This window comes from Pseudomonas sp. (assembly GCF_040514055.1).
Taxonomy (GTDB): Bacteria; Pseudomonadota; Gammaproteobacteria; order Pseudomonadales; family Pseudomonadaceae; genus Aquipseudomonas.
Map to the genome: position 1 here is coordinate 170,464 of NZ_JBEVDL010000036.1, position 54,647 is coordinate 225,110.

The following is a 54,647-nucleotide window of genomic DNA, read 5'->3' on the forward strand; positions in this document are numbered from 1 at the left end:
CCATTTCGTGGGTGACCACCACCATGGTGCGACCTTCCTGCGCCAGGTCCTGCATCACCTTGAGCACCTCGCCGACCAGTTCCGGATCAAGGGCCGAGGTCGGTTCGTCGAACAGCATCACTTCCGGCTCCATGGCCAGCGCCCGGGCGATCGCCACGCGCTGTTGCTCGCCGCCGGACATATGCGCCGGGTAGGCGTCCTTGCGATGACCCACGCCGACCTTGGCCAGGTAGTGTTCGGCCTTCTCCAGCGCCTCTTTCTTGCTCAGGCCCAGCACATGCACCGGCGCTTCCATGACGTTTTCCAGGGCGCTCATATGCGCCCACAGATTGAAGTGCTGGAACACCATGGACAGCCGCGAGCGCATCCGTTGCAGTTGCTTGGGCTCGGCCGCCTTCAAGGCGCCGTCCTTGTTGGCCACCAGCTTGAGCTCTTCGCCATTGAGCAGGATCTTGCCGCCATGGGGCTGCTCGAGCAGGTTGATGCAGCGCAGGAAGGTACTTTTGCCTGAACCGCTCGAGCCGATGATGCTGATCACGTCACCGGCCTTGGCGGCCAGCGACACACCCTTGAGCACCTCATGGCTGCCATAGCGCTTGTGCAGGTCTTGGACTTCCAATTTGTACATGCTGTCGACTCTCGAATGCAGTGGAATTCAGTCGCTGAGCAGGCGACCCTGACGAATCGGGGTATGGCCTGCCACCTTGGCCAGCCAGAGTCCCGGCTGGGCAAAACGCAGGCGCTCACGGACATAGAGCACGCCATCGGTGCCGGCCAGGACCGTGCTGTGGCGGTCGTCCAGCGGATCGATCACCTCGAACACGGGATCACCGGCGCGCAGGTACGCACCGACCGGCTGGAGAAAACTCACCACCCCGGCATGGGGTGCATAGAGGTACTCGGCGCCCTCGAAAGGCGTCGCTTCACAACAGGCGTCGGGCGCCGCTGGCCAGTCACCGGCAATCAGCCCCTGCTCGGCGAGGAAGGCCAGGATCGACTCGGCGCTGGCTTGCGCCAGCGGCTTGTCGGTATCGGCCATGCCGCCCAGCTCGAGGGTCGCCGCCAGGCACGCCAGCGGAATGGGGACTTCGGGAAACTGCCGCGACAGCCGCAGCCAGGGGGTGGAGCAGGCCTCGTCGAAGGAGCTGCCGCCGCCATCCTCGCTCAGCAGCACGGCCCCCGCCCGCAAGCGCGCCGCCAGGGAGCGCCACTGCGGCCATTGCTGGGGAATCGGGTAAAAATGCACCACCGCCTCGAAGTCGCAATGCAGGTCGAGCACCACATCGGCATCGCAGGCGTGGGCCAACAGCAGGCGTTGCAAGCCCTGGAGCTCCGACAAGGGCGGGGCCAACGAGGCCAGCGCCTCCTGCATGGCGGCGCGGATCAGGCGCACATTGCTGGCGCCCTCCCCGCCCAGACAACCTTCCAGTGCCGGCGCGATCAGGGTCGCCAGGTCGGCGAAATCGCGGTTGAAATTCTTGCCACTGCCCAGCTCGAAACGGCCCTGCTGGGTCGCCTGAAACAATTGCCCCAGGCCAATCGGGTTGGCCACCGGAACCAGTTCGATGACCCCATTGAGGCGCCCCTGGGCGTCCAGTTCGACCAGGCGGCGCTTGAGCTCCACCGCCACGCGCATGCCTGGCAGTTCATCGGCGTGCAACGAGGCCTGGATATAGGCCTTGCGCGGCCCGCCGCCGAACCGGAACACCGTCAGCCGGCGTTCGGTACCGGGGCAGCCCCAGGGCAACACATGCTCGATGCGCTCCATAAGCCGCTCCTCAGGCCTTGCGCGGCGCGAGGTAGACCAGCCAACGGCGCTCGGCCAGCTTGAACAGGCGTACCAGCACCAGGGTCATGCACAGGTAGAACGCACCCGCGGTCAGAAACGCCTCGAAGGGCATGTAGAACTGCGAGTTGACCGTGCGCGCGGCGCCGGTGAGGTCGATCAGGGTCACCATGGAGGCCAGGCTGGTGGTGTGCAGCATCATGATCACTTCGTTGCTGTACTGCGGCAGGGCACGCCGCAGCGCCGAGGGCAACAGGATGCGCCGATAGAGCTTGGCCCGGGACATGCCCATGGCCTTGGCGGCCTCGATCTCCCCGTTGGGCGTGGCCTTGAGGCTACCCGCGAGGATTTCCGCGCTGTAGGCACTGGTATTGATGGCAAAGGCCAGACAGGCGCAGAAGGTCGCGCTGGACAGGTAAGGCCAGAACACGCTGTTGCGCACCACCTCGAACTGGGCCAGGCCGTAATAGATCAAAAACAGCTGTACCAGCATCGGCGTGCCGCGAATCACGTAGGTGTAGAACCAGGCCGGAAAGTTCACCCAGGGTGCGCGCGAGACCCGCATCAGGCCAAGTGGCACCGCCAGCAACAGGCCACAAAACAGCGCGATCAGCAGCAGTTTCAAGGTCACCAGCACGCCATCGAAATACAGCGGCAGGCTGTCCCAGATCACGGAAAAATCGAGAATCATAAATCAGCCGCCTTGATACCCACCGAGTAGCGTTTTTCCAGCTGACGCAAGGCCAGCAGGGAGACCGTGGTCAGCACCAGGTAGAGCGCCGCCACCGCCAGGAAAAAAGTGAAGGGCTGATGCGTGGCGTCCGCCGCGCTCTTGGCCTTGAACATCATGTCCTGCAGGCCCACCACCGAAATCAGCGCGGTGGCCTTGGTCAAGACCAACCAGTTGTTGGTGAAACCGGGGATCGCGAAACGGATCATCTGCGGCACCAGGATACGAAAGAACACCTGCAGGCCATTCATGCCATAGGCCGCGCCCGCCTCGCCCTGCCCCTTGGGGATGGCCATAAAGGCCCCACGAAAGGTCTCGGACAAATAGGCACCAAAAATAAAGCCCATGGTGAAGACGCCGGCCATAAACGGATTGAGGTCGATGTACTCCTCGTAGCCGAGCATAGGGGCGACACGATTCAGCAAGTCCTGACCGCCGTAGAAAATCAGCAGGATCAGTACCAGGTCGGGAATACCGCGGATCACCGTGGAATAGGCCTCGCCCAGCAACGCCAGCCAGCGTAGCGGCGACAGGCGAAAGGCGGCACCGAGCAACCCCAACACCACGGCCACGGCCATCGATGTCAACGCCAATTGCAGGGTCAGCCAGGCACCGTCGAGAATGGTTGCCCCATAACCGTTCAGCATGATTGCGAATCCTCAGACAGCACGGAGACACCACTCGCCCACCGCGCTGGAGCAACGAAAAAGTGGCACCACCCCAGGGAAGTGTGCGCCACTTTCAGGGAAAAGCGATTACTCGCCGTAGACGTTGAACTTGAAGTACTTGTCCTGCACTTCCTGATACTTGCCGTTGGCACGAATAGCCAGGATAGCCGCGCTGATCTTGTCGGCCAGGGCCTTGTCACCCTTGCGCACGGCGATACCGGCACCGTTGCCAAAGTACTTCGGCTCGGTGTAGTCCGGGCCCACCAGGGCAAACCCCTTGCCGGCGTCGGTCTTGAGGAAACCGTCGTCGATATTCACCACATCAGCCAGGGTGGCATCCAGACGACCGGAGGTCATGTCGAGGAAGATCTCGTTCTGCGAGCCGTAACGCACCACCTCGACACCCGCCGGGGCGAATACCTCGGTGGCATAGCGGTCATAGATCGAGGCGCGCTGCACGCCCACACGCTTGCCCTTGAGGTCGGCCAGCGGGTCGTTGATCACGGTGCCGGCCTTCATCGCCAGCTTGGCTGGGGTGTGGTAGTACTTGCCGGTGAAATCCACGGCTTTCTTGCGGTCGTCGGTAATCGACATCGAAGACAGGATCGCATCGAACTTACGCACCTTGAGCGCCGGGATCAGGCCGTCGAACTCTTGCTCGGTCCACTTGCACTCGACCTTCATCTCCGCGCACAGCGCCATGCCGATGTCGTAGTCGAAACCGGTGATCGCACCTTCCGGGGTCTTGAAGGCGAACGGCGGGTAGGCCGCTTCGATACCGATGCGCAAGGCTTTGGCGTCTTCTGCCAAGGCCAGGGGCGACAGCAGGGACAGCGCCAGGGCGCCGAGAAGTGCAATCTTCTTCATCTTGTGACTCCTACAAAGGGAATGGCATCGGTTGGCAGTCAGTGGAATTGCCCAGGCCGTCCGTGAATTGTAGGAAGAGTCGCCGTCTTTGCGGCGTGCTTGCTAGGCCACAGTGGGCTCCGGCTGGGTGAGCGGCATTCTAACGACAGCCCCCCGGTCGATATTTCCTCAATGCGACAACTAATTACAAAGTGCCAGGCGGGAGACAGAAGGAGGATTGACAGAGGCACCGATACATGGATAGCAAATCAACAAACGCAACTGACTGGTACAGCAATAATCGCGCCGCTTTAACTCATACCCCCGACTTACGCTGCCTGCAGCGAAGCAAGGCGAATGAGCGGCGCCCCACTTTAGCGCAGCGACGCTTCAGTTGTTTCCACCCGCCCCGCTCCGGCGCCATCGTCCGAGGCGGGTGTTACCCCTGGGTGTTACGTCCACGCATCCCAAGTTATGCCGATAAGTATCCATAAACACCCGTTATCGACCGCACGCTGATCGCCGCAAATAACCCCAGTCTCGGTCGCACAGACGGTAAATCAGGATAACGCCCGTGATAAAAAACCCCGACTGAGCCGGGGCGTGAGACTGGAACACTCGCGACTCAGGCGGCCTGCATACCGCGATGGGTATCGATCAGGTGTTGCACCACCCCGGGGTCGGCCAGGGTCGAAATATCGCCAAGGCCGTCATACTCGGCGCTGGCGATCTTGCGCAGGATACGGCGCATGATCTTGCCCGAGCGGGTCTTGGGCAGCCCCGGCGCCCACTGGATCACGTCCGGCGAGGCAATCGGGCCGATCTCCTTGCGTACCCACTGCCTGAGTTCCTGGCGCAAGGCTTCGCTGGGCTCCTGGCCATGGTTCAGGGTGACATAGACATAGATGCCCTGGCCCTTGATGTCGTGCGGCATGCCGACCACCGCGGCCTCCGCAACCTGGGGGTGGGCAACCATCGCGCTCTCGATCTCGGCGGTACCCATGCGATGACCGGAGACGTTCAGCACATCATCGACCCGGCCAGTGATCCAGTAGTAGCCGTCCTCGTCGCGACGGGCACCGTCGCCGGTGAAATACATGCCCTTGAAGGTCTTGAAGTAGGTGTCGACGAAGCGGTCATGGTCGCCATAGAGGGTACGCGCCTGGCCCGGCCAGGAGTCGAGTATCACCAGGTTGCCCTCGGCCGCGCCCTCGATCAGGTTGCCCAGGTTGTCCACCAGGGCCGGCACCACGCCGAAAAACGGCCGGGTCGCCGAACCCGGCTTCAATGCGGTGGCCCCGGGCAAGGGGCTGATCAGCACGCCCCCGGTTTCGGTCTGCCACCAGGTGTCGACGATGGGGCAGCGGCCCTGGCCCACCGTGTTGTAATACCAATTCCAGGCCTCGGGATTGATCGGCTCGCCCACCGAACCCAGCAGGCGCAGGCTCGCGCCGCTGGCGCCCTGCACCGCCGCCTCGCCCTGGGCCATCATGGCGCGGATGGCAGTCGGCGCGGTGTAGAGGATATTGACCTGGTGCTTGTCGATGATCTTCGACACCCGGGTGATGTCCGGGTAGTTCGGCACGCCCTCGAACAGCAGGGTGGTGGCGCCGTTGGCCAGCGGCCCGTAAACGATATAACTGTGTCCGGTGACCCAGCCGACATCGGCGGTGCACCAGAACACCTCGCCCGGCCGGTGGTCGAAAACCCGCTCGTGGGTCAGGGCCGCGTACAGCAGGTAACCGGCCGTGCTGTGCTGCACGCCCTTGGGTTTGCCGGTGCTGCCGGAGGTGTAGAGGATAAACAGCGCCTCCTCGGCGCCCATTTCCTTGGGCAGGCAGTGACTGGAGGCGACCGCCATCAGGTCCTCGTACCAGACATCCCGATGCGTATTCCACTTGATCGCGCCCCCGGTGCGCTTGCAGACGATCAGTTTCTGCACGCTGCTGGTGTCGGGGTGGGTCAGCGCATCGTCGACATTGGCCTTCAGCGGGGTGGTCTTGCCGCCACGCAGCCCTTCATCGGCGGTGATCACCACCTTGGAGCGGCAGTCGATGATGCGCCCGGCCAGGGCCTCGGGCGAAAAGCCGCCAAAGACCACCGAATGCACGGCGCCAATGCGGGTACAGGCCAGCATCGCCACCACCGCCTCGGGAATCATCGGCATATAGATGGTCACCACGTCGCCCCGGTGCACATCCTGGCCGCGCAGGGCATTGGCGAACTTGCACACCTGCTCGTGCAGTTCGCGGTAGGTGATGTTGCGCTGCTCGCTGGGATCGTCGCCCTCCCAGATGATCGCCACCTGGTCGCCACGTTCGGCCAGGTGCCGGTCCAGGCAGTTGGCCGAGACGTTGAGGGTGCCGTCGGCGAACCACTTGATATCGACATGATGGTCGTCGAAGGAGGTCTGCTTGACCGTGGTGAATGGCCGGATCCAGTCCAGGCGCTGAGCCTGCTCGCGCCAAAAGCCGTCGGGATTGACCACCGACTGCTGGTACAGGGCCTTGTAGCTCGCCTCGTCGGTCAGCGTGTACGCCGCCACGTCGGCACGCACGGGATACAGGGAAGCAGCACTCATCAGCAAACACCTCGAGGGGTCGTTGTCGTTTTATGCTGTCTTTTTTAGCCCTCACCCCGACCGACAACCATTCGACCATGGTCTTAGCCTTACATAACCCAGGGGTTTTACGACACCTCAACAGCCCGGTGCAGGCAAACCCAGGGCTGATAGCGCGCTCCTTACTCACCGATGCTGGCGTAACGGGCAAAAAAAGAGCGACCCGAAGGCCGCCCTTGAACATTCCGGGAAGGAATGATGAAAAAGTCACCCGAACCACGCAGGCAGGGCCCGTACGTTATAGGCCGGTCCAGGCTTGCCCCCCATTGCACCAAGGTCTAATGCCGGTCGCACGGCTTTCGTGCCCCCTTTGGACCTGCGGGCACTCGCCACACGCGCCGCGTTGCCGCGAAGAAAGGTCCCAGGCCAGGCGCGGGACGCCTTGTGGAGGTGCAACCCATGCCCATGGTGGCCCACAGGCCCTAGTCTTTACCCAAACCGTGTTGGCGCAGCTTGTTGGCCACCGTGGTGTGGGACACGCCCAGGCGCTTGCCCAGCTGCCGACTGCTCGGGTATTCGTGGAACAGGCGCTCCAGCACCGCCTTTTCGAAACGGTCGAGTATGCTGTCCAGCCCACCCTCCAGGGAAAAATCACCCAGGGGCTGTGGCGCGCCGTAGTCCGGCAGGCGGATGTGCTCGGGCTTGACCATGCCGCCGTCGCACAAGGACACGGCCTGGAACAACGCGTTCTCCAACTGCCGTACATTGCCCGGCCAATGGTAATGCTGCAGGCGCTCGAAGACCTGCGGCGCCAGACGCGGCAAGGCGCAACCGATCTGTCGGCTGGCCTGGTCGAGGAAATGCTCCACTAGCGGCGCCAGCCCATCCAGGCAATCCCGCAGCGGCGGAATATGCAGCGACAGCACATTGAGCCGGTGGTAGAGGTCCTGGCGAAAGGCGCCCTGGCCGCACAGCTCGGACAGATCGACCTGGGTCGCGCAGATCACCCGTACATCCAGGTACACCTCTTCATCGCTGCCGACCCGACGAAAGCCGCCGTCCTGCAGAAAACGCAGCAGCTTGGCCTGCAAGCGCGGACTCATCTCGCCGACCCCATCGAGAAACAGGGTGCCGCCGGCGGTCAATTCCAGCAGACCCAGCTTGCCTTCCGGGCGCGCGCCTTCGAAGGCCCCCCGGCCATAACCGAACAGCTCGGTCTCGGCCATGGACTCGGGTAACCCCGCGCAATTCAAGGCCATAAAGGGCGATTGTCCACGTGGACTGGCCAGGTGGCAGGCCCGCGCCAGCAACTCCTTGCCGGTGCCGGTTTCCCCTTCGATCAACAGCGGCGCGTCCAGCGGCGCCATGCGCCGTGCCTCGCGCACCACCGCCGCCATGACTTTCGAGCTTTGGAAAATGCTGTCGAAACCGCGCAGCTCCTGCTTGCGCACATGGTAGATACGCTCGCCGACCCGGTCGGCGCGGTGCAAGGTCAGCACCGCGCCGGCCAGGGCCTCGCTTTCGTCGTGTTCGGATTGCAGCGGGGCGATATCGGCCAGGAACACGTCACCCTTGACCTTGACCCGCAGGCCGTTGATCCGCGACTTGTTCGCCCGTACCAGCGCCGGCAGGTCGAAGTCCTCGGCGTAGCGCGACAGCGCAATGCCGGGCACCTCGTCCACCCGCACGCCCAGCAGCTGCGCCGCGGCGCGGTTGGCCGCGACTATGCAGCCGGCCATATCGATGGACAGCACCGGAAACTCCAGCCCGCCGAGCAGCGCATTGAGTTCCAGATGACGGCGTTCGCTGGGCATCAAGCCGACCCGCTTGACCCCGAACACCCCAGCAATCGCCTCGAATTTAGGGCGCAGCGACTGGAACTGCAGGTTGATCAGGTTCGGACAGTGCAGGTAGATCGCATTGCCCTGCTCGCCGCCGACCTCGCCGCGGGCCACGTTGATGCCGTACTCCACCAGCAGGTTGAGGATGTCGCGCAGGATGCCAACACGGTTTTGACAGTGGACCTTGATTCGCATGGTTCGCCTTGTCTGCAGCCTCCCGGCGACACCGGGAGGCCGGTTTTTCGTCAAAGGGGCCTAATTTGTCGTAAAGAATATGTTACGAAATGCGCAGCCGGCAACTCGAAAACTCGCCACTTGGCCCAAGGCGTAATTGATTCTTTACGATTTAACCGGACACAAGTCTGCATGCCGGGAAAGGGGCTGCTGCAGGGATGGCACTTGTGCGGTATCGATAGGGCCATACAACAACAAGAGTGCGCGATCGCTTCGAGGCAGGTCGCGCAGGAGAAACCCCGATGAAAACCACTCAATACGTGGCTCGCCAGCCGGACGACAGCGGTTTTATCCACTACCCGGACGCCGAACACGCCGTGTGGCACACCTTGATCACCCGCCAGCTCAAGGTACTCGAAGGCCGCGCCTGCCAGGAATACCTGGACGGCATCGACCAGCTCGGCCTGCCCCATGACCGTATTCCGCAACTGGGCGAAGTCAATGCCGTCTTGCAGGCCACCACTGGTTGGCAGGTGGCACGGGTACCGGCGCTGATTCCCTTCCAGACCTTCTTCGAACTGTTGGCCAATCGGCAATTTCCGGTGGCGACCTTTATTCGCCGCGAAGACGAACTGGATTACCTGCAGGAACCGGACATCTTTCATGAAATCTTCGGCCACTGCCCGCTGCTGACCAACCCCTGGTTCGCCGCCTTTACTCACACCTATGGCAAGCTGGGCCTGCAGGCCAGCAAGGAAGAGCGGGTGTACCTGGCCCGCCTGTACTGGATGACCATCGAGTTCGGCCTGGTGGACACTCCCCAGGGCCGGCGGATCTACGGCGGCGGCATCCTCTCCTCGCCCAAGGAAACCGTCTACAGCCTCTCCGATACCCCGGAACACCAGGCCTTCGATCCGCTGGATGCCATGCGCACGCCCTATCGTATCGATATCCTGCAACCGCTGTATTTTGTCCTGCCCGAGCTCAAGCGCCTGTTCGACCTGGCCCAGGAGGACATCATGGCGATGGTCCACCGGGGTATGCAGCTGGGTTTGCACGCACCGAAATTCCCGCCCAAGGCGGCCTGACCGCCCCTGGCACACCGACTCCCCTCACTCACTTAAGTGGACTGCCCATGACCGCCCTCAACCAAGCCCATTGCGAAGCCTGCCAGGCCGGCGCGCCCCAGGTCGACGACGCCGAGCTGCCGGCCCTGCTCAAGCAGATCCCGGACTGGAACATCGAAGTCCGCGACAGCATCATGCAGTTGGAAAAAATCTATCGCTTCAAGAACTTCAAACAGGCCCTGGCCTTCACCAATGCGGTCGGCGCGATCGCCGAAGCCGAGGGCCATCACCCTGGCCTGCTGACCGAATGGGGCCAGGTCACCGTCACCTGGTGGAGCCACTCGATCAAGGGTCTGCACCGCAACGACTTCATCATGGCCGCGCGCACCGACGACGTGGCGGCCACGGCGGAAGGTCGCAAATAATGCATTTCTCCCAGGTGGTACTGGTGCCGGGCGACCCGATCCTCGGGTTGATGGAGGCCTTCAGGGCGGACCCGCGGCCCGGCAAGCTGGACCTGGGCGTGGGTGTCTACAAGGACCCCCAGGGCATCACGCCGGTGCTGGCCTCGGTCAAGCAGGCCGAACGGCGCTTGCTGGCCAGCGAGACCAGCAAGAGCTACATCGGCGGACATGGCGACCCCCTGTTTGCCCAGCGGCTGACGCAGCTGGTGCTGGCCACGGATTCGCCGCTGATCGCCACGCAACGCGCCGCCGCCACTCAGACCCCGGGCGGCACCGGGGCCCTGCGCCTGGCCGCGGATTTTATCGGCCACTGTCTGCCGGGAAAAGGCATCTGGCTCAGCGACCCGACCTGGCCGATCCACCAGACCCTGTTCGCCGAGGCCGGGCTGGCGGTGAACCACTACCCCTATGTCAACGCCGACAACTGCCTGGATGTCGAGGCGCTGCTCGAGACCCTGGGCCGGGTCCCCCATGGCGACGTGGTGTTGCTGCACGCCTGTTGTCACAACCCCAGTGGTTTCGACCTGAGCCAGGCCGACTGGCGACGGGTGCTGGCGGTGGTCCAGGCGCGCGAATTGCTGCCGCTGATCGATTTCGCCTACCAGGGCTTCGGCGACGGCCTGGAGGCCGATGCCTGGGCCGTGCGGCTGTTCGCCGAGACGCTGCCGGAGGTGCTGATCACCAGTTCCTGCTCGAAGAACTTCGGCCTGTACCGCGAGCGCACCGGCGCGCTGATCGTCTGCGCCAGCAGCCTCGAACGCCTTAGCGCGGTGCGCAGCCAGCTGGCGCTGATCGCCCGCAACCTGTGGTCAACGCCACCGGCCCACGGCGCCGCGGTGGTCGCGCAAATCCTCGAGGACGTCGAGCTGAAAAACCTATGGATAACGGAGGTGGACGCCATGCGCCAGCGCATCGCCGCCTTGCGCCTGGGCCTGCTCGAGGCCTTGGCGCCCCATGGCCTGGCGGAACGTTTTGCCCACCTGGCGACGCAGCGCGGCATGTTCTCCTACACCGGCCTGAGTCCGGCCCAGGTGCTGCGTCTGCGCGAGGACAGCGGCGTCTACCTGGTTGGCGATGGCCGGGCCAATGTGGCGGGGCTGGCCGAAGCACGTCTAGGCGACTTGGCGCGGGCGCTGGCCCAAGTCTGCAACTAGGGCCGGTGGACACTCCCGGCGCGGCCGCGCCGAGTCTGGTTTTGAAACCAGACCCGGCATAAAACGCGCCGTCAGGGCCTCAGCACGAACGACCAGTCATCGCTTATCGCCGCACAACAGGCCCTAAGCCTGTGACCCTCGGCGGCCCGCCCGACCGCTGAGCCACGCACTCCACGCGAGCGCTTCAGTACTCCACCTTGCCACGCCCGGCCTTGATCGAGCCACGCTGGCTCTTGCCTTCCAGGCGGCGCTTTTTCGAGCCCAGGGTGGGCTTGGTCGGCCGCCGGGCTTTCTCCACATGGGTGGCCTCGAGAATCAGCGCCTTGAGCCGCTTCAGCGCATCGGCGCGGTTCTGCTCCTGGGTCCGGTACTGCTGGGCCTTGATCACCACCACCCCGTCGCTGGTGATACGGCTGTCGCGCCAAAGCAGCAGGCGCTCCTTGTGAAAGCTCGGTAAGGACGACGCCTGGCTGTCGAACCGCAGGTGCACCGCGCTGGACACCTTGTTGACGTTCTGCCCGCCCGCGCCCTGGGCACGGATGGCCGACAGCTCGATCTCGCTGTCGGGCAGTTGAACGCTATGGGAGATCACCAGCATGGCGCAGGCTTCGATGGAAATGGGCGCTCAGGATAACCCGGACTTCCCTCCTATACCGAGACCCGACTTGTACAAGTTCTCACGGCAGCCACAACAATCCCTCCGCTCACGCAACACCGCGCCACATCAAGCCGCTCTCCGCGGCCGCCTCATATCCGTAAGCTCGCGCACGCAAATAGCTGTACAAGAATATTGTTTTGTATAAGATAGGATCCAGAATATAGCAAAGAGCCACTATCGATTGTCACCCTGACTCGCGTTCTTACCGGAGCTTCTGCAATGCCTTCACAGCTCAGCATCGCCCAACGTCTCGGCCTGGGGTTCGGCCTGATCCTCTCACTGATGCTGCTGATCAGCCTGATCGGCGTGCAACGCGTCGGTTTTATCGATGCCACCCTGACCGCGGTCAGTGAAGGGGCGACCGTGAAACAGCGTTACGCCATTAACTTCCGCGGCAGCGTCCATGACCGCGCCATCGCCATCCGCGATGCGGTCCTGGTAGACAACGAGCAGGCCCTTAACAACCACCTGCGGGATATCGAGCGGTTGAACGCCTTCTATCAGGAGTCGGCCCGTTCCATGGATCGGCTGTTGCTCGAACAGGACCCGACGCCCGCCGAACAGGATCTGCTCCGCCAGATCAAGGACACCGAGCGCCGCACCCTGGCGTTGACGGCCAGCCTGATCGCTCAGCGCCAGAAGGGGGACATCGCGGGGGCGCAAGCGTTTTTGCTGACCGAGGTCTCCGGCGCCTACACCCAGTGGTTGCAACAGATAAACGCCTTTATCAACCACGAAGAAAGTGCCATCGGCAAGGACATCGGCGCCGTGCGCGAAACCGCTGGGGGCTTCCGACTGCTGATGCTGCTTACCACGTTGGCGGCGATCATCCTCAGTGTCGCCGTGTCGGCCCTGATCATCGGCAAGCTCAAATCCACCCTGGGCGCCGAGCCGCACCAGGTGGCCGAGGTCATTCAACGCCTGGCCCGCGGCGAACTCAATCAACGTCTCGAAACCCGCTATCCACACAGCGTCATGGGTGCCGTGCAGGACATGATCAAGCACCTGGCCGAGACCATCACCCAGGTCCGCGCCGCCGCCAGCGAACTGACCCTCTCCTCCAGTCAGTTGCTGGCGACCTCCAGCCGCAACAATGGCCAGATCCGCCTCCAGTCCAGCGAGGCCGAACAAATGGCCACGGCCATCAACCAGATGGCCGCCACGGTCAATGAGGTGGCCACCTATGCCTCCAGTGCCGCCAGCGCCACCCGCACCGCCGACGAAGAGGTGGCGACCGGCAACCGTGTGGTGGGCGAAACGGCCAACGCCATCCACGAGCTGGCGAAAGTCCTCGAAAGCGCCGCCGAAAGCGTGCAGCAGGTCTCCCAGGACAGCGAAAACATCGAGAAGATCATCGAAGTGATCACCGCCATTGCCGATCAGACCAACCTGCTGGCCCTGAACGCTGCCATCGAGGCGGCACGCGCTGGCGAGCACGGTCGCGGCTTCGCGGTGGTGGCCGATGAGGTGCGTTCGCTGGCGACCCGCACCCAGGAGTCGACCCGGGAGATTCGCGGCATGATCGGAAAGCTGCAGGACGGAGCCGGCAAGGCCGCCGGCGTGATGCGCAACAGTCGCCTGCTGGCCCAACAAACGGTCGAGCAGACCCGCCTGGCGGAATCCGCCTTAAACAAGATCCGCCATGAAGTGGGCGCCATCAACGACATGAACGCGCAAATTGCCAGCGCCTCGGAGGAGCAGAGCGCGGTGGCCGAGGAGGTCAATCAGAATATCAACCGTATTCACAACGCCACCCTGGAAACGTCGTCGGGCTCCGAACAGGTGGCCTCCTCCAGCCGCGAACTGGCGTCCCTGGCCAATCGCCTGACCGACAAAGTCAGCTTCTTCAAACTCTGACCCGCCGCGGCGGCACGGCTGAGCGGTGCAGGCGGGGTGGCGAGCTGAGCCACCGCGCGATTGTGCAGGCAGGACGGCGTGTACGCGGCAATGGCGCCCCATACCTGACCCTTTCGCCTAGAATGCTCCGCACAGCCGCCGCCGAGCCTTCGTGATGACTGATGCACTGCCCCTCTACAGTCGTTTGCCCCTGACCTTCCCGACCGCCCCCCTGCAAGCCGAGCTGGCCAGGCTGCCGGAAACCGCCTGGCAGCCCCATTTCAACAGCGGCTATTTCAGCGGTGACTGGAGCGGTATCGCCCTGCTGGCTGCCCCTTCGGCCGGTACCCGCCTGCACGTGGACCGCCAGGCCGGCCGCGCCGAGCCGACCGCGCTGCTGCGTGACTATCCGTCCTGGTGGCAGTGGCTCGAACAGCTGCCCTGCAGCCTGACCAGCGCCCGCCTGCTGCGCCTGGGTCCAGGGGCGCAGATTCGCGAGCACTGCGACCCGGACTTGGGCGGCCCGGACGGCGACCTGCGCCTGCACCTGCCGATCCTCAGCCATCCCGAGGTGGAATTTATCCTCGATGGCCACAGCATTCCCATGCAGCCGGGCGAACTCTGGTTTCTCGACCTGAGCCGACCCCATAGGGTGGAAAACCGCAGCGACCAGACCCGTGTGCACCTGGTGCTGGACTGCCAGCGCAACCCCTGGTTGCTGCAACAGATCGAACAGGGTCTGGGCAACACACCGGCCGCAGTGCCGCCCCGCGGCGCCCTCGACTTCGCCCGGTTCCGGGCGCTCGCCCACCAGGACCGCAACCTGCTCGAGCAGCTGCTGGCGGTGGACGATCCGCGTGCGTTCGCCGAGCTCGCCCGCACCCTGGCGGCCTCCAAAGGCCTGCATTTCAGCGAAGGCGAGGTGCAGACGGCCCTGCGCCAGGGGCGCCGCGCCTGGTTCGATCAATGGACGGTGTAAACATGGCCGACACGCACGAAATGGATTTCACCGGCTGGCTGCCGATCCGCGCCTGGATGGAACAGGGGCAATGGTGGATCGACTGGTGCTGGTTCGGTGACACGCCGCTGACGCAACCCTTTTACCGCGACAGCGTACAGCTCGCCCTGCGCAAGCCCTTTAACCAGGCGATGCGACGCATCACGCCGATCAGCGCGCTGGTCGACTGGCAGCAGCGCTCGCCGGCAGCCGCCCCGCAAGCCTTTATCCACCATGCTTCGCGCTGCGGCTCGACCCTGATGGCGCAGTTGCTGGCGCGGTTGCCGACCCATAGGGTGTTATCCGAACCGCCACCGCTGGATGCGTTGTTGCGGGCGCATTTTTTCGACCCCGCCGCCAGCCGCTGGCAACCCACCTGGGTCACCGCCCTGCTGTCGGCCTTCGGGCAGTCGCAACAGCCGTTGGTGATCAAGCTCGACGCCTGGAACATTTTCGAGGCGGACTTCCTGCGCCAGCTCTACCCCGCCACGCCGAGCGTCTTCCTCTACCGCCATCCACTGGAGATCATCGTTTCGCAACTGCGCCAACCGGGGGCGCATATGGTGCCGGGCATGATTGGCCCATCCCTGCTGGCGTTTTCCCTGGAGGAAGCGGCGAGCCTGTCGCCCCTGGAGTTCAGCGCACGCAGCCTGGGCAAAATCCTGCACCAAGGCCTGCAGCTCTGCCAGGCCAGGGGCGCCCTCCCCGTCGACTACCGGGAACTGCCGCAGGCCCTGTGGGGCCGCCTGGCGCCGCTGTTCGCGGTTCCCGACAGCGCCCATGAGCAGCTTCGGCAGACCGCCCACTGGGATGCCAAGACGCCGAGCATGGCGTTCACCCCCGACAGCCAGCGAAAACGCGATGCCGCGAGCCCCGAGGTGCAGGCCGCCGTCGAGCGCTGGGCCCTGGAGCCTTACCTGGCACTGGAACGGCTGCGCCTGGGCGCCTGAGCGACCCTGACAGCCGCAACCAGGGATCCAGCCTGGGCCGCGCTGCCCACCACGCTGCGATCAGCACGGCATAAAGCCCCACCAGCCTGCGCGGATGGCCTATACCTATACGGTTGCCGATCCAGCAGCAGGGTAGGAACTTACCCCTGTAGTACCACCCTCCGTGACCGGCCGCCTGCGCACCCACCAGGAGAGACTGCTGTGAACCCATTGAAGATTGCCGCCAACGAAACGGTGCGAATCTGCTTTCGCACCGGCCGCGAGATTGTTGCCCTGGACCAAACCGATTACACCGATGTCGCCGTGGCGGTATTTTCGCGGGACGACCTGCTGGCGGGGGCCCTGGACGTCATCAAGCGCACCGGTTTCGATATCCCCATTTTCCTGGTCGTGTCGCCGGGCAGCGGTGACCGCGCGCTGGACATCTACAAGACGCTGGAAGACGTGCTGCTGCAGATCAATGGCGTGTTCGACCTGTCCCGCAACAATGCCGAATACTACGGCCACCAGCTGGAGACCGCGGCCAGGGGCTATGAAGAGGCGCTGCTGCCGCCGTTTTTCAACGCGCTCAAGCAGTACACCGAAGCCGCCAACGCCACGTTCGCCTGCCCCGGCCACCAGGGCGGTCAGTTCTTTCGCAAGCATCCGGCGGGCCGGCAGTTCTTCGACTTTTTCGGCGAGACCCTGTTTCGCGCCGACATGTGCAACGCCGACGTCAAGCTGGGCGATCTGCTGATCCATGAAGGCCCGGCGCTACTGGCGCAGAAACATGCGGCCAAGGTGTTCAACGCCGACAAGACCTACTTCGTGCTCAACGGCACCTCCGCCTCCAACAAAGTCGTGACCACCGCCCTGCTCACGCCCGGTGACCTGGTGCTGTTCGACCGCAACAACCACAAGTCCAACCACCAGGGCGCCCTGCTGCATGCCGGTGCGACCCCGGTGTACCTGGAAACCGCCCGCAACCCCTATGGCTTTATCGGCGGAATCGATTCCCACTGTTTCGAGGAAGCCTACCTGCGTGAGCTGGTCCAGGAAGTCGCGCCGGACAAGGCCACCCTGGAGCGCCCGTTCCGCCTGGCGATCATTCAGCTCGGCACCTATGACGGCACCATCTACAATGCCCGGCAGGTGGTCGACCGCATCGGCAAATTGTGCGATTACATCCTGTTCGACTCGGCCTGGGTCGGTTACGAACAGTTCATCCCGATGATGCGCGATTGCTCGCCGCTGCTGCTCGAGCTCAACGAAAACGACCCGGGCATCTTCGTCACCCAGTCCGTGCACAAACAACAGGCCGGCTTTTCCCAGGCATCCCAGGTCCACAAGAAAGACCGGCATATCAAGGGGCAAGCGCGCTATTGCAACCATGCGCGGGTGAATAACGCCTTTATGGCCCAGGCCTCCACCAGCCCTTATTACCCGCTCTTCGCCTCCCTGGATGTGAATGCGCGCATCCATGCAGGGCGCAGCGGCTTGCGCCTGTGGGACGACTGCGTCAGGTTCGGCATCAATGCCCGAAAACTGATCCTGGAAGCCTGCACCCTGGTGCGTCCGTTCGTGCCCACCAGCATTGGCGGCCGCCCGTGGCAGGACTACCCGACGGACGAGATCGCCAATGACATCCGCTTTTTCGAGTTCCACCCCAAGGATCGCTGGCATGCCTTCTCCGGCTATGCCGACAAGCAGTACTTTATCGACCCCTGCAAGCTGCTGTTTACCACACCGGGGATCGACCCCATCGATGGCAGTTACACCGACTTCGGTATTCATGCCGGGATCCTGGCCAACTTCCTGCGGCAGAATGGCATCGTTCCGGAAAAGTGCGACCTCAACTCGATCCTGTTCCTGCTGACCCCGGCCGAGGACTGGGCGAAGATGAGCCATCTGGCCGCGCAAATCGCCCGCTTCGAACGCTTTATCAGCGATGACGCGCCCATGAGCCGGGTGCTGCCGGCCATCTATACGCTGTACGAGGAGCGCTACCGCGATTACACCATCCGCCAGCTCTGCCAGGAGATGCACGACCTGTACCGCAGCCACAACGTCCAGCAATTGCAGAAAGACATGTTCCGCAAGGAACATTTCCCGAAAAAGGTGATGAACCCCCAACAGGCGCAGATCGAGTACATCCGTGGCAACGTCGAATTGGTGCCGCTGGCGGAGGCCGACGGGCGCATTGCCGCCGAAGGCGCGCTGCCCTACCCGCCAGGCGTGCTCTGTGTTGTGCCAGGGGAAACCTGGGGCGGCGCGGTGCTGAAATACTTCCTGGCGCTGGAAGAGGGCATCAACCGCCTGCCCGGCTTTACGCCGGAGCTGCAGGGGGTGTATTTGAAGCAGGACGCAGGGCGCATTCGCGCCTACGGTTACGTGCTCAAGCGCTGACAGGCCGCACCGGGGCGCCCGCTAGGGTGGATACGGCGTAGCCGTATCCACCCGGCGCAGCGTCAGCGCCTTCTCGCCGCTATCCCATCGGCCTAACGGGCCTTGGGCGCTCCTTAGCCCGCTTCGTAACGAGTCGCACCACGCGCCGGCATGGCCTGCCTGGCCAGCTTCAACCGGTAGCAACCCCACATGACCAGCAACCACACCGGGATGGCGTAGACCGACACCTGGATGCCCGGAATCAGCAGCATCACACCGAGGATAAACAGCACGAAGGCCAGGCACAGGTAGTTACCGTAGGGAAACCAGAAGGCACGGAAGCTGCTGCGGGCGCCCAGGGCATCCAGGTGACGGCGGAACTTCAGGTGCGAATAGCTGATCATCGCCCAGTTGATCACCAGGGCCGCCACCACCAGCGACATCAGCAGCTCCAGGGCATCCTTCGGCATCAGGTAGTTGACCAGCACCGCCAGCACGGTGACCAGGGCGGAGACCACCAGGGCGCGCACCGGCACACCGCGCGCATCGACCTTGGCCAGCGCCTTGGGTGCATCGCCCTGCTCGGCCAGGCCCACCAGCATGCGGCCGTTGCAGTAGGTACCGCTGTTGTAGACTGACAGCGCGGCGGTGAGCACCACGAAGTTGAGGACATGCGCCGCCGTGTCGCTGCCGATCAGGGCGAAAATCTTCACGAACGGGCTGCCGCTGTACGGGTCGCCCGCGCTGTTGATGCTTTGCAGCAGGGCATTCCAGGGACTTAGCGACAGCAGCACGATCAACGCGCCGACGTAGAAGATCAGGATCCGCCAGATCACCTGGTTGATTGCCTTGGGAATCACCTGCTTGGGCTGCTCGGCCTCCGCCGCGGTAAAGCCAAGCATCTCCAGGCCACCAAAGCTGAACATGATAAAGGCCATGGCCATCACCAGGCCGCCGACGCCGTTGGGGAAGAAACCACCGTGGCGCCACAGGTTGGTCACCGTCGCCTGCTCGCCGCCGGCGCCGCTGAACAGTAACCAGCAGCCGAGCAGGATCATGCCGACGATAGCCACCACCTTGATCATGGCGAACCAAAATTCAGCCTCACCGAAGAGTTTGACGTTGGTCAGGTTGATCGCGTTGACCACCAGGAAGAACAGCGCCGCCGTGGCCCAGGTCGGCACCTCCGGCCACCAGAAATGAATGTACTTGCCGACCGCTGTCAACTCGGACATGCCCACCAGGATATACAGCACCCAGCAGTTCCAGCCCGACAGGAAACCGGCAAAGCCGCCCCAGTATGTGTGCGCGAAATGGCTGAAGGAGCCGGCCACCGGCTCCTCGACGATCATTTCGCCGAGCTGGCGCATGATCAGAAACGCGATAAAGCCGCAGAGGGCGTAACCGAGGATCATCGACGGCCCGGCAGACTTCAGCACCCCGGCCGAGCCGAGGAACAAACCGGTACCGATGGCGCCGCCCAGGGCGATCAGTTGGATATGGCGATTTTTCAAGCCGCGTTTGAGCTGGCCCGCGTGAGGCGAATCAGAGGTCATTACGTCACCTGTTTATTGTTGTCCGTGACGGGATCGAAACCGCTGCGCTTGTGGCGCGGCGGCGCTGGGTTCAGGCGGGTAGGCCTGGGGGTAAACGGGGTATGGCGAAGGCGTATCGGACAGCATGCCCACTGGGGGATGCGCGGACGGCCGCCGAAGTCACAGCGAAGACAAGCGCGACATACTGCAGGTCGCGGTCACTCGCGGTGGGCTGGCGCTAAACGGCGCACCGCCACCCTAGATGCGCCTGGAACGGGTGGCTTGGGCGGCAACATCTAGGGCATCGCGTCGGGCTGCACCTCGGGCGCTGCAGTGGCAAAGGCGGCCAGGGACTCGCAACGTGCCACCACCTCGAGAATGCGCGGACAGCCGCCCAGGTCGCAATCGAAGCGCCGTGCGTTGTAGACCTGCGGGATCAGGCAGGCTTCCAGGTAGCCCGGCCGCTCGCCCAGGGACAAGGCCCCCGGCAGCTCCGCCAGGCCCTGTTCCACGGCGGCCAACCCGAGCTCGACCCAGTGCCGGTACCAGGCGTCCTTGGCCTCCTGCGCCACCCCCAGGGGACCGGACAGGTACTGCAGCACCCGCAGGTTGTTCAGTGGGTGGATATCGCAGGCGATATGCAGGGCCAATGCCCGCACCTGCGCCCGTTGCGCCGGGTCGGCGGGCAACAGTGCCGGCACCGGGAACACCTCCTCCAGGTATTCGAGGATCGCCAGCGATTGGGCGACCTTGGTCTCACCGTCGACCAACAGCGGCAGCAACCCCTGGGGATTGAGCGCGCGGTACGCCGGTGCATGCTGCTGGCCGCCGTCCTGCACCAGGTGCACCGGCACCTGGCGGTACGCCAGGCCCTTGAGATTAAGGGCGATGCGCACTCGGTAGGCGGCACTGGAGCGCCAGTAGCCGTAGAGCAGCAACTCAGTGCTCATAACGCTCCACGACTTGGTCGATGGCGCCGAAGATGCTGGCGCCACTGGCATCGAACATTTCGATACGGACCCGGTCGCCAAACTTCAGGTAGGGGGTTTTCGCCTCGCCGAACTCGAGGATCTCCAGCATGCGTTTTTCCGCCAGGCAGGAGGAACCGGCGCTGCGGTCGTAGTTCGACACGGTGCCCGAACCGATGATGGTGCCGGCGCCCAGGGCGCGGGTCTTGGCCGCGTGGGCCAGCAGGGTCGGGAAATTGAACGTCATGTCCACCCCAGCATCCGGCTGACCGAACAGCTGGCCATTGATCTGCGAGACCAGCGGGCGCTGTACCTTGCCATCCTTCCAGTGGTCGCCCAGTTCATCCGGGGTGACCGCCACCGGCGAGAAACTCGACGAGGGTTTGCTTTGATAGAAACCAAAACCCTTGGCCAGCTCGCCGGGGATCAGATTGCGCAGCGAGACATCGTTGACCAGCATCAGCAACTGGATATGCCCGGCGGCCTCGGCCGCGGTGGCGCCCATGGGCACGTCGTCGCTGATCACCGCCAATTCGGCCTCCAGGTCGATGCCCCAGGCCTCGTCGGCCATGCGGATGGGCGCGCGCGGCGCGATAAAGGTGTCGGCACCGCCCTGGTAGATCAGCGGGTCGTGCCAGAAGGACTCCGGCATCTCCGCGCCCCGGGCCTTGCGCACCAGCTCCACGTGGTTGACATAGGCGCTGCCATCCGCCCAGTGATAGGCCCGCGGCAGCGGGCTGGCGCAGGCCGTCTGGTCGAAAACGAAGGCGGCGCCTTCGAGGCCGTCGTTCAGGCGCTGGTACACCGCCTCCAGACGCGGGCGCTGCAGCGCCCAGTCGTCCAACGCGGCCTGCAAGGTGGCGGCGATAGCGGGCACCGCGACGGCGCGGGCCAGGTCACGGGAGACCACTACCAGCTGGCCGTCACGGCCAGTGTTCAACGAAGCGAGTTTCATTGGGAATCCTTGCCTGGAGCTTTCCAGGAATCAACATAAGCGTGCACTTCGACGGCTGCGGCGGCCTCGCCGATTTCCAGCCCACGGCGGGTATCGATCATCACCGCCACTTCGTCGGCGAAGGTGCCGGGGTTTTCCTGGCTCTTCTTCAACGCCTTGGGGTGCGGCCCGTGGGGAAACCCGCAAGGGTGGAAGGTGACCATGCCGGCCTCGATATTGTCGCGGCTGAAGAAGTCGCCACGGTGGTAGAACAGCACTTCGTCATAGTCGTCGTTGTTGTGGTAGAACGGCACCTTGAGCGCGCCCGGGTCGGACTCGATCGGCCGCGGGCAGAAGGTACAAACCACGAAACCATTAGCCACGAAGGTGGTATGGGCCGAGGGCGGCAGGTGGTAGCGATGGCTCACCAGCGGCCGGATATCCCGCCAGTTCAGGCGCACCACGGTGTTGTCGCCGTGCCAGCCGATCACATCCAGGGGGTTGTACGGGTAGGTCACGGTGCTGATCTGGTTGCGCCGCTTGATGCGGATCTGCCAGGGATTCTCGTCCTGCTGGGCCTTGAAACGCTCGTCCAGGCGCGGATGCTCGAGTACCGCCGCATCGAAGATCGCATGGGGACCGACCAGGCCCTTGTCCGGTAGCTGGTAGGCGCCGTCGGTGCTTTCGATCAGCAGCATAAAGGTCGCGGCAGTCGGTTCGATCCGCCAGGCGGTGCCGCGCGGCACCATCAGGTAATCGCCGTCGCGGTATTCCAGGTGGCCGAAGTCGCAGAAAAAATGCCCGGCGCCCTCATGGATAAACAACAGGTCGTCCCCGTCGCCATTGCGCACCAGATGGCCCATGGCCGTGTTGCACTTCCACACCCGCAACTTGACGTCGCTGTTATGCAGGGTGAGCGGTGCGGCGAAGGGGCAATCCTGTTCGCTGGGCACCTGGTTGAGGTTGAAGGCATGGGGGCGCAGCGGGCCCTGCCAATCGACCCAGCCTGTGGGCGGGTGTTTATGGTGCAGGTGCGAGGCCGGGCCGAAAAAGCCTTCGCGGCCCATCTCGCGCTCGTAGGTGCCCGCCGGCAGGTCGCAATGGGCCTGGCGCGAACACTCGCCCTCTTGCAGGGGGAAACGGATCCAGTTGCGGCTCATGGCCGATCTCCTGTGATGAACTCGTGCCCGGCGCCCCACCCAGGGGAGGCGCCAGGATCAGGCCAGCGGCTCAGTCGGCGGAAATCACGCCACGGCGCAGCTGGTCTTCTTCGATGGACTCGAACAGGGCCTTGAAATTACCCTCGCCAAAGCCCTGGTTGCCCTTACGCTGGATGATCTCGAAGAAGATCGGGCCAATCACCGTGTGGGTGAAAATCTGCAGCAGGATCCCATCGTCGCCCGGCGCGCCATCGATCAGGATACTCAAGTCACGCAGCAGCGCGGTCGATTCCTGGTGCCCGGCGACCCGCTGGTCGACCTTTTCATAATAGGTGTCTGGGGTGCTGAGGAAGTCGACACCATTGGCCCGCAGCTTGCGCACGGTCTCGTAGATGTCGTCACTGGCCAGGGCGATATGCTGGATGCCTTCGCCCTGGTACTCGCGGATAAATTCCTCGATCTGGGATTTATCGTCGGACGATTCGTTGATCGGGATGCGGATCTTGCCGCACGGCGCGGTCATGGCGCGGGACACCAGGCCGGTGAGCTTGCCTTCGATGTCGAAGTAGCGGATTTCGCGGAAATTGGCGATGCGCTCGTAGAACCCCGACCAGGTGTTCATCTGCCCGCGCTTGACGTTATGGGTCAGATGATCGAGCTCGACCAGGCCCACGGCATTGTCCAGAGGCGTGCGGCCCGGGATGTACTCGAAATCCACGTCATAGATGGACTTGTCGCCGTAACGGTCTACCAGGTACAGCAGCGAGCCGCCAATGCCTTCGACGCAGGGGATGTTCAGCTCGCCAAAATTGGCGTGGCTGCCCACCAAGGTGGCGCCCTGGGAGGCGACATAGGCGGCGGCCTGGGCGGCATTCTTCACCCGGAACGCCATGGCGCAGGCGCTGGGGCCGTGCTTTTCGGCGAAGGCACGGACATGGCCGGTGGGGCTGCCGTTGAGCACGAAGTTGATGCCATTCTGCTGGAACAGGAAGACTTCCTTGGAGCGGTGTTTGGCGGTCTCGGTAAAGCCCATGGCGGTGAACAGCCCGCGCAACTGCTGAATGCCTTCGGCGGTCGGCGCGGTGTATTCGACGAACTCGAACCCGTCGGTGCCAATGGGGTTGTGCTCCTCGATTTTTTCCACAGTCTTGATGGCGTTCACGGCGTTCATTCAACCTCCTGGGCAGATGGGGTCGCCACCCATAGGCAGCGCGATGCCCCCATCACAACTGAGGTGTCGACGCCCGACAAGCCCGTGTCCGGTACCCGGCGCCCCGCCGAATTGGCGCATTGGCAGGTTTGCGTTACACCCCTGCCGCCACGCCCGTTGGGGGGTCGTCAGCCCCCAGATACGTAACGAATTATTTACAAGATGGTGCGACAGCGTGCCACGACAGACCCGAAAAACGCTGCAACCACCCTGCCCCAGGACTCAAACGCCTTGAGCGGTTCCGGGTTACTGCTGCAGATGACCGTAGAGTTTGGCGTACAACCCGCCTTCGGCGATCAGCTGGCGATGCTCGCCCTGCTCCGCCACCCGGCCGCCGTCGAACACCAGGACCCGATCGGCCTGTTTCACCGCGCTCAGGCGGTGGGCGATGATCAGGGTGGTGCGGCCTTGCAGGAACTCGCCCAGGGCCCGGTGCAGGGCATGCTCGGTGGCAGCGTCCAGGGCCGAGGTGGCCTCATCGAGAATCACCACCTTGGGCTCGGCCAGCACCATGCGGGCAATGGCCAGGCGCTGGCGCTGGCCACCGGACAGGCGCACCCCGGAGCGCCCGACCACGCTGTCCAGGCCCTGGGGCAAGGCGCCGATGGTGTCGGCCAGCTGGGCGATCTGCAGCGCCCGCCAACAGGCGCTGTCGCTGCGTTCGCGACCCATGCACAGATTGGCGCGCACCGTGTCGTTGAACAGCGCCGGGTGTTGCAGCACCACCGAGACGTGTTCCCGCACGGTGCCCAGGCCGATGTCCTCCAGGCTACTGCCGCCGTAACGGATGCTACCGGCCTGGGGGGTATACAGGCCCAACAGCAGTTGTACCAGGGTGCTTTTGCCCCCGCCGCTGGCACCGACCAGGGCGACTTTTTCGCCCGCCGCGATGCTCAGGTTCAGCTGCTCGAGGACGGGTTCGTCGGCGTAGGCGAAACTCAGCCCTCGCACCTCGATGTCGACCGTGGTGCGCCCGTCGAAAGGGTCGGCGCCGCCGGGATACTGCGGCTCGTCCTGGCGGGCCAGCAGCTCGTTGATGCGGCTCAGGGCACCACCGGCGGCGTAGAAGGCGTACTGCAGGTTCAGCAATTGCTCCACCGGCCCGATCATAAACCAGAGGTAGCTGAACACCGCCAGCATCTGGCCGATCGACAGGTCGGAGAACAACACGGTGAGCATCGCCGCCGCGCGGAAGATATCGATACCGAATTGGAACAGCAGGCCACTGGCGCGGCTTGAAGCATCGGTTTTCCACAACGAAGCCACGGCATAGTCGCGCACCTCCCGCGCACGCACCCCGAGCCGGCCGAGGAAGAAGCCCTGGCGGTTGCCGGCGCGGATTTCCTGGATCGCCTCCAGGGTCTCGGTTAACGCCTGGGTGAAACGCGAGGTGCTGTCGTTTTCCAGTTTCTTCAGGTGCTTGACCCGCTTGCCCAACTGCACCGTGGCGTAGATCACCAACGGATTGAACAGCAGGATTAATAGCGCCAGCTGCCAGTGCATCCACAGCAGAATGGCCGCGGTACCCGTCAGGCTGAGCATGGCCACCAGGAACCGGCTGAGGGTTTCGCCGACGAATTTATCCAGGGTGTCCAGGTCGGTCACCAGATGCGTGGTGACGGTGCCACCGCCCAGGCTCTCGTACTCCCCCAGGGAGATGCGCTTGAGGCGCTCGATCAGGCGCAGGCGAATGCGGTAGACGATGTCCTTCGACAGGCGGGCGAACAAGCGGGCCTGCAGCACGTTGAACACCAGCGCCGAACAGCGCAGCAGCAGCGTCACGCCCACCATCAGGCCGATATAGCCGGGCGCGGCCTGCCAGGCAGTGGGCAGCAACCGGTCCATGACCTGCAGCGCGGCGGTGCCATCGCGCAGCAGCACCTCGTCCACCAACAACGGCAGCAGCAGCGGAATCGGCACGCTGCACAGGGTTGCCAGCAGCGCCACGCCATTGGCCAGCCACAGGGCCTTTTTATGCCGCAGAGCCAACTGGCGAATGTGCGCCCAGCTAAGGCGATCAGTCATGCGTGGCGCGATCGAGCCAACGTGCCAGCAAAGGCGCCAATTCATCCAGCGAACGATAGCCATTGGTCAACAGCGCCAACTGACCGTTGCGCTCAGCCAGCAGCGTCGGATAGCCGGCGATGCCCAGGTCCTGGACCCAGGCAAAATCCTTGGCCGTGGCGGCCTGCGCCGCCGCGCTGTCGAACGCCTCGGCGAACTCGATGCGCGGAATCCCGGCCTGCTCGGCCAGGCGCACCAGCACCGGCGCCTGAGTGACGTCCTGGCCCTCGGTGTAGAAGGCTTCCTGGATACGCCTGGCCAGAGGCCAGACGCTCTGTGGGTCAAGTTGGCGGGCGGTGACCAAGGCGCGGCAGGCGGGCTCGGTGTCATACACCAGACCCTCGGGCAGCCCAGCCTCGAAATTGAACAACTGACCGGTGCTGGCGTTGACCGCCTGCCAATAGCCGAGGATGCGCACTCGCGCGGCCGGCTCCAACGCCGCCCGCTCGCGGCGCAAGCCGCCGACGATCAGGTGCAGCGGCACATCACAGGCCTCGGCCTGTGCCGCCAGCGCCTCGATGACCGGGCCGAATCCCCAGCACCAGGAACACATCGGGTCCATCACATAGAGCAGGCGTGCGGGCATGGCTCAGTTCTCTGAAGCGAGGCGCGCATTGTAGCCCAGCGGGTGCGGCTGGTTGCGCGCCTTGGCCAGCTCGATCTGCTTTTGCCGCTCGCGCGCGCTGCTGCGGGTTTTTTCGCTCAGCGAATCCCAGCAGCGTGGGCAGCTGATGCCCAGCACATAGTGCGGCGACTGGCGGTCCTCCACGGAAATCGGGATGCGGCAGGCGTGGCACTGGTCATACTCGCCCTCGCTGAGGTCATGGCGGACGGTGACCCGGTTGTCGAAGACAAAACAGTCGCCACGCCAACGCGTTTGCGTCTCGGGCACTTCCTCGAGGTATTTGAGGATGCCACCCTTGAGGTGATAGACCTCCTCGAACCCGGCGCCCAGCATATAGCTGGAGGCTTTTTCGCAGCGGATGCCGCCGGTGCAGAACATTGCCACCTTCTTGTGGCGAACCGGGTCGAAATGGGCCTGGATGTAGCTGGGAAAATCGCGAAAGCTCTCGGTCTTGGGGTCGACCGCGCCCTCGAAGCTGCCGATCGCCACTTCGTAGTCATTGCGGGTGTCGATCAGCAACACTTCAGGGTCGTCGATCAGCGCATTCCAATCCCGCGGCTCAACATAGGTACCCACGCGCTGGTTGGGGTCGACGCCGGGCAGGCCGAGGGTAACGATTTCCTTCTTCAACTTGACCTTGGTGCGATAGAAGGGCTGTTCGTCGCAGTAGGACTCCTTGTGATCGAGGTCATCGAAACGCGGATCGCCCTTGAGCCAGGCGAGCAGGCCATCGATGCCGTTGCGGCTGCCGGAGACGGTACCGTTGATACCTTCCTCGGCGATCAGCAAGGTGCCTTTGATACCGTTGGCCAGCATGGCCTCGAGCAGGGGTTCGCGCAGCGCCAGGTAGTCCGTCAGGGTGACGAACTTGTACAGCGCCGCCACCACGATGGGGCGGGTCATGGACGTTCTCCAGGTGGTCGCCCGCGTAAAGGGCGGACCGGGTGAGGTGACAAGGGAAATTTTTGCCGCGGCAGTTTAACAGACCCGCTCGCAGTAAGGGGCTGCGCCTAGCCCTGGCTGCCACCGCGGCAGGTGGGCGAGGCCGGCGCCGCAGCCAAGGGTGCCCACTCATCGGGTGTATAGGTGTGCAGGGCCAGGGCATGCACCTGCCCCATCAGCTCAGCCAGGGTGGCGTAGACCCGTTGGTGACGCTTGACCGCGTTCAAGCCGGCGAACAGGTCGCTGACCAGCACCACCTTGTAGTGGGTTTCCAGCCCTCGACTGTGCAGATGGCTCTCATCCAGCACCTCGAGATGCCGGGGCTCCAGGGCCATCAGGGCCGAGTGGAGACGTTCGCGCTTGGACATGGTTGACCCCATTGCAGACAGTGTGCAGAAAACGGCGAAGCGACCAGGCAGCCCGGGGCTTCGCCCAGGGCTATCAGGGTTTTGCGGCGGGCTTCGCGGCGGGTTGCAGCTCGGCGGTCATGTCGGCCAGCAGCTTGTTGACTTCCGGTACGCCGGTGGCTTCGAGCCGCGCTTGCGCCATCTTGGCCGACTGTTCGGTCAGCGCGGGCATGCTTGTCAGCATTTTTTTGCCCAGCGGCGATTCGTAGAAGGCGATCAGGTCCTTGAGTTCCTGTTCACTGAAGGTCTTGGTGTAGAGGGTGATCAGGTCGGGCTTGAGTTTGTCCCAACCCACGGCCTTGTCCAGGGCCGCGTTGCCTTTGGCCTGGTAGCTTTCCAGCAAGGCTTTTTTGCTCTCGGGGCCCTGGGCCTGGGCGAAGCGCTGGGCGAACATGCTCTGCACCTGGGCGTAGAGTGGCACCGCGCGTTTATCGGCACCGGCCAGCTTGAGTACCCGCTCGGCATCGGCGGCGTGGCTTTTCGCATCGGCCTGCGCCAGGCCGGTGGTGCAAGCCAGCAGAACAGCGACACAGAGGGTATTGAGACGGCGCATTGGCAAATCCTGAGTAGGGGAAGAGGTGAGTAGACCGCAAAAAACCTATTTTGCTCCCAACCGGTTGCCCTGCTCAACCACCGGATCTACGGCAGCGGTGCGCGCGACGGCCAATGCACCCTGACCACAGGTATGCCGGCGAAGGGGCATGGGCATGCGTGTAATGAACTGCCACCGCTGGTAAAGGCCTAAACTGCGCCGAGTCCTTATGGAGAGCACCGCATGAGCCGCACCGAAACCGACAGCCTGGGCACTATCGAAGTCGCCGACGAGGCGTACTGGGGCGCACAGACCCAACGCTCGCTGATCAATTTCGCCATTGGCGAGGAGCGCATGCCCCTGGCCGTGGTGCATGCGCTGGCCCTGATCAAGAAAGCCGCCGCGCGGGTCAACGACCGCATCGGTGAGCTGGCGCCGGACCTGGCCCGGCTGATCGAACAGGCCGCCGACGAGGTGCTTGCCGGCCAACACGACCAGCAATTTCCACTGGTGGTCTGGCAGACCGGGAGCGGCACGCAAAGCAATATGAACGTCAACGAAGTCATCGCCGGGCGGGCCAATGAGCTGGCCGGCCAGGGCCGGGGCGGCAAGGCTCCGGTGCACCCCAACGACCACGTCAACCGCGCGCAAAGTTCCAACGACAGTTTCCCCACCGCCATGCATATCGCCGCGCTGCAGGCGGTGCACCACGAGCTGCTACCGGCCCTGGCCGAGTTGTCCGGCGGCCTGGCCGAACAAGCCAGTCGACACGCCCAGGTGCTCAAGACCGGGCGCACCCACCTGATGGACGCCACCCCGATGACCTTCGGCCAGGAACTGTCGGCCTTCGTCGCCCAATTGGGCTACGCCGAGCACGCCGTGCGCGCGACGCTGCCGGCGGTCTGTGAACTGGCCCAGGGCGGCACCGCCGTGGGCACCGGCCTGAACGCGCCAAAAGGCTTTGGCGAAGCCATGGCCGCCGAGCTGGCAGCCCTGAGTGGTCTGCCGCTGGTCAGCGCGCCGAACAAGTTCGCCGCCCTCGCCGGCCACGAACCCCTGGTTGCCCTGTCCGGTGCACTGAAGACCCTGGCCGTGACCCTGATGAAAATCGCCAATGACCTGCGCCTGCTCGGCTCCGGCCCCCGCGCGGGTTTCGCCGAGGTCAGGCTGCCGGCCAACGAGCCGGGCAGTTCCATCATGCCGGGCAAGGTCAATCCGACCCAATGCGAAGCCTTGTCGATGCTGGCCTGCCAGGTGCTGGGCAATGATGTCACCCTGGGCTTTGCCGCCAGCCAGGGTCATCTGCAACTCAACGTATTCAAGCCGGTGATCATCCACACGCTGCTGCAGTCGATCCGTCTGTTGGCCGACGGCTGTCGCAACTTCCAACGCCACTGCGTCGCCGGCATGGAGCCCGACACCGCGCAAATGCACGCGCACCTGACCAGGGGCCTGATGCTGGTCACCGCGCTGAACCGGCACATCGGCTATGACAAGTCCGCGCAGATCGCCAAGCAGGCCTATGCCCAGGGCACCACCCTGCGCGAGGCGGCGCTTGACCTGGGCTTTGTCAGCGCCGAGGATTTCGATGCCTGGGTTCGCCCGGAAACCATGCTGGAGAGCGGCACCCATGAATGACGCGGTCAAAACCGGCGCCACGCCATTGGAAGGCGATGGCAAGCGCATCCTGATGATCCTCGGCACGCCAAAAGCCAGCAGCCTCTGCCATGCCCTGGGCGAAGCCTACGCCCTGGGTGCAAGGGGCAAGGGCCATGTGGTGCGGCAGTTGAAGCTCGGTGAAATGGTCTTCGACCCGGTGCTGCGCGACGGCTATGACCAGAGCCAACCCCTGGAACCGGACCTGCTCGAAGCCCAGCGGCAGATTCATTGGGCTGAGCACCTGGTGTTCGTCTACCCGGTCTGGTGGGGTGGTCTGCCGGCCTTGCTCAAGGGCTTTTTCGACCGGATCCTGCTGCCCGGCTTCGCCTTCAAATACCGCGATCGCTCGTCGGTCCTGGACACCCTGCTGGAAGGCCGCACCGCCGACCTGCTGGTGACGCTGGACCATACCCCCTGGTATTTCCGCTGGTGCCAGGGGGCGCCGGCGCACCGCCAGATGACCCGGGCGACGCTGGCCGTCTGTGGCATCCGCACGCGCCACCTCAACGAATTCGCCCCGGTCCGGCCCTCCTCCGAAGAACAGCGCCAGGCCTGGTTGCGCAAGGCCGAGCAGCTCGGCAGTCGGGCCTGAGTACGGCTTAGCCCAGTCGCCCCGCCGGGCGCGTTACCCCTTTGCGGTCCGAGGAACAGCGCCAGGCCTGGCTGCGCAAGGCCGAGCAGCTCGGCAGTCGGGCCTGAGTACGGCTTGGGGCGTCTACCCGTGTCTACGCACAGGGACGCTTCGGTAGGCCGGGAGAATCCCGCGAATTTAACCGCCTTTCAGTTCCGCCGGGCCTGCTGAGTACAGCGCTGGGTCAAGCCTGTGCAGGAGACCAGCACTCGCGGGCGCTGCCCGCCCTACAAAAACTGCGTCACGCGCCGGGCCTGGTCCCCTCTTCGCGGCAAGGCGACTCGCGATGCTAATGTCCACAGGCCCTGGCCCAGTCGCCCCGCCAGGCGCGTTACCCCTTTGCGGTCCGAGGAACAGCGCCAAGCCTGGCTGCGCAAAGCCGAGCAGCTTGGCAGTCGGGCCTGAGCAGGATTCAGCCCTGACTGGTCGGAGGCGCTCGCCACGCGCGCCAACTCGCCAGGACCGAAGGCCCCATGGCAGTCAGCACTGACCCCAGGACCACCAGCACCGCGCCGGCATAGCCCAGCAGGTTGATCTGCTCGGGCCGTATCCGGTCGGGCCACAGGCTGGCCGCCAGGGCCACCGCGGCGAAGGTCACCAGGGGCGTGATCGCCAGGGTCGCGCTGACCCGCGAGGCTTCCCAATGGGCCAGCGCCTCGGCGAACGCGCCATAGGCGACCAGGGTATTCAGGCAACAGGCCAGCAATAGTCCCGCCTGCAGGCCACTGAGTTCCAGCAGTTGCAGTGGCCGGGCCCAGGGGCTGAGCAACAGGGCACAGGCCAGGTAGATCACCATCATCACCTGCACCGAGTTCCACAGGGTCAACAGCTGCTTTTGCGCCAAGCCGTAAAAAACCCAGATCACCGCCGCCAGCAGCACGATCAACACCCCGGTGGTATAGCTGCTCAGCGACGTCAGCAGTTCATTCAGGCGTTCGTTGAAGAACAACCCGAAGCCCAGCAGCAGGACCACAAGGCCCAGCCATTGGCCGGCACTGAAGCGTTCGCGAAAGATAAACAGGCTGCTGACCAGCAACAGGATGGGCGCCACCTGGATCACCAGCTGCGTGGTCCCGGGGGTCAGACGTTTAAGCCCGATCAGGTACAGCACATAGTTGCCGATCAGCCCTACGATCGCCAGACCCAGCAGGGCCAACCCCTTACGCCCTAGGGGCCGCAAGCGCGGCAGACGCCGCTGCGCCGCCAGGTAGCCCAACAGGATCAGGCCCGACACCAAGAGCCGATACCAGGTGACGGTAATAGGGTCCATCACTTGCAGCACTTGGGTGAGCTTGACTGGCAGGATGCCCCAGAGCACGGCAGTTACCAAAGCGAGCAGCAGGCCATAGAGCCAGCGGCCGGAAGACACGTGCATAAGCACCTCAAGAAGACAGCCAGGCGCCTTGCACATTCAGGGCGATGGAGCTCCATTTTAGGGAAGACAGGGGAGCCGATACAGCGACAGTTGGCCTCCGAGCCAGGTCAAAACTGTAATGCCCAGCGAGCGGAAAACGTCATTAAGACGGCGTCAAAAACCAGGAACCTTCCGAACTCCTCGCGCTATATCCCCCAAAAACAACCACTTGTCGTTAAGTGTAACAAGCGCGATACCCCGCTATTAGACTGGCGCTGACACCGCCGTTTTTGGAGCCTTGCCATGTTCGGACAACGCACTTACGACCCGGCCCCCGGTACGCACTACCGCAGCGAGCGCGTCAGCGCCGTCAATGGTCGCTATTTTTTTTCGACCCGTGAAGGCACCCTGGAAGGTCCGTATTTCACCCGAGTGGACGCGGAGCGGGAAATCGCCAGCTATATCCGCCGCCAGCGCAAAGCTGAAGAGATCATCGAGAGCCGCGGCTTCTAGCACGACCCTTCCTGCACAAAAAACCGCGCCTTATGCGCGGTTTTTTGTTGGGTGCACAATGTGCATTAACGTACCGCTTCGAACAACCCGCTGGCACCCATGCCGCCGCCCACGCACATGGTGACCACCCCGTAGCGCAGCGAGCGCCGCTGCAGCTCGCGCACCAAGTGACCGACCTGGCGCGAACCGGTCATGCCGAAGGGATGACCGATGGCGATCGAGCCACCGTTGACGTTGTAGCGGGCATTGTCGATACCCAGCCGGTCACGGGCATACAGACACTGCGAGGCGAAGGCTTCGTTGAGCTCCCACAGGTCGATGTCGTCGACCTGCAGGCCCTTGGCCTTAAGCAGGCGTGGCACCGAGAACACCGGGCCGATTCCCATCTCATCCGGCTCGCAGCCGGCCACCGTGAAACCGCGGAAGAACGCCAGGGGTTTTAGCCCCAGCTCCAGGGCCTTGTCCAGGCTCATGACCAGGGTCATGGAAGCGCCATCGGACAGTTGCGAGGCGTTGCCCGCCGTCACCGAACCGTCCTCGGCGAACACTGGCTTGAGCGCCGCCAGGCTCTCCAGGGTGGTGTCGGCGCGGTTGCAGTCATCGCGGTCGACAAGGCCCTCGACCAGGCGTTTCTCGCCGGTCGCCTTGTCCTCGACTTGATAACGCACGTTCATCGGCACTATCTCGTCATCGAACAGCCCCTGGGCCTGGGCCTGGGCGGTGCGCAGCTGGCTTTGCAGCGCATAGGCATCCTGCTGCTCGCGGCTGACCTGGTAACGCCGGGCGACGATCTCGGCGGTCTGTCCCATGGGGTAGTAGATGCCCGGCACATGTTCTTTCAGCCAGGGATTGAACAGCTGGTCGGTGTTGACGCTCTTGAGCGTCAGGCTGATCGACTCCACACCGCCCGCCACCAGGATGTCACTGCAGCCCGAGGCGATCTGGTTGGCGGCGATGGCGATCGCCTGCAGCCCCGAGGAACAGAAACGGTTAAGCGTCATGCCCGCGACCTGGGTGCCCAACCCCGAGAGCACCGCAACATTGCGGCCGATGTTCATGCCTTGGGCGCCCTCGTTGGACCCGGCGCCGACGATGCAGTCCTCGACCAGGGCCGGATCCAGTCCGTTGCGCGCCAGCACGGCGTTGACGCAATGGGCGGCCAGGGTGTCCGGGCGCGTCTGATTGAATTTACCGCGAAAGGACTTGGCCAGGCCGGTCCGTACACTGTCGACTATCACCACGTCCCGCATACCACACCTCCCGTTGCTGGATGACTTGGCGCGAGCATAAAACCCTCCAAGCCCCTGCGGCGATCATCATTCATCGCCCGTATGCGCCACCATCCCCGCCTCAATCGTCGCCGAAGGCCGCGGCCAGGGCATCGTTGAGGGTGCGCAGCACCTTGACCCGGGCAAACCGCTTGTCATTGGCTTCCACCAGGGTCCAGGGGGCGACCCGGGTGCTGGTGCGATCGACCATATCGCCCACGGCGTCGCGGTACTCGGGCCATTTCTCGCGGTTGCGCCAATCCTCTTCGGTGATCTTGAAGCGCTTGAAGGGGATCTGCTCCCGCTCCTGGAAGCGCGCCAACTGGGTCTGCTCGTCGATCGCCAGCCAGAACTTCACCAGCACCACCCCGGCCTCCACCAGTTGTTCCTCGAAATCGTTGATCTCGCCATAGGCGCGCAGCCAATCGCCCGGACTGCAGTAACCCTCGACCCGCTCCACCAGCACCCGGCCATACCAGGAGCGATCGAAGACGGTGAAATGCCCGCGCGCTGGCATATGCCGCCAGAAGCGCCACAGGTAGGGCTGGGCGCGTTCTTCCTCGGTGGGCGCGGCGATCGGCACGATACGGTATTGGCGCGGATCCAGGGCCGCGGCGACCCGGCGAATGGCACCGCCCTTGCCAGCGGCGTCATTGCCCTCGAATACCGCCAGCAGCGAATGGCGGCGGAACGCCTTGTCGCGCAGCAGGCGCGACAGGCGGGCCTGCTCGCTGGCCAACTGCGCTTCATAGACGTCCTTGGCCAACGCCTGGCGCATGTCCAGGCTGTCGAGCAGCCCGCGGTTGTCCAGGCTGGCGGTCAGCGGCGCGGCATGCGCCTGACCCGAGGGTGGGGCCTGGGCCGCGAGGGCCGCCTGCAAGCCTTCGAGCAGGATGCGTCCAACCGTCAAGCTGCGGTAGGCGGGATCGACGCCCTCCACCACGTACCAGGGCGCATAGTCACGGCTGGTGCGACGCAGCACCCGCTCGCCATAACGCACGAACTTGTCGTAGGTCTTCGATTGTTGCCAGTCTAGCGGGCTGATGCGCCAGCTGTGCAACGGGTCCTTGCGCAGCGACTTGAGGCGCGCCTTCATCTGCGCCTTGGACAGATGGAACCAGAACTTGAAGATCAGCGCGCCCTCGTCACAGAGCATGCGCTCGAGGTTCTTCGCGCCATCGATGGCCTGGTCCAGCACCGCGTCCTTGATATGACCGTGTACCCGGCCCTGCAGCATCTGGCTATACCAGTTGCCAAAAAACACCCCCATGCGCCCTTTCGGCGGCAACTGCCGCCAGTAACGCCAGGCCGGTGGCCGTGCCAGCTCCTCATCGGTCTGTTGGTCGAAGGTGTTGACCTGGATCAGCCGAGGATCCATCCACTCGTTGAGCAGTTTGACCGTCTCGCCCTTGCCGGCGCCCTCCACGCCGTTGATCAGTACGATCACGGCAAAACGGCCCTGCTGCTTGAGCAGGTATTGAGCCTCCAGCAGCGCCTGGCGCAGCACGGGCTCTTCGGCCTCGAAGGTTTTCTTGTCGATACGGTGACCGATCTCGGCGGATTCAAACATGGGCGCTCCTGATCCTGGTTGATCCTGTTAGGCACGCCCCTAGCCTGGCCCGCTTGTGCCCGAATACGCAAGCCACAGAGGCGGGCGAATGGGTGATCACGTGCAGCCGATGGGCAAGGCGCTTGCGCTAGAATGCGCGATTAGCCGCCGATGAAGCCACCATGTCCACGACCCCGCACGCCGACCTCGAGTGGGACGCACTCGGCCAACCCCGTTCGCAGCAGTTCGACGACGTCTATTTCTCCAACGCCGATGCCTTGGCGGAAACCCGCTACGTCTTCCTGGCCAATAACGATCTGCCGGCGCGCTTCGCCGCCTTGCCCGCCCAGCACCGGCTGGTGATCGGCGAGACCGGCTTCGGCACCGGGTTGAACTTCCTCTGCGCCTGGCAGCTGTTCGAGCAGGTGGCGGCACCTGACGCCCGGCTGCATTTCGTCAGCGTCGAAAAATACCCGCTGCGCCACGCCGACCTGGCCCGGGCGCTGGCGCTGTGGCCGGAACTGGCGCATCAGGCCGAGGCGCTGCTGGGACAATACCAGGCCTTGCACGCGGGCTTTCAGCGTCTGCAGTTCGACGGTGGGCGGGTGGTGCTGACCCTGCTGGTCGGCGATGCCCTGGAGATGCTGCCGCAGTTGGACGCCCGGATCGACGCCTGGTTTCTCGACGGCTTCGCCCCGGCGAAAAACCCCGAGATGTGGACGCCGGAGCTGTTCGCCGAACTGGCCCGGCTGTCCACGCCCGCCACCAGCCTGGGCACCTTCACCAGCACCGGTTATGTGCGCCGCGCCTTGAACCAGGCGGGTTTCAAGATGAAACGGGTACCTGGCCTGGGACACAAATGGGAAGTGCTCAAGGGCCGGTTCCTCGGCGAGACGGCCCCGGCCGGCAAACCCTGGTTCGCTCGACCGGCGCTCCGGCGGCCGGCGGTCAAACAAGCCCTGGTTATCGGCGCCGGTCTGGCGGGTTGCGCCAGTGCCGCCAGCCTGGCCCGTCGCGGCTGGCAGGTGACCCTGCTGGAGCGCCACGCCGACCTGGCGGCGGAGGCCTCGGGCAATCCCCAAGGCGTGCTGTACCTGAAGTTATCGGCCCATGGCACGGCCCTTTCGCGGCTGATTCTGGCCGGCTTCGGTTACACCCGCCGACTGCTCGAGCAGCTGCACGCCGACCGCGACTGGCAAGCCTGCGGCGTCTTGCAGCTGGCCTTCGACGCCAAGGAGGCGCAGCGCCAGGCGCAACTGGCGGCGCATTTCTCGCCGGACCTGCTGCGGCAGGTGGACCAGGCCGCGGCCGAAGCCCACTGCGGCGTGCCGCTGCCCAGCGGTGGACTGTATTTTCCCGAGGGTGGTTGGGTGCATCCACCCGCTCTCTGCCGGCTGCTGGCCGAACACCCGGCAATCCATCTGGTCACTCACCAGGAGGCATTGACCCTGAGCCGCGAACAGGATCAGTGGCACGCCTGGAGCGGCGGGCGTTGCCTGGCCAGCGCCACGGTGGTGGTGCTGGCCGGTGCCGCCGACATCGGCCGCTTCGAGCAGAGTGCCGGCCTGCCGCTCAAGCGGATCCGTGGGCAGATCACCCGTCTGCCGGCCACCACCGCCAGCGTCGCCCTGCGCAGTGTGGTGTGCGCCGAGGGCTACGTGGCGCCCGCTCGCCTGGGCGAGCACACACTGGGGGCCAGTTTCGACTTTCACAGCGACGACCTGACCCCCCGCAGCGCCGATCACCTGAGCAACCTCGGGCTGCTGCAGGAAATCTCTCCCGCGCTGGCCAGCCAGTTGCAGGTCGATACCCTGGTTGCCGAGCACCTCGGCGGGCGAGCGGCCTTTCGCTGCACCAGCCCGGACTACCTGCCCATCGTCGGCCCGCTGGCCGATCCCCAGGCCTTCGCCAGCGCCTATGCGGCCCTGAGCAAGGACGCGCGCCAGGTGCCGGAGCAAGTCTGCCCCTGGTACGACGGCCTGTATGTCAACAGCGGCCACGGGTCGCGCGGCTTGATCAGCGCCCCCCTGTGCGGCGAGCTGCTGGCGGCCTGGCTCGAGGACGAACCGCTGCCGCTGCCACGGGACGTGGCCGAAGCCTGCCACCCCAATCGCTTCGCCTTGCGCGCCCTTATTCGCGGCACCCAGCGTTAAGCCGCTCGCCTTCCGGGCCTCACAGGACAAGAGCCCCCAGGGCGACTGTCCTTGAACCATGGGAATCCTCTGCTAACGTAAAGCCAGCCGCTAATTCACCTCCTCTTGGCCACCCGCCAGCGTGTTCATCAAGTCCGCTCGGCGTGGCAACCTGTGAGCCTGCTCCGCTGTGGCGTCCTGTACCCCTGGGGCCGTGACGCTGACTGATCCGATTGTTTCCTTGGAAAAGATCATGAGCAAACCGGGTGATGGCGCTGGCAGCAAACGCGGCGCGGCGGACGGCAGCAGCGAGCTCCGTCGTCAGGCGACCCTGCTCAAGACCGGGGCCTTGCAGGATGCCATTTTCAACAGTGCGCATTTCTCCAGCATCGCCACCGACGAAAAGGGCGTTATCCAGATCTTCAATGTCGGCGCCGAACGCATGCTCGGTTATTCGGCCGCGGATGTGCTCAATCGCATTACCCCGGCCGACATCTCGGACCCGCAGGAATTGATCGCGCGAGCGGCGGCCCTGAGCCTGGAACTGGACACCTGCATCACTCCGGGGTTTGCTGCGCTGGTTTTCAAGGCCTCGCGGGGGATCGAGGACATCTATGAGCTAACCTATATCCGCAAGGATGGCAGCCGCTTTCCCGCCATGGTCTCGGTCACGGCCCTGCGCAATGCCCAGGACGAGATCATCGGTTTTCTCCTGATCGGCACCGACAACACCATCCGCAAACAGGTCGAGGCGGCTCAGGCGCTGCTCGACCAACGGTTGCGCGACCAGCAGTTTTATACCCGCTCGCTGATCGAGTCGAATATCGACGCGCTGATGATGACCGACGCCCAGGGCATCATCTCCGACGTCAATCAACAGATGATCGCCCTCACCGGCTGCACCCGCGATGAGCTGATAGGAGCCCCCTGCCGGAAATTCTTCACCGACCCGCTGCGTGCCGATACCGCGATCAAACGGGTGCTCAGCGAGAACCGGGTCAACGACTACGAGCTGACCGTGCGCGCCCAGGATGGCAGGGAAACGGTGGTGTCCTACAACGCCGCGACCTTTCACGACCGCGACCGTAACCTGCAAGGCGTTTTCGCCGCGGCGCGCGACATGACCGAGCGCAAGCGCTTCGAACGTGCCCTGCAGGAAAAAAACCTCGAACTGGAACATGCCAGCCGGATGAAAACCGAGTTTCTGGCCACCATGTCCCACGAGCTGCGCACCCCGCTCAACGCCATCATCGGCTTTTCCGAAGCGCTCAAGGACGGCCTGATGGGCGAGACGAGCGCCATCCAGCACGAATACATCGGCGATATCTTCACCAGCGGCCAGCACCTGCTGTCCCTGATCAACGATATCCTCGATCTGTCGAAGGTCGAGGCCGGCATGATGACCCTCGAGCTGGAAGAGGTCGGCATGCACAGCCTGTTGTCGAACAGCCTGTCCATCGTTCGCGAGAAGGCCGCGGCCCAGCACCTGCACCTCGAGCTGGAAGCCAGCCAGAATCTGGGCGCACCTCAACTGGATATGCGCAAGACCAAGCAGATCGTCTACAACCTGCTGTCGAATGCCGTTAAATTCAGTGCCAAAGGTGGCAAGGTGACCCTGCGCGCCCGTCGCGTTTCGCGCAGCACCGTGGGCACGCTGCCCGGCGCCTGGCCGGTGCACCACTTCCCCCTGTGCGACAACGAGTTCAACGAGTTTCTCGAAATCAGCGTCAGCGACACCGGCATCGGCATCGCCCAGGAAAACATGACAAAGCTGTTCCAGCCTTTCAGTCAGATCGACAGCAGCCTGGCACGTAAATTCGAGGGCACGGGTTTGGGCCTGGCAACCGTCAAACAGCTGAGCGAACTGCATGGCGGCAGCGTGGCCGTGGCCAGCGCCGAGGGCGAAGGGGCGTGTTTCGCGGTCTGGTTACCGCTGCGCAGTCCGGCGCAAGCCGCGGCCGCCCAGCCCTCCGTGGCAACCATCAACGCCCCGAGCCTCGTCTCGACGACACCCAATCAGCGCATTGCCCTGGTGGTCGATGATGATGATCAGACTGCCGACCTGATTCGTCTGCTGCTCGAAGCCGAGGGCTTTGGCGTCTTGCGCGCGGCCAGCGCCGAGGCCGCCCTGCTGTTGGCGCCCCAGCAGCCGCTCAGCCTGATCACCCTGGATCTTCTCCTGCCAGGCGTCGACGGCTGGCAACTTCTGCTGCGCCTGCGGGAAAACGCCACCCTGGCCCAGGTACCGGTGGTGATCATCTCCATCCTGGCCGAGGACGTCGGCAGCCAGGCGCGGAGCGCGGGTGTCGCGACGGTGCTGCAAAAACCCGTCAGCCGCATCCAACTGAAATCCGCCCTGGTGGCCCTTGACCTGCAGGCGGCTCCGGAACGTGCCTATACGGTGCTGGTGGTGGACGACGATCCCAAAGCCGTCGAAGTGATAGCGGCGTTCCTGCCGTCCCCGGCCTATGCGGTGGTACGCGCCTATGGGGGCAGCGAAGCGATCAGCCTGGCGCAGCGCCTGCTGCCCGACCTGATCCTGCTCGACCTGATGATGGCCGACGTCAACGGCTTCGATGTGGTCGAAGCGCTGGCGCGCCACACCGCTACAGCGCAGATCCCCGTGCTGGTGGTGACCGCCAAGCAAATCACCGCGCAGGACCGTGCTACGCTGAACAGCAATCCGGACAAGGTGATCAATATCGTCGAAAAAGCCGGATTCAATCAGGCCCGCTTTCTCGCCGAAGTCCGCCGCACGCTTTCACTTCAAAGTTAAGGGACCTGACTGATGGCAAGCATTCTCGTCATCGAAGACAATCCGGCGAACCTGAAACTGGCCTCCTTGCTGCTACACAATGTCGGGCACAGGGTCTTGAGCGCGACCGATGCCGAAGCCGGTATGCTCCTGGCCCGCGCCGAACCGCCCGACCTGATCCTGATGGATATCCAGCTGCCCGGCATGGACGGCCTGGCGGCGACCGCCCTGCTGAAACAGGATCCGCTTACCGCCGCCATTCCCATCATCGCGCTGACCGCCATGGCGATGAAAGCCGACCAGGAAAAGAGCCGGCTCGCCGGCTGCGACGCCTATATCACCAAACCGCTGCACTATCAGGAGCTCTATGCGGCGATCGACGCCCTGCTGGCCGGGCGGGCGTTGTCACCGACCCGTACCGATACCCCCATGGGTTAGGTGCCCATGACCCGCCCCACGAGTTTCCCGCCGACAGTCGAGGCCATGGCCAGTCCCATGGCCACCGTGCTGATCGTCGATGACGAGGCCAATAACCGCAAGCTGCTGGAAGCGCTGTTGCGGCCCGAAGGCTATCTGACCCAGAGTGTCGCCAGCGGCGAAGAGGCGTTGGCCTCGATCGCCCAGGCCGCCCCGGACCTGATCCTGCTGGATATCATGATGCCGGGCATGGACGGCTATCAGGTGGCCAACCTGCTCAAGGCCAACCCTGTCACCGCGAATATCCCGATCATCATGGTCACCGCGCTGATCGATCGCGCCGCCCGCCTGGCCGGCCTGAATGCCGGGGCGGAGGAATTCCTGACCAAACCGGTCGATCGCGCCGAACTCTGGTTGAGAGTGCGTAACCTGTTGCGCCTGAAAGCCTTCAGCGATTTTCTGCAAAGCCATAGCTGGGTGCTGGAGCAACAGGTGCAAGCGCGAACGGCAGACTTGCAGCGTTTCCGCTCGGTAATGGACAGCACCGCCGATGCGATTTTTCTGGTGAGCCGTGCCAGCATGGGTTTTGTCGAAGTCAACGCGACCGCCTGCAGCATGCTCGGCTACAGCCGGGCAGAACTGCTGCAAATGGGCCCGGTGCACCTGGGCACGGCCACGCTGGAGCAGCACACCCGCCGGTACGATGCCCTGATCAGCGGCGCCCCCGACAACGGCTTTGCCGAAAGCCAGGTACGGCGCAAGGATGGCTCCCTGTTGCAGGTCGAGGTGCATCACCAGGCCCAACGCTCCGGGGCGGACTGGATCATGGTCGGCGTGGTGCGCGATATCACCGAGCGCAAGGAGGCGCAGCAGCGCCTGCACCGCCTGGCCCATTTCGACACCCTCACCGGCCTGCCCAATCGCCTGTTGTTCTACGACACCCTGAAGAAAGCCCTCCTCCAGGCCGGGGAGAGCCGGAAGATGGTGGCCGTGTTGTTTATCGACCTGGATCATTTCAAGAACGTCAACGACACCCTGGGACACGCCAGTGGTGACGAACTGCTCGCCCAATTCAGCGATCGCCTGGTGCAATGCGTGCGTGCCAGGGACACGGTCGGCCGCCTCGGTGGCGATGAATTCGCCCTGATCCTGACCACGCCAAATGGCCAACAGGACGCCACCCTGGTGGCGACCCAAATCCGCGAGGTGTTGCGCGCGCCCTTCGACCTGCAAGGCCAGGAACTGACCTTGACCGCCAGCATCGGCATCACCCTGCACCCCGACGATGCCTCCGACCCGGACACCCTGATCAAGTACGCGGACACGGCCATGTACCGGGCCAAGCAGGCCGGACGCGATACCTACAGGTTTTTCACGGCGCAGATGAACACCGAGGTGCTGGCTCGGCTGGAACTGGAAACGGCCCTGCGCAAGGCGGTCGAGCACGACGAGTTCGTGCTGTTCTACCAGCCCAAGGTGCAACTCGACAGCGGCCAGGTGACCGGCCTCGAGGCATTGCTGCGCTGGCAGCGGCCCGGACACGGCCTGGTATCGCCCCTGGAGTTTATCCCGGTGCTGGAAGACACCGGGTTGATAGTCCAGGTGGGCCGCTGGATTCTCGATACGGCCTGTGCCCAGATCGCCCTCTGGCTGCGCTCCCCGATTGGGCCCATGCAGGTTTCGGTGAATGTCTGCGCACGCCAATTCACCGAAGGCGATCTGGAAGAAGATGTGATTCAGGCCCTGGCCAACCACGGGATCGAGGCCAGCCTGCTCGAGCTGGAGTTGACCGAAAGCACCCTGATGGTGAACACCGAGCGCACCATCCTCAGCTTGCAAAACCTGAAAAAGCGAGGGGTGCAGATTTCCATCGACGACTTTGGCACCGGCTATTCGAGCCTGGCCTATTTGCGCCGTTTCCCCATCGACAAACTGAAGATCGATATCGCCTTTATCCGCGACATCACCTGCAACCCGGACGACGCCGCCATCGCCTTGGCCATTATTCGCATGGCCCACAGCCTGAAACTGGAGGTGGTCGCCGAGGGGGTGGAAACGGCGGCTCAACTGGCCTATTTGCGACGCAACCACTGCGACCAGATCCAGGGCTATTTTTTCAGCCCGCCGCAGGCGGTCGCGCAGATCGAGCAGGTGTTGCTGGAGGACAAACGCCTGCCGGTGCCCGCGGGTGAAGTGCGCACGCTCAAGACACTGCTGTTGGTGGACGACGAAGCCCATGTCCTGTCCGCCTTGCAGCGGCTGCTGCACGCGGAGGGTTACCAGGTGCTGTCGGCACCATCGGCCGCCATGGGCTTTGAGCTGTTGGCCTTGCACCCGGTACAGGTCATTCTCTGCGATCAACGCATGCCCGACATGAACGGCACGGAGTTTCTCGACCGGGTCAAAAGTCTATATCCCGACACCTTCAGAATCATCCTGTCCGGTTACACCGACCTGGAATCCATTCTGGAGGCCATCAACCGCGGCGCGATCTATCGCTTCTATACCAAGCCGTGGGACAACAAGACCTTGCGCGACAATATCCGCGAAGCTTTTCGCCATTATTGGCTGCTGCACAATATCCCGCTCCACCAGCCTGACGGCGCCTGACGGGGGCATCTGAGCGCCCGCCGCTGGACCTGCCAGACCTTCCACCGCGGAGCCAAGGTGGCCTGCTCCCGGCGGCGTCCGGCCAGGTCGTCGAGCGTCTAATAACGTATTTATATAAAACTCTCGAGCGCTAAGCCGGTCCTTAACATAGGACACCGATAAAAGGTGCCCACCTCCCAAGGACAACCCTAAGGTCCATGTGCGCGATAACCCGAAGGCTGCATTTCGATTACCGGCCGATCTGGCCCACTTGATGGCGCCTGAAGGCCCGGCCACCGTGTCTGAACGCTCGCCGAAGCGCTCAGGCGGTGGCGCAGAGGCGCGGAGCCATCGAGCCACGGGTTATCGACGCTCGCCTGGATGAAAAAGCAGCTGCTCGCCCCACGTCAGCTCCCTGGTCTGTTCGCCCCCCCTTCAATATGCCTACTCAAACCCGAGTGGCCTCGACAGCGCTGGGCGGTTCGAAACTTTGCCAGATGGCGGCACTCAACCTTTGGCTGACCGAACAACGGCTCCACGCCCCATCCGCCGGCCCGCGATATCGCCAGAATCGCCGCGTGATTTCAGGATTCAAGGAGGTTCCATGCAAAAATCCACTGCCCATGGCCAACGCCTACGGCGCGGCCAGGCGCCCTCCTATCAGCGGCTTCAGGCACGCCTTGCCGAAGACGGCCTGAAACAGTTCCCTGGACCAGCCGCCTTGCACTGCGGTTGGGGCCGCTTGCTGCTCGGACACACCTACCCCACCCCCGAGGCCCTGGCCGCCGCGTTGCTCGAGGAGCGACCCGGCGACAGGGACCTGGCGCTGTACGTGGCGGCCCCGCACCAAGTGCTGGCCCAGGCGCCGCAACAGCTGTTCCTCGACCCGTCCGATACGCTGCGCCTGCGGTTCAGCGATTATCGCCCGGCCCGTCGACCGTTTCGCGGCTTTAATATCCGCCGGGTCCAGAGCGATGCCGACTGGCAGGCGGTGAACCGGCTGTACCAGGTCCGCGGCATGCTGCCGGTCGATGCCCAGCGTATGACGCCGCGTGAACAGGGCGGTCCGGAATACTGGCTGGCCGAAGACGAAGCCGATGGCGCGGTGATCGGCAGCGTCATGGGCCTGAATCACTTCAAGGCCTTTCGCGACCCGGACAACGGCTGCAGTCTCTGGTCCTTGGCCGTGGCTCCCCTGTGCAGCCGCCCCGGCGTTGGCGAAGCCCTGGTACGCCACCTGATCGAGCATTTTCAGTCCCGTGAATTGGCCTACCTCGACCTGTCGGTGCTGCACGACAACCGCCAGGCGAAGCACCTCTACGGCAAGCTGGGCTTTCGCGAGCTGAACAGCTTCACCCTCAAGCGCAAGAACCGCAGCAACCAGCCGCTGTTTCTCGGGCCCGGGAACGCGGCTGGGCTCAACCCCTATGCACGGATCATCATCGACGAAGCCCAGCGCCGCGGCATCGAGGTCCAGGTCGACGACGCCGAAGCCGGCCTGTTCACCCTGATCCAGGGGGCACGCCGGGTCCGCTGTCGCGAGTCGCTGAGCGACCTGACCAGCGCGGTGAGCATGACACTGTGCCAAGACAAACGCCTGACCCACGACGTCCTGAGCCGTGCGGGATTGTGCCTGCCCGCCCAGCAATTGGCCGGCGACCCGCAGCACGACCTGGCGTTCCTCGCCCGCCACGGGCGGGTGGTGGTCAAGCCGGTGGTGGGCCAGCAAGGCCAGGGGGTGGCGGTCGACCTGCGCAGCGCCAGGGAGCTGCAGGAGGCGATCAGCCTGGCGCGGCAGTTCGATAACCGGGTGCTGCTCGAAAGCTTTTATGAAGGCCTGGACCTGCGCATCCTGGTGATCGGCTACGAGGTAGTGGCCGCCGCCATCCGCCGTCCTGCCGCGATCACCGGCGACGGCCGCCACAGCATCGGCGCCCTGATCGAGGCGCAGAGCCGCCGGCGCCAGGCGGCCACCGCGGGGGAAAGTCGCATCCCGCTGGATGCCGAGACCCAGCGAACCCTGCACGCCCGCGGCTATGACTACAACAGCGTGCTGCCCGATGGCATGCCACTGGCGGTCAGGCGCACGGCCAATCTGCACACCGGCGGTGTCCTCGAGGACGTCACCGCGCGGTTGCACCCGCACCTGATCGAAGCCGCGATCAAGGCCGCCCGCGCGCTGGCTATTCCGCTGGTCGGCCTCGACCTGCGGGTCGAGGCCGCCGACCAGCCGGCGCATGTCTTGATCGAAGCCAACGCGCGGGCCGGCCTGGCCAACCACGAACCGCAACCCACCGCCCAACGTTTTGTCGACTTGCTGTTCCCGCTCAGTCAGGCCCCCGTCTGATAGCCGTCACGGCGGGCGCCCTGGTTTTCCCGGAAGGGCGCTGAAAGTGCCGGGACCCCCACCTCGCCTGTCCGACGCGCCCCATAGCGGGTATCACGGCAATCCCCCGTCCACAGTCACCGCCGGGCGTGGCACAGGCCTCGTCGGCGCGCGTGAGCTGGCGCATGGCTCGTGCCGTCCGTCAACCACCTGCCCCCCCCCTATGGGGCACACCAGTGCAGGTTCTGGACGGCCTGGCGGAGCCCCCCAAAGAGACTTGAAGGGCGTCGCGCATCGGTGCACAGTGCCAGAGCGGGGCTTATCAATAAGCCTCGTATCGCCCCTCCCTGTCTCTTCAAGGTCCGTGCATGCTGCGTATCTGGCTGGCCGTGCTGTTAACCTGCCTGAGCAGCGCCCTCTGCGCGCAGGCGCCGGTGACACTGGCCAGCCTGGACCGCGAGGACCTTCGCGTCCCACTCGGTCCTTATACCGAATTCGTCGAAGACCCCCAGGGCCAATGGGGACTCGAGCAGCTGCGCCAGTTGCCGTCCGAACGCTTCCAGGCGGTCCGCGGTGAATACGCCAACTTCGGTAAAAACACCTCGGCCTGGTGGTTCAGAGTGCGCCTGAACAATTCCCTGGACCACGACCTGGCCGGCTACCTGGAGGTCAATTACCCGCTGCTCGACCATGTACAGCTGTACGTGGTCGACCCGGCGGGTCGAGTCGCGCAGCAACAGAGTGGCGACACCTTTGCCTTCGCCCAGCGGCCGGTGCAGGTGCGCAATTTCTGGTTTCCGCTCGCTCTGGCCCCTGGCGAAAGCACCCTATGGCTGCGGGTGGAAAGCACCAGCACGGTGTTCGTGCCGCTGCTGTTCAGCACCCACAACGCCAGCGCCGCCGCCCAGGAAAACCTGATGGGCGTCAACGGCGCGTTCTATGGCGTGCTGTTCGCGATGTTCTGCTACAACCTGTTTCTGTTTATCGCCCTGCGTGAGGCGGCCTACGGCTGGTACCTGGTCTACAACCTGAACATCGGCTTGTTCGCCGCCAGTTTCGACGGCATGTTGTTCAAATCCTTGCCCGAGCATGTGGGGCTGCAGTCGGTCAGCATCTATATCCTGATGTACCTGCATTGCCTGAGCGCGATCCAGTTCAGCCGGCATTTCCTCCACACCCGCCAGTACTTTCCGCGCCTGGACCAGGGCCTGCGGGTGTTTATGCTGCTGAGCCTGGCCTGCCTGGTCTCGGCGCCGCTGATCGGCTTGCAGACCTGGAACATCCTGGCCAGCATGACGGTGCTGGCGGTGTCCCTGGTCCTTCTGCTGACCGGCGCCTATGTCTGGTCCAAGGGGCTGCGCTATGGCTCCTATTACATCTTCGCCTGGGGCATCCTGCTGGCCGCGTTTATCGCCGCCACCTCGGGCTCCCTGGGGTTCGAACTGTTCGGCATCTACGGGGCCAGCGCGGTGAAAATCGGCGTCACCGTCGAGCTGATCACCCTGTCCATAGGGCTGGCCGATCGCATCAACTTGCTCAAGGAAGAAGGCTACCGGTCACGCCAGGCGGCCACCCAGGCCGACAGCGAGAACCAGGCCAAGAGCCGCTTCCTGGCCAAGATGAGCCATGAAATCCGCACGCCCCTCAATGGCGTGCTGGGCATGCTGCAATTGCTGCGCGACACCCCGCTTGACCGCAGCCAGCGCTTCTACCTGGACACCATCGCCAGTTCCGGCAGCACGCTGATGACGGTGATCAACAACATCCTCGATTACGCGCGGATCGAGTCCGGCAAATTGAACCTCGAGGAAATCGAATTCGACCTCGAGGAGCTGTTGTCCGACACCCTGCGGCTGTTCACCGCCCAGGCCCTGGACAAACACCTGTACCTGTACCTGAGCCTGGAGGCCGGGGTCCCGCGCCAGGTGCGGGGCGATCCCACGCGCCTCAAGCAGATCCTGATGAACCTGTTGAGCAACGCACTGAAATTCACCGCCGCCGGGCATGTCAGCCTGGATGCCTGTCGACGCCAGGACCGCCTGGCGTTCGCGGTCAGCGACAGCGGCATGGGCGTACCCCAGGAGGGCCTGGCGCACCTGTTCGACGCCTTCAGCCAGGGCGACTCCAGCACCACCCGCCGCCACGGCGGCAGCGGCCTGGGCCTGGCGATCAGCAAGGAACTGGTGGAAGCGATGGGCGGCTGCCTGGAGGTGCAGAGCACGCCGGGCCAGGGCAGCCGTTTCGTCTTCGACATGCCGCTGCACGCCGTTGAAGACCGCCCCGAGCCGTTGCAGCCGTTGCTCAATGGCCAGGTCGCGCTGGTGAGCTCCCTCGACGGTCTGGGGCTCGAAGCGATCGCCCGCCTGCTGGAGCGCTGGGGCATGCGGACCGAGCGCTGCCGATCGCCCGACCGCCTGCCGGCGCAGCTCGAGGATTTTGCCGTGCCGCCGCTGCTGGTGCTGCTGGCCCCCTGGCCCGGCAGCGCCCGACACTGGCTGGACCGGCTACGCCCCAGCCTGCAACCACGCCAGCGGGTGCTGCTGGTGTGCCCGGCCAACCAGGCACTGCAGTTGACCGGCGACCCGCTGCGGGTGCTGAGCCTGCCCCAGCCGCTGACCATCACGGCCCTGCGCGAGGCGCTGTTGGAGCTGTACCAGGCGCCCAGGGGCGACACGCGAATGGCGCCCCAGGAGGTCAGTGGCGACAGCGCGGCGGCCCCGACCATCCTGGTGGCGGAGGACAATCCGGTAAACCAACTGGTGGTCAAGGGCTTCTTGAAAAAACGCGGATACGGCGTGCACTTGGTCACCACCGGCCGCGCCGCCGTCGACGCCTACCGGCGCGATCCGGGTGCCGTGCAACTGGTGCTGATGGACTGTGAAATGCCGGAAATGGACGGTTTCGAGGCGACCCGGCAGATCCGTCTGCTGGAGCGCCAGCAGCGCCTGCCCGCGGTGCCGATCGTGGCGCTGACCGCGCATATACTCGACGAACATAGGCGCAGCGGCGCGCAGGCCGGCATGGACGGTTTCCTCGGCAAACCCTTGGATTGCCAACTGCTGTACAGCACCCTTGACCGTTTCCTGGCGAATCAGCTGCACGACCTCGAGTGAACCGCCGGGCCTCGCTGAACCCCTTCATCGCTCCCAGGTCCATGGCCAGATCCCGGCTAACGCGTTAGCATCGCCGCCTTCTGGAGAATCCCCCATGCTGATCCCACCCGACCTGCTGCAAGCCGAGACCCTGACCGGCCTGATCGAAGAGTTCGTGACCCGCGAGGGCACCGACAACGGCGATGAAACCCCGCTGGACACCCGGGTGCTGCGAGTGCGTCGGGCATTGGACAAGGGCGAAGCGGTCATCGTCTTCGAGCCCGAGAGCCAACAATGCCAGCTGATGCTCAAGCGCGACGTGCCCAAGGAATGGCTGCTGGACTAACTGTGGATTTCACCTTGGTTTCCACGATGACGGGAACTCAGCCGCGAGAAGGTCTCGGGATACCCGCCTGCGCGGGGATGACGGATGGCGATAGGGACAGGTGCGTAGGCTGGTCTCGGCGCGCTGTTCAGCAACAGCCCAGCGCAGTGGGCTATGGCCTGCACTCCAGATTGGCAGCGTCGGACCCCTGCTCCTCAACCCGGGGAGAAACGTGGCCCCAGCAGGACCACCACCGCCCCCAGCACGCAGAGCGCGGCGCCCAGCCAGTCGCTGAGTAGCGGCCGGGAGCGCTCGATCAGCCACAGCCAACCCAGCGACGTGACGATGTAAAGGCCGCCATAGGCGGCATAGGCGCGTCCGGCGTAGGCGGCCTCGACCCGCGTCAGCAGCAGCGCGAAGAGGGTCAGCGAGAGCAGCCCCGGCAGCAACCACCAGGCGCTTTTGCCCAGGCGTAGCCAGGACCAGAAGGCATAACAACCGCCGATCTCGAACAGGGCCGCGAGGAAAAACCACAGGTAGTTGAGCATGGGGCCTCCGCTTAGGGGTCACTGCGCGCGGGGCGACCTTAGCCGCGCACCACGCCTTCACGCTCCCAGGCGCAGCGCACCCGCAAGCCGTCTTCCTGGGGACTGTGAAAGCCCCGGTCCGATTCCCAGCGAAAGGTATGGATGCCGGTCAGCTCGGTTTCCAGATGAACCACCGCACTGCACCAGTACAGGCGCTTGAGCAGGGCCTCGAATTCCTTGATCCACAGGCTCCATTCATACTCGACCGCCCGGTAGCTGGCGCCGAAGTGAATGACCTGGGTCTGGTACAGGCCTTCGCCAAAGGCCTCGCAGGAGGAAAACATCGCCCGTCCCAGAAATGGCCATGCATCGCCACTGGGCAGGGACTTCAATTCGCGGCTGTTGCTGGACCGACGGCTGGAGCGCTCGTCGGGATTGTCCGAGGGCCAATCGCGAATGCAGCCATAGACGATGGATTCGGGCTCCACGGGGCACTCCTGAAAAATGCAGACGACCTTGTCTTGCCGCAGAGCGTGTCCCGGCCATTTGCCTTATACAGAGTTTTGCCCGCGGGCAGGCATTGCGGGGCTAAATCGGAGACCTGCGTCTCCGAATTAGCCCCGCGTGCCCTGCCGGGAGACAGTCGTGCGCGGGGCGCGACGGCCTTGGCCGGGTCAGCCGGTGAAACGGGTCATCAACCAGAACAGGCCCGCGGCCAACGCCATGGAGGTCGGCAGGGTCAGCACCCAGGCCAGCAGAATGGTGCGCACCGTGCCGCCCTGCAGGCCGCTCTTGTTCGCCACCATGGTCCCGGCGACGCCGGAGGACAGCACATGGGTGGTGGACACCGGCAAGCTGAACACGTTGGCCAGGCCAATGGCGCAAGCGGCCGTGATCTGCGCCGACATGCCCTGGGCGTAGGTCATGCCCTGCTTGCCGATCTTCTCGCCGATGGTCAGTACCACCCGCTTCCAACCGACCATGGTGCCGATACCCAGGGCCAGGGCCACTGCCAGAATCACCCAGAACGGCGCGTATTCGGTGGTGGCCGTCAGGTCCTTGCGCAGTTTGTTGAGGTCGTCTTTTTCGCGGGCATCCAGGCCTTCGAGCTTGCCGACTTTCTTCGCCGTATCGTCCAGGCAGAGCAGGTGGCGACGCACGGCAATGCGATCATCCGGGGCCAGGTCGGAGTAGTCCTGGATGCCCTTGAGCGAGCCGAGCAACGCAGCGATGGTCGGTTCGGTCAGCTTGGGATCACAGCTGAACTTGGCTGGCATTTCGCTGCCACGGACCTTCCCCAAGGCCAGGAATTCACCGAGGCTGGCGCTGTTACGCTGATAGAACTGGCTCAGGTGTTCGGTGGCGTCGCGGGTGCGATCGATCTGGTAAGGGGTGCTGGTCAGGTCCAGGACGAAATGGCTGGGCACGATGCCGATCAGCACCAGCATGATCAGGCCGATGCCTTTTTGCCCGTCGTTGGAGCCATGCACGAAACTCACCGCCATGGCCGAGAGGACCAGCATCAGACGGTTCCAGAACGGCGGGTGCTTCTTGTCGTCGACCTGCTTACGCTGATCCGGGGTCATGTGCATGTTCGATAGCGGACGCCAGGCTTTCAGGGCCAGCAGCAACAACCCGGCCACCAGGAAGCCAGCCATGGGCGAAGCCACCAGGGAGATGCCGATATCGATCGCCTTCTGCCAGTTGACGCCCTGGCCCAAGGGGATATCGGTGATCAGTGCATTGGCCAGGCCCACGCCGAGGATCGAGCCGATCAGGGTGTGCGAACTGGAGGCTGGGATGCCCAGGTACCAGGTCCCCAGGTTCCAGGTGATGGCCGCGGCCAACAGGGAAAACACCATGGCCAGGCCATGACCGGTGTTGACGTTGATCAGCAACTCCACCGGCAGCAGGTGGACAATCGCGTAGGCGACGCCAATACCCCCCAGCAAGACCCCGAGAAAGTTGAAGACACCGGACAACATCACCGCCAAGTGCGGCGGCATGGCCTTGGTGTAGATAACGGTGGCGACAGCGTTGGCAGTGTCGTGGAAGCCGTTGATGAACTCGAAGAACAGCACAAAGGCCAACGCAAGAATCAGACTTACGAGTACCCAGGCATCAAGCCCACTGAAAAGATCGAACATGAGGTTTTCTGACCAACTCATAAGGGGCGGCGATTATGCCAGATAAAGCCCGTGTGCCAACCGACAAACTGCCGCATCCGGGCCCCAACCCGCGAGCCACCCGGTGGGCAACGATCGATCACCCCTTGGCCGAACCGGCGCGCAGCAGCCAGGCCAGCCAGGTCATCAGCAACGCCAGACCCGTCAAGACCATAAAAGGTAGCTGATAATCGCCAGACAGGTCACGCCCCAGGCCGGTCAGCACCGGTGTCAGGCAGGCCATGCTGTAGCCAGCGCACAGCATCATCGCCGTCCAGCGACTGACCGCCAGCGGGGTATGAGCCTCGTAGAGCGGCAGCACCAGCGACAGGGCGAACGAGCCGCCAAGGCCAAACCCGCAAAGACCGGCCCACAGCTCGGGCAGAAAAAACGGCAGCGCGGTGATCATGCCCAGGCTCAGGCTGGCGACCAGGCCACAGCCCAGCAGCAGGGAGTAGCGGATATCGAAACGCTGGGCCAGCCAGGGCAGCAGAAACGAGCTGGGCAAGCCCACCAGCATCGACAGGCTGAACAGGCTGTTGCTGTGCAACAGGCTCAGGCCGGCCTCGTGGTACCGCGCCACCACCCAGGTCGCCAGGGCATAGAACAGCCCCGCCTGCAGGGCGAAGAACCCACTGATCAGCCAGGCACGCGGCTCGCCCCAGGGCAGCCCGCCACTGGCTTGGGCCACCGGCTCGGCGCGATTGGGCAGGCAGGCCCAGAGCAGCAACGCGAGCAGGGCCGGCAGGGCCCAGAGCGCCAGGCCGAGGCTCCAGCGCCCCCCCAGCCACTGGGTGGCGGACGCCGTCAGCACCGCGCCACCCGCGCCACCGAGTGCCATGCCCAGGGAGTACCAGGCCACCACCCGACCGATCTGGTCGACGAAGTGACGCTTGATAAAACCGGAGAGCAGCGGGCCGGCGACCGCGATACCGGTACCCACCAGTACCGCGCTGCCGATCAACACCGCGCTGGAGTGGCCCGCGGCCAGGCGCAACAGCAAAGCCAGCGCGATCAGCCCCATGCACAAAGCCACGGTCCGTTCCAATCCCAGGCGCATGGCCAGACGCGGCGCCAATGGCGCCAGCAGGCCCATGCACAACACTGGCAAGGCGGTCGTCAGGCTGATCAGCCCACGACTGAGTCCCAGCTCGCTGGCGATCCGTTCGATCAAGGGTGCAAGGGAGGTGATGCCGGGGCGCAGATTGATCGCCGCGAGCATCAGGGCCAACATCAATATGGCCCGGTTTGCCAGGTTCACAGCGTCTCCAGGAGATCAGCACGGGCCGCTTACCCTACCCCGCCGCTTGGCGCCGGGGCAAGCTGGACGGCCCCGTGCCGGTTGTGCGGCAAAAAAGGCGCGGGGCCTGAACGCAGCCGGAACCCCGGTTAAACCGGCTTGGCCTTGGCGCGCATGCGATCGGCCATCTGGGTCATTTCGTCATACAGCAGCTGCGGGTTCTTCTGCTTGAGTGCCCAGGCCATGCGGCCCTGTTCGTGGGGCAGGATCATAAACTCGCCGGCGGCAACCTGCTGATAGATATAGTCGGCGATTTGCATGGCATCGATTGGCGAGCTTTCCAGCAGCTTCCCCACCTGGGCCTTCATCGCCGGGGTCGGACCGCGGAAGGAGTCCAGCAGGTTGGTCTGGAAAAACGACGGGCAGACCACATGCACCCCGACCTGCTGCTGCTTGAGCTCGATCAGCAGGCTCTCCGACAGGGCCACCACGCCAGCCTTGGCCACGTTGTAGTTGCTCATGGCCGGCCCCTGCATCAGGGCGGCCATGGAGGCGATATTGATTATCTTGCCCTGGCTGCGGGTCAGCAGCGGCAGAAAAGCCTTGCAGCCCTTTACCACGCCCATCAGGTTGATCGCGATCTGCCAATCCCAGTCTTCCAGCGACAGTTCGCTGAAAAAGCCGCCCGAAGCCACACCGGCGTTGTTGACGATCACGTCGATGCCGCCCAGGCGTTCCTCGCAGGCCTGGGCCAGTGCGGTCAGCTGACTGTAGTCACGCACGTCGCAACGCTGGGTAAAGCCGTCGCCGCCAGCAGCCCGCACCAGGCCGAGGGTCTCGGTCAGCCCGACCTCGTTGACGTCCGACAACGCCAGCTGCCAACCCTCGCGGGCCCAGCGCAGGGCCAGTTCGCGGCCCAGGCCCGAACCAGCGCCGGTGATCATCATGCGATTTTGCATAGCGGGTGTGCCTTGCTGTTCTGTGGTCGATAGGGCGCAGTGTAGCGAAGGGAATAAAGGACCCCACGCACCATCAGATTGCTGAATGCCCTAGGGCCTGTGGACATTATTCGCATGGGTTACACGCATAATGGGCGCCTGCGGTATCGCGGGACTTGGCGAGGGATGAACATGCCCTCTACCTCCGTGTAGGAGGCACGCCCTCGGGCCGAAGCCGTAGCGGGTGATCCATATCCCTCACCGGGTTAACCCGACCCCTTCGGCGCGAGGGCGCGCCTCCCACAGAATGCGCCGCCTCAAGGCGTGCCACCACGGTGGCGGGATGCTTATATGCGCGCCTGGCCTGGGGCTAGTCCACGCGGCGCGTGTGGCCAGGGCATTTTCGCCTTCTTTTTGTCCGCCATTTCGACCTCGGCATCGAGGCTCGACAGCCAGGTTGGGCACCCTGCGACCCTTACGCAGGCGCGCGTTTCGTAGGGTGGCGTTAGCCGCGTGCAACGCAGCTCCGACACAGCACGCCGCGGCCGCCGCGCGGCGTAACCCACCAAGGCATTATCGTAGGGTGGCGTTAGCCGCGCGCAACGCAGCTCCGACACAGCACGCCGCGGCCGCCGCGCGGCGTAACCCACCAAGGCATTATCGTAGGGTGGCGTTAGCCGCGTGCAACGCAGCTC

General features: G+C 64.3%; 42 protein-coding genes and 4 pseudogenes (1 of these 46 running past the window's edge). 20 read left to right on the forward strand and 26 right to left on the reverse strand.

Annotation, left to right across the window (positions count from 1 at the left end; all coding sequences use genetic code 11):
* The 7 genes from ABWY06_RS09530 to ABWY06_RS09560 form a co-directional block, all read right to left on the reverse strand.
* Positions 1 to 628, reverse strand: the 5' portion of a protein-coding gene (locus ABWY06_RS09530; RefSeq protein ID WP_353925328.1) for an ABC transporter ATP-binding protein. It extends 137 nt beyond the left edge of the window; 628 of the gene's 765 nt are visible here — the first part of the coding sequence; the start codon lies at positions 626 to 628; its stop codon lies off the left edge, out of view.
* Positions 629 to 655: 27 nt separating this feature from the next.
* Entirely contained in the window at positions 656 to 1,768 is a 1,113-nt protein-coding gene (locus ABWY06_RS09535; protein WP_353925329.1) for a succinylglutamate desuccinylase/aspartoacylase family protein, read from the reverse strand.
* A gap of 10 nt (positions 1,769 to 1,778) precedes the next feature.
* A complete protein-coding gene (locus ABWY06_RS09540) occupies positions 1,779 to 2,477 on the reverse strand; it encodes an ABC transporter permease (protein ID WP_353925330.1) in 699 nt (232 codons plus the stop codon).
* Positions 2,474 to 3,163 (reverse strand): ABC transporter permease, encoded by a 690-nt coding sequence (locus ABWY06_RS09545; RefSeq protein ID WP_353925331.1) that lies wholly within the window; start codon positions 3,161 to 3,163, stop codon positions 2,474 to 2,476. The genes ABWY06_RS09540 and ABWY06_RS09545 overlap by 4 nt, the downstream gene beginning before the upstream one ends.
* Before the next feature lie 108 nt (positions 3,164 to 3,271).
* Entirely contained in the window at positions 3,272 to 4,051 is a 780-nt protein-coding gene (gene aotJ, locus ABWY06_RS09550) for an L-arginine-binding protein AotJ (RefSeq protein WP_353925332.1), read from the reverse strand.
* A 604-nt stretch (positions 4,052 to 4,655) separates the two neighbouring features.
* Positions 4,656 to 6,611 carry an acetate--CoA ligase gene (gene acs / locus ABWY06_RS09555; protein WP_353925333.1) on the reverse strand — a complete coding sequence of 652 codons (1,956 nt, stop codon included), beginning with the start codon at positions 6,609 to 6,611 and terminating at the stop codon, positions 4,656 to 4,658.
* Positions 6,612 to 7,072: 461 nt separating this feature from the next.
* A complete protein-coding gene (locus tag ABWY06_RS09560) occupies positions 7,073 to 8,626 on the reverse strand; it encodes a sigma-54-dependent transcriptional regulator (RefSeq protein ID WP_353925334.1) in 1,554 nt (517 codons plus the stop codon).
* 281 nt (positions 8,627 to 8,907) lie between these two features.
* Here ABWY06_RS09560 and phhA point away from each other — a divergent pair, with 281 nt between their 5' ends.
* The 3 genes from phhA to ABWY06_RS09575 are packed head-to-tail and all read left to right on the forward strand — an operon-like array spanning position 8,908 to position 11,290.
* Entirely contained in the window at positions 8,908 to 9,693 is a 786-nt protein-coding gene (phhA, locus tag ABWY06_RS09565; RefSeq protein WP_353925335.1) for a phenylalanine 4-monooxygenase, read from the forward strand.
* Positions 9,694 to 9,740: 47 nt separating this feature from the next.
* On the forward strand, positions 9,741 to 10,097 hold the full coding sequence (locus tag ABWY06_RS09570; RefSeq protein WP_353925336.1) for a 4a-hydroxytetrahydrobiopterin dehydratase: 357 nt from the start codon (positions 9,741 to 9,743) through the stop codon (positions 10,095 to 10,097).
* Positions 10,094 to 11,290, forward strand: coding sequence for an amino acid aminotransferase (locus tag ABWY06_RS09575; protein WP_353925372.1), 1,197 nt, complete (start codon positions 10,094 to 10,096; stop codon positions 11,288 to 11,290). The genes ABWY06_RS09570 and ABWY06_RS09575 overlap by 4 nt, the downstream gene beginning before the upstream one ends.
* 184 nt (positions 11,291 to 11,474) lie before the next feature.
* On the opposite strand, the gene arfB is transcribed toward ABWY06_RS09575, so the two are convergent.
* Complete coding sequence (gene arfB, locus ABWY06_RS09580) at positions 11,475 to 11,888, reverse strand: alternative ribosome rescue aminoacyl-tRNA hydrolase ArfB (protein WP_353925337.1); 414 nt, start codon at positions 11,886 to 11,888, stop codon at positions 11,475 to 11,477.
* A 279-nt stretch (positions 11,889 to 12,167) separates the two neighbouring features.
* Here arfB and ABWY06_RS25905 point away from each other — a divergent pair.
* The 5 genes and pseudogenes from ABWY06_RS25905 to speF form a co-directional block, all read left to right on the forward strand.
* Positions 12,168 to 12,677, forward strand: a pseudogene (locus ABWY06_RS25905) (MCP four helix bundle domain-containing protein); the annotation flags it as partial.
* Between the two features lie 423 nt (positions 12,678 to 13,100).
* Positions 13,101 to 13,805 (forward strand): methyl-accepting chemotaxis protein, encoded by a 705-nt coding sequence (locus ABWY06_RS25910; protein ID WP_502948179.1) that lies wholly within the window; start codon positions 13,101 to 13,103, stop codon positions 13,803 to 13,805.
* 154 nt (positions 13,806 to 13,959) lie between these two features.
* Positions 13,960 to 14,763: an aspartyl/asparaginyl beta-hydroxylase domain-containing protein gene (locus ABWY06_RS09590; RefSeq protein ID WP_353925339.1), complete on the forward strand. Its 804-nt coding sequence runs from the start codon at positions 13,960 to 13,962 to the stop codon at positions 14,761 to 14,763.
* 2 nt (positions 14,764 to 14,765) lie between these two features.
* A complete protein-coding gene (locus ABWY06_RS09595) occupies positions 14,766 to 15,731 on the forward strand; it encodes a sulfotransferase family protein (protein ID WP_353925340.1) in 966 nt (321 codons plus the stop codon).
* Between the two features lie 201 nt (positions 15,732 to 15,932).
* Positions 15,933 to 18,116 carry an ornithine decarboxylase SpeF gene (gene speF, locus ABWY06_RS09600; RefSeq protein WP_353925341.1) on the forward strand — a complete coding sequence of 728 codons (2,184 nt, stop codon included), beginning with the start codon at positions 15,933 to 15,935 and terminating at the stop codon, positions 18,114 to 18,116.
* Between the two features lie 113 nt (positions 18,117 to 18,229).
* Here speF and ABWY06_RS09605 read toward each other — a convergent pair whose 3' ends face one another.
* From ABWY06_RS09605 to ABWY06_RS09650, 10 genes are all read right to left on the reverse strand, one after another.
* Positions 18,230 to 19,651 carry an amino acid permease gene (locus ABWY06_RS09605; protein WP_353925342.1) on the reverse strand — a complete coding sequence of 474 codons (1,422 nt, stop codon included), beginning with the start codon at positions 19,649 to 19,651 and terminating at the stop codon, positions 18,230 to 18,232.
* A 275-nt stretch (positions 19,652 to 19,926) separates the two neighbouring features.
* On the reverse strand, positions 19,927 to 20,580 hold the full coding sequence (gene maiA, locus ABWY06_RS09610) for a maleylacetoacetate isomerase (protein ID WP_353925343.1): 654 nt from the start codon (positions 20,578 to 20,580) through the stop codon (positions 19,927 to 19,929).
* Positions 20,570 to 21,553, reverse strand: a complete 984-nt coding sequence (locus ABWY06_RS09615; protein ID WP_353925344.1) for a fumarylacetoacetate hydrolase family protein — start codon at positions 21,551 to 21,553, stop codon at positions 20,570 to 20,572. The genes maiA and ABWY06_RS09615 overlap by 11 nt, the downstream gene beginning before the upstream one ends.
* On the reverse strand, positions 21,550 to 22,692 hold the full coding sequence (locus ABWY06_RS09620) for a homogentisate 1,2-dioxygenase (protein ID WP_353925345.1): 1,143 nt from the start codon (positions 22,690 to 22,692) through the stop codon (positions 21,550 to 21,552). Before ABWY06_RS09620 ends, ABWY06_RS09615 begins: the two co-directional genes overlap by 4 nt.
* Before the next feature lie 70 nt (positions 22,693 to 22,762).
* Complete coding sequence (gene hppD, locus ABWY06_RS09625; RefSeq protein WP_353925373.1) at positions 22,763 to 23,845, reverse strand: 4-hydroxyphenylpyruvate dioxygenase; 1,083 nt, start codon at positions 23,843 to 23,845, stop codon at positions 22,763 to 22,765.
* 303 nt (positions 23,846 to 24,148) lie between these two features.
* On the reverse strand, positions 24,149 to 25,927 hold the full coding sequence (locus ABWY06_RS09630) for an ABC transporter ATP-binding protein (protein ID WP_353925346.1): 1,779 nt from the start codon (positions 25,925 to 25,927) through the stop codon (positions 24,149 to 24,151).
* Positions 25,920 to 26,552 (reverse strand): DsbA family protein, encoded by a 633-nt coding sequence (locus ABWY06_RS09635; RefSeq protein ID WP_353925347.1) that lies wholly within the window; start codon positions 26,550 to 26,552, stop codon positions 25,920 to 25,922. Before ABWY06_RS09635 ends, ABWY06_RS09630 begins: the two co-directional genes overlap by 8 nt.
* Positions 26,553 to 26,555: 3 nt before the next feature.
* On the reverse strand, positions 26,556 to 27,494 hold the full coding sequence (trhO, locus tag ABWY06_RS09640; protein ID WP_353925348.1) for an oxygen-dependent tRNA uridine(34) hydroxylase TrhO: 939 nt from the start codon (positions 27,492 to 27,494) through the stop codon (positions 26,556 to 26,558).
* Positions 27,495 to 27,601: 107 nt separating this feature from the next.
* A complete protein-coding gene (locus ABWY06_RS09645; RefSeq protein WP_353925349.1) occupies positions 27,602 to 27,901 on the reverse strand; it encodes a BolA family protein in 300 nt (99 codons plus the stop codon).
* Positions 27,902 to 27,974: 73 nt separating this feature from the next.
* A complete protein-coding gene (locus tag ABWY06_RS09650) occupies positions 27,975 to 28,493 on the reverse strand; it encodes a DUF2059 domain-containing protein (RefSeq protein ID WP_353925350.1) in 519 nt (172 codons plus the stop codon).
* A gap of 222 nt (positions 28,494 to 28,715) precedes the next feature.
* Between ABWY06_RS09650 and ABWY06_RS09655 the strand changes: the two genes are divergently transcribed.
* Together ABWY06_RS09655 and ABWY06_RS09660 are read left to right on the forward strand one after the other, a co-directional pair.
* Complete coding sequence (locus ABWY06_RS09655; RefSeq protein WP_353925351.1) at positions 28,716 to 30,110, forward strand: class II fumarate hydratase; 1,395 nt, start codon at positions 28,716 to 28,718, stop codon at positions 30,108 to 30,110.
* The gene (locus ABWY06_RS09660) at positions 30,103 to 30,723 is read left to right on the forward strand and encodes an NAD(P)H-dependent oxidoreductase (protein ID WP_353925352.1); all 621 of its coding nucleotides are present in this window, start codon (positions 30,103 to 30,105) and stop codon (positions 30,721 to 30,723) included. Before ABWY06_RS09655 ends, ABWY06_RS09660 begins: the two co-directional genes overlap by 8 nt.
* A 451-nt stretch (positions 30,724 to 31,174) precedes the next feature.
* On the opposite strand, the gene ABWY06_RS09665 is transcribed toward ABWY06_RS09660, so the two are convergent.
* Positions 31,175 to 32,137 carry a DMT family transporter gene (locus tag ABWY06_RS09665; protein ID WP_353925353.1) on the reverse strand — a complete coding sequence of 321 codons (963 nt, stop codon included), beginning with the start codon at positions 32,135 to 32,137 and terminating at the stop codon, positions 31,175 to 31,177.
* 282 nt (positions 32,138 to 32,419) lie between these two features.
* On the opposite strand from ABWY06_RS09665, the gene ABWY06_RS09670 reads away from it, so the two are divergent.
* A complete protein-coding gene (locus ABWY06_RS09670) occupies positions 32,420 to 32,629 on the forward strand; it encodes a DUF6316 family protein (protein ID WP_353925354.1) in 210 nt (69 codons plus the stop codon).
* 65 nt (positions 32,630 to 32,694) lie between these two features.
* Here the strand turns inward: ABWY06_RS09670 and ABWY06_RS09675 are convergent, their stop codons facing one another.
* Complete coding sequence (locus ABWY06_RS09675) at positions 32,695 to 33,879, reverse strand: thiolase family protein (protein ID WP_353925355.1); 1,185 nt, start codon at positions 33,877 to 33,879, stop codon at positions 32,695 to 32,697.
* Between the two features lie 100 nt (positions 33,880 to 33,979).
* Positions 33,980 to 35,467 (reverse strand): polyphosphate:AMP phosphotransferase, encoded by a 1,488-nt coding sequence (pap, locus tag ABWY06_RS09680; RefSeq protein ID WP_353925356.1) that lies wholly within the window; start codon positions 35,465 to 35,467, stop codon positions 33,980 to 33,982.
* 161 nt (positions 35,468 to 35,628) lie between these two features.
* On the opposite strand from pap, the gene mnmC reads away from it, so the two are divergent.
* From mnmC to ABWY06_RS09725, 9 genes and pseudogenes are all read left to right on the forward strand, one after another.
* The gene (mnmC, locus tag ABWY06_RS09685) at positions 35,629 to 37,599 is read left to right on the forward strand and encodes a bifunctional tRNA (5-methylaminomethyl-2-thiouridine)(34)-methyltransferase MnmC2/FAD-dependent 5-carboxymethylaminomethyl-2-thiouridine(34) oxidoreductase MnmC1 (protein ID WP_353925357.1); all 1,971 of its coding nucleotides are present in this window, start codon (positions 35,629 to 35,631) and stop codon (positions 37,597 to 37,599) included.
* Between the two features lie 232 nt (positions 37,600 to 37,831).
* Positions 37,832 to 39,547 (forward strand): annotated as a pseudogene (locus tag ABWY06_RS09690) (PAS domain-containing sensor histidine kinase); the annotation flags it as partial.
* A 72-nt stretch (positions 39,548 to 39,619) separates the two neighbouring features.
* Positions 39,620 to 40,354, forward strand: a pseudogene (locus tag ABWY06_RS09695) (response regulator); the annotation flags it as partial.
* 12 nt (positions 40,355 to 40,366) lie between these two features.
* The gene (locus tag ABWY06_RS09700; protein WP_353925358.1) at positions 40,367 to 40,771 is read left to right on the forward strand and encodes a response regulator; all 405 of its coding nucleotides are present in this window, start codon (positions 40,367 to 40,369) and stop codon (positions 40,769 to 40,771) included.
* Between the two features lie 45 nt (positions 40,772 to 40,816).
* Positions 40,817 to 42,907: pseudogene (locus tag ABWY06_RS09705) on the forward strand (putative bifunctional diguanylate cyclase/phosphodiesterase); the annotation flags it as partial.
* A gap of 63 nt (positions 42,908 to 42,970) precedes the next feature.
* The gene (locus ABWY06_RS09710; protein ID WP_353925374.1) at positions 42,971 to 43,360 is read left to right on the forward strand and encodes a response regulator; all 390 of its coding nucleotides are present in this window, start codon (positions 42,971 to 42,973) and stop codon (positions 43,358 to 43,360) included.
* Between the two features lie 583 nt (positions 43,361 to 43,943).
* Entirely contained in the window at positions 43,944 to 45,686 is a 1,743-nt protein-coding gene (ngg, locus tag ABWY06_RS09715) for an N-acetylglutaminylglutamine synthetase (protein ID WP_353925359.1), read from the forward strand.
* Between the two features lie 347 nt (positions 45,687 to 46,033).
* Positions 46,034 to 48,778: a hybrid sensor histidine kinase/response regulator gene (locus tag ABWY06_RS09720; protein ID WP_353925360.1), complete on the forward strand. Its 2,745-nt coding sequence runs from the start codon at positions 46,034 to 46,036 to the stop codon at positions 48,776 to 48,778.
* 94 nt (positions 48,779 to 48,872) lie between these two features.
* Positions 48,873 to 49,103: a YheU family protein gene (locus ABWY06_RS09725; protein WP_353925361.1), complete on the forward strand. Its 231-nt coding sequence runs from the start codon at positions 48,873 to 48,875 to the stop codon at positions 49,101 to 49,103.
* Positions 49,104 to 49,297: 194 nt separating this feature from the next.
* Here the strand turns inward: ABWY06_RS09725 and ABWY06_RS09730 are convergent, their stop codons facing one another.
* The 5 genes from ABWY06_RS09730 to ABWY06_RS09750 form a co-directional block, all read right to left on the reverse strand.
* Entirely contained in the window at positions 49,298 to 49,630 is a 333-nt protein-coding gene (locus ABWY06_RS09730) for a YnfA family protein (protein WP_353925362.1), read from the reverse strand.
* Positions 49,631 to 49,668: 38 nt separating this feature from the next.
* On the reverse strand, positions 49,669 to 50,097 hold the full coding sequence (locus ABWY06_RS09735; protein WP_353925363.1) for a hypothetical protein: 429 nt from the start codon (positions 50,095 to 50,097) through the stop codon (positions 49,669 to 49,671).
* A 186-nt stretch (positions 50,098 to 50,283) separates the two neighbouring features.
* Entirely contained in the window at positions 50,284 to 51,756 is a 1,473-nt protein-coding gene (locus tag ABWY06_RS09740; RefSeq protein WP_353925364.1) for an inorganic phosphate transporter, read from the reverse strand.
* 118 nt (positions 51,757 to 51,874) lie between these two features.
* Positions 51,875 to 53,008, reverse strand: a complete 1,134-nt coding sequence (locus ABWY06_RS09745) for an MFS transporter (RefSeq protein ID WP_353925375.1) — start codon at positions 53,006 to 53,008, stop codon at positions 51,875 to 51,877.
* Positions 53,009 to 53,163: 155 nt separating this feature from the next.
* On the reverse strand, positions 53,164 to 53,973 hold the full coding sequence (locus ABWY06_RS09750) for an SDR family oxidoreductase (protein WP_353925365.1): 810 nt from the start codon (positions 53,971 to 53,973) through the stop codon (positions 53,164 to 53,166).
* Between the last annotated feature and the right edge of the window lie 674 nt (positions 53,974 to 54,647).

Excerpts from the sequence above, each read along its gene's own strand:
- ABWY06_RS09535 (WP_353925329.1), bottom strand. The coding sequence starts at position 1,768 with ATGGAGCGCATCGAGCATGTGTTGCCCTGGGGCTGCCCCGGTACCGAA.
- ABWY06_RS09540 (WP_353925330.1), bottom strand. The coding sequence starts at position 2,477 with ATGATTCTCGATTTTTCCGTGATCTGGGACAGCCTGCCGCTGTATTTC.
- ABWY06_RS09545 (WP_353925331.1), bottom strand. The coding sequence starts at position 3,163 with ATGCTGAACGGTTATGGGGCAACCATTCTCGACGGTGCCTGGCTGACC.
- aotJ (WP_353925332.1), bottom strand. The coding sequence starts at position 4,051 with ATGAAGAAGATTGCACTTCTCGGCGCCCTGGCGCTGTCCCTGCTGTCG.
- acs (WP_353925333.1), bottom strand. The coding sequence starts at position 6,611 with ATGAGTGCTGCTTCCCTGTATCCCGTGCGTGCCGACGTGGCGGCGTAC.
- ABWY06_RS09560 (WP_353925334.1), bottom strand. The coding sequence starts at position 8,626 with ATGCGAATCAAGGTCCACTGTCAAAACCGTGTTGGCATCCTGCGCGAC.
- phhA (WP_353925335.1), top strand. The coding sequence starts at position 8,908 with ATGAAAACCACTCAATACGTGGCTCGCCAGCCGGACGACAGCGGTTTT.
- ABWY06_RS09570 (WP_353925336.1), top strand. The coding sequence starts at position 9,741 with ATGACCGCCCTCAACCAAGCCCATTGCGAAGCCTGCCAGGCCGGCGCG.
- arfB (WP_353925337.1), bottom strand. The coding sequence starts at position 11,888 with ATGCTGGTGATCTCCCATAGCGTTCAACTGCCCGACAGCGAGATCGAG.
- ABWY06_RS25910 (WP_502948179.1), top strand. The coding sequence starts at position 13,101 with ATGGCCGCCACGGTCAATGAGGTGGCCACCTATGCCTCCAGTGCCGCC.
- ABWY06_RS09590 (WP_353925339.1), top strand. The coding sequence starts at position 13,960 with ATGACTGATGCACTGCCCCTCTACAGTCGTTTGCCCCTGACCTTCCCG.
- ABWY06_RS09595 (WP_353925340.1), top strand. The coding sequence starts at position 14,766 with ATGGCCGACACGCACGAAATGGATTTCACCGGCTGGCTGCCGATCCGC.
- ABWY06_RS09605 (WP_353925342.1), bottom strand. The coding sequence starts at position 19,651 with ATGACCTCTGATTCGCCTCACGCGGGCCAGCTCAAACGCGGCTTGAAA.
- maiA (WP_353925343.1), bottom strand. The coding sequence starts at position 20,580 with ATGAGCACTGAGTTGCTGCTCTACGGCTACTGGCGCTCCAGTGCCGCC.
- ABWY06_RS09615 (WP_353925344.1), bottom strand. The coding sequence starts at position 21,553 with ATGAAACTCGCTTCGTTGAACACTGGCCGTGACGGCCAGCTGGTAGTG.
- ABWY06_RS09620 (WP_353925345.1), bottom strand. The coding sequence starts at position 22,692 with ATGAGCCGCAACTGGATCCGTTTCCCCCTGCAAGAGGGCGAGTGTTCG.
- ABWY06_RS09630 (WP_353925346.1), bottom strand. The coding sequence starts at position 25,927 with ATGACTGATCGCCTTAGCTGGGCGCACATTCGCCAGTTGGCTCTGCGG.
- ABWY06_RS09635 (WP_353925347.1), bottom strand. The coding sequence starts at position 26,552 with ATGCCCGCACGCCTGCTCTATGTGATGGACCCGATGTGTTCCTGGTGC.
- trhO (WP_353925348.1), bottom strand. The coding sequence starts at position 27,494 with ATGACCCGCCCCATCGTGGTGGCGGCGCTGTACAAGTTCGTCACCCTG.
- ABWY06_RS09645 (WP_353925349.1), bottom strand. The coding sequence starts at position 27,901 with ATGTCCAAGCGCGAACGTCTCCACTCGGCCCTGATGGCCCTGGAGCCC.
- ABWY06_RS09650 (WP_353925350.1), bottom strand. The coding sequence starts at position 28,493 with ATGCGCCGTCTCAATACCCTCTGTGTCGCTGTTCTGCTGGCTTGCACC.
- ABWY06_RS09655 (WP_353925351.1), top strand. The coding sequence starts at position 28,716 with ATGAGCCGCACCGAAACCGACAGCCTGGGCACTATCGAAGTCGCCGAC.
- ABWY06_RS09660 (WP_353925352.1), top strand. The coding sequence starts at position 30,103 with ATGAATGACGCGGTCAAAACCGGCGCCACGCCATTGGAAGGCGATGGC.
- ABWY06_RS09665 (WP_353925353.1), bottom strand. The coding sequence starts at position 32,137 with ATGCACGTGTCTTCCGGCCGCTGGCTCTATGGCCTGCTGCTCGCTTTG.
- ABWY06_RS09670 (WP_353925354.1), top strand. The coding sequence starts at position 32,420 with ATGTTCGGACAACGCACTTACGACCCGGCCCCCGGTACGCACTACCGC.
- ABWY06_RS09675 (WP_353925355.1), bottom strand. The coding sequence starts at position 33,879 with ATGCGGGACGTGGTGATAGTCGACAGTGTACGGACCGGCCTGGCCAAG.
- pap (WP_353925356.1), bottom strand. The coding sequence starts at position 35,467 with ATGTTTGAATCCGCCGAGATCGGTCACCGTATCGACAAGAAAACCTTC.
- mnmC (WP_353925357.1), top strand. The coding sequence starts at position 35,629 with ATGTCCACGACCCCGCACGCCGACCTCGAGTGGGACGCACTCGGCCAA.
- ABWY06_RS09700 (WP_353925358.1), top strand. The coding sequence starts at position 40,367 with ATGGCAAGCATTCTCGTCATCGAAGACAATCCGGCGAACCTGAAACTG.
- ngg (WP_353925359.1), top strand. The coding sequence starts at position 43,944 with ATGCAAAAATCCACTGCCCATGGCCAACGCCTACGGCGCGGCCAGGCG.
- ABWY06_RS09720 (WP_353925360.1), top strand. The coding sequence starts at position 46,034 with ATGCTGCGTATCTGGCTGGCCGTGCTGTTAACCTGCCTGAGCAGCGCC.
- ABWY06_RS09725 (WP_353925361.1), top strand. The coding sequence starts at position 48,873 with ATGCTGATCCCACCCGACCTGCTGCAAGCCGAGACCCTGACCGGCCTG.
- ABWY06_RS09730 (WP_353925362.1), bottom strand. The coding sequence starts at position 49,630 with ATGCTCAACTACCTGTGGTTTTTCCTCGCGGCCCTGTTCGAGATCGGC.
- ABWY06_RS09740 (WP_353925364.1), bottom strand. The coding sequence starts at position 51,756 with ATGTTCGATCTTTTCAGTGGGCTTGATGCCTGGGTACTCGTAAGTCTG.
- ABWY06_RS09745 (WP_353925375.1), bottom strand. The coding sequence starts at position 53,008 with ATGTTGGCCCTGATGCTCGCGGCGATCAATCTGCGCCCCGGCATCACC.
- ABWY06_RS09750 (WP_353925365.1), bottom strand. The coding sequence starts at position 53,973 with ATGCAAAATCGCATGATGATCACCGGCGCTGGTTCGGGCCTGGGCCGC.